53 protein-coding genes, 1 tRNA gene and 1 pseudogene (1 of these 55 only partly in view) are annotated in these 55,253 nt (G+C 69.7%); 22 read left to right on the top strand and 33 right to left on the bottom strand.

The annotated features are described in order from the left end of the window. The first annotated feature begins 43 nt into the window (after positions 1-43). From ACTJI1_RS10045 to ACTJI1_RS10060, 4 genes are read left to right on the top strand one after another with little or no spacing between them, the layout of a single operon-like run. The gene (locus ACTJI1_RS10045; protein ID WP_440742508.1) at positions 44-1,084 is read left to right on the top strand and encodes a carbohydrate ABC transporter permease; all 1,041 of its coding nucleotides are present in this window, start codon (positions 44-46) and stop codon (positions 1,082-1,084) included. Continuing rightward, positions 1,084-1,998 (top strand): carbohydrate ABC transporter permease, encoded by a 915-nt coding sequence (locus ACTJI1_RS10050; RefSeq protein WP_310134277.1) that lies wholly within the window; start codon positions 1,084-1,086, stop codon positions 1,996-1,998. Before ACTJI1_RS10045 ends, ACTJI1_RS10050 begins: the two co-directional genes overlap by 1 nt. Positions 1,999-2,002: 4 nt before the next feature. After that, positions 2,003-2,245 carry a hypothetical protein gene (locus ACTJI1_RS10055; RefSeq protein WP_310134275.1) on the top strand — a complete coding sequence of 81 codons (243 nt, stop codon included), beginning with the start codon at positions 2,003-2,005 and terminating at the stop codon, positions 2,243-2,245. Between the two features lie 13 nt (positions 2,246-2,258). Further along, on the top strand, positions 2,259-3,266 hold the full coding sequence (locus ACTJI1_RS10060) for a LacI family DNA-binding transcriptional regulator (protein WP_440742509.1): 1,008 nt from the start codon (positions 2,259-2,261) through the stop codon (positions 3,264-3,266). Between the two features lie 208 nt (positions 3,267-3,474). Here the strand turns inward: ACTJI1_RS10060 and ACTJI1_RS10065 are convergent, their stop codons facing one another. The 7 genes from ACTJI1_RS10065 to ACTJI1_RS10095 form a co-directional block, all read right to left on the bottom strand. Then, positions 3,475-4,713 carry an MFS transporter gene (locus tag ACTJI1_RS10065; protein WP_440742510.1) on the bottom strand — a complete coding sequence of 413 codons (1,239 nt, stop codon included), beginning with the start codon at positions 4,711-4,713 and terminating at the stop codon, positions 3,475-3,477. A 54-nt stretch (positions 4,714-4,767) separates the two neighbouring features. After that, complete coding sequence (locus tag ACTJI1_RS10070; RefSeq protein WP_310134267.1) at positions 4,768-5,232, bottom strand: MarR family winged helix-turn-helix transcriptional regulator; 465 nt, start codon at positions 5,230-5,232, stop codon at positions 4,768-4,770. Positions 5,233-5,293: 61 nt separating this feature from the next. After that, positions 5,294-5,941: a methyltransferase domain-containing protein gene (locus ACTJI1_RS10075; protein WP_440742511.1), complete on the bottom strand. Its 648-nt coding sequence runs from the start codon at positions 5,939-5,941 to the stop codon at positions 5,294-5,296. 199 nt (positions 5,942-6,140) lie between these two features. Then, complete coding sequence (locus ACTJI1_RS10080; protein ID WP_440742512.1) at positions 6,141-7,166, bottom strand: methyltransferase; 1,026 nt, start codon at positions 7,164-7,166, stop codon at positions 6,141-6,143. A 28-nt stretch (positions 7,167-7,194) separates the two neighbouring features. After that, positions 7,195-8,493 carry a hypothetical protein gene (locus ACTJI1_RS10085; RefSeq protein WP_440742513.1) on the bottom strand — a complete coding sequence of 433 codons (1,299 nt, stop codon included), beginning with the start codon at positions 8,491-8,493 and terminating at the stop codon, positions 7,195-7,197. Between the two features lie 7 nt (positions 8,494-8,500). Continuing rightward, positions 8,501-9,643, bottom strand: a complete 1,143-nt coding sequence (locus ACTJI1_RS10090) for a hypothetical protein (protein WP_440742514.1) — start codon at positions 9,641-9,643, stop codon at positions 8,501-8,503. Further along, positions 9,644-10,540, bottom strand: coding sequence for a cytochrome P450 (locus tag ACTJI1_RS10095; protein WP_440742515.1), 897 nt, complete (start codon positions 10,538-10,540; stop codon positions 9,644-9,646). Between the two features lie 637 nt (positions 10,541-11,177). On the opposite strand from ACTJI1_RS10095, the gene ACTJI1_RS10100 reads away from it, so the two are divergent. Next, positions 11,178-12,395, top strand: coding sequence for an MFS transporter (locus tag ACTJI1_RS10100; RefSeq protein ID WP_440742516.1), 1,218 nt, complete (start codon positions 11,178-11,180; stop codon positions 12,393-12,395). Between the two features lie 1,070 nt (positions 12,396-13,465). Here ACTJI1_RS10100 and rplL read toward each other — a convergent pair. The 6 genes from rplL to ACTJI1_RS10130 all read right to left on the bottom strand — a co-directional run bounded on the left by rplL (position 13,466) and on the right by ACTJI1_RS10130 (position 19,182). Next, positions 13,466-13,855, bottom strand: a complete 390-nt coding sequence (gene rplL, locus ACTJI1_RS10105; protein ID WP_064110997.1) for a 50S ribosomal protein L7/L12 — start codon at positions 13,853-13,855, stop codon at positions 13,466-13,468. 53 nt (positions 13,856-13,908) lie between these two features. Then, on the bottom strand, positions 13,909-14,424 hold the full coding sequence (gene rplJ / locus ACTJI1_RS10110) for a 50S ribosomal protein L10 (protein WP_310134259.1): 516 nt from the start codon (positions 14,422-14,424) through the stop codon (positions 13,909-13,911). Between the two features lie 243 nt (positions 14,425-14,667). Continuing rightward, positions 14,668-16,239, bottom strand: a complete 1,572-nt coding sequence (locus ACTJI1_RS10115; protein ID WP_440742517.1) for a sensor histidine kinase — start codon at positions 16,237-16,239, stop codon at positions 14,668-14,670. Next, a complete protein-coding gene (locus ACTJI1_RS10120) occupies positions 16,236-16,991 on the bottom strand; it encodes a response regulator transcription factor (protein WP_440742839.1) in 756 nt (251 codons plus the stop codon). The genes ACTJI1_RS10115 and ACTJI1_RS10120 overlap by 4 nt, the downstream gene beginning before the upstream one ends. Positions 16,992-17,074: 83 nt before the next feature. Beyond that, on the bottom strand, positions 17,075-17,968 hold the full coding sequence (locus tag ACTJI1_RS10125; protein ID WP_440742518.1) for an RNA polymerase sigma-70 factor: 894 nt from the start codon (positions 17,966-17,968) through the stop codon (positions 17,075-17,077). Further along, positions 17,965-19,182, bottom strand: a complete 1,218-nt coding sequence (locus ACTJI1_RS10130; protein ID WP_440742519.1) for an NAD(P)/FAD-dependent oxidoreductase — start codon at positions 19,180-19,182, stop codon at positions 17,965-17,967. The genes ACTJI1_RS10125 and ACTJI1_RS10130 overlap by 4 nt, the downstream gene beginning before the upstream one ends. A gap of 173 nt (positions 19,183-19,355) precedes the next feature. Between ACTJI1_RS10130 and ACTJI1_RS10135 the strand changes: the two genes are divergently transcribed. Together ACTJI1_RS10135 and ACTJI1_RS10140 are read left to right on the top strand one after the other, a co-directional pair. Continuing rightward, positions 19,356-20,900 (top strand): ABC transporter permease, encoded by a 1,545-nt coding sequence (locus tag ACTJI1_RS10135; protein ID WP_440742520.1) that lies wholly within the window; start codon positions 19,356-19,358, stop codon positions 20,898-20,900. 28 nt (positions 20,901-20,928) lie between these two features. After that, positions 20,929-21,600 (top strand): ABC transporter ATP-binding protein, encoded by a 672-nt coding sequence (locus tag ACTJI1_RS10140; protein ID WP_310134250.1) that lies wholly within the window; start codon positions 20,929-20,931, stop codon positions 21,598-21,600. Between the two features lie 9 nt (positions 21,601-21,609). On the opposite strand, the gene ACTJI1_RS10145 is transcribed toward ACTJI1_RS10140, so the two are convergent. Beyond that, positions 21,610-22,206: a pentapeptide repeat-containing protein gene (locus ACTJI1_RS10145; protein WP_310134247.1), complete on the bottom strand. Its 597-nt coding sequence runs from the start codon at positions 22,204-22,206 to the stop codon at positions 21,610-21,612. 66 nt (positions 22,207-22,272) lie between these two features. Between ACTJI1_RS10145 and ACTJI1_RS10150 the strand changes: the two genes are divergently transcribed. Both ACTJI1_RS10150 and ACTJI1_RS10155 read left to right on the top strand, forming a co-directional pair. Then, the gene (locus ACTJI1_RS10150) at positions 22,273-22,824 is read left to right on the top strand and encodes an isochorismatase family protein (protein WP_440742521.1); all 552 of its coding nucleotides are present in this window, start codon (positions 22,273-22,275) and stop codon (positions 22,822-22,824) included. A gap of 59 nt (positions 22,825-22,883) precedes the next feature. Then, entirely contained in the window at positions 22,884-23,516 is a 633-nt protein-coding gene (locus ACTJI1_RS10155; RefSeq protein ID WP_310134241.1) for a DedA family protein, read from the top strand. Here ACTJI1_RS10155 and ACTJI1_RS10160 read toward each other — a convergent pair. Genes ACTJI1_RS10160 through ACTJI1_RS10175 form a run of 4 tightly spaced genes read right to left on the bottom strand, consistent with a single transcriptional unit; the run spans position 23,500 to position 27,574 of the window. Further along, positions 23,500-24,549: a sugar phosphate isomerase/epimerase family protein gene (locus tag ACTJI1_RS10160; RefSeq protein ID WP_440742522.1), complete on the bottom strand. Its 1,050-nt coding sequence runs from the start codon at positions 24,547-24,549 to the stop codon at positions 23,500-23,502. The genes ACTJI1_RS10155 and ACTJI1_RS10160 overlap by 17 nt on opposite strands. 31 nt (positions 24,550-24,580) lie before the next feature. Continuing rightward, on the bottom strand, positions 24,581-25,747 hold the full coding sequence (locus ACTJI1_RS10165) for a Gfo/Idh/MocA family protein (RefSeq protein WP_440742523.1): 1,167 nt from the start codon (positions 25,745-25,747) through the stop codon (positions 24,581-24,583). A gap of 10 nt (positions 25,748-25,757) precedes the next feature. After that, positions 25,758-26,855: a Gfo/Idh/MocA family protein gene (locus ACTJI1_RS10170; RefSeq protein WP_440742524.1), complete on the bottom strand. Its 1,098-nt coding sequence runs from the start codon at positions 26,853-26,855 to the stop codon at positions 25,758-25,760. Beyond that, positions 26,852-27,574 carry a sugar phosphate isomerase/epimerase family protein gene (locus ACTJI1_RS10175; RefSeq protein WP_440742840.1) on the bottom strand — a complete coding sequence of 241 codons (723 nt, stop codon included), beginning with the start codon at positions 27,572-27,574 and terminating at the stop codon, positions 26,852-26,854. The genes ACTJI1_RS10170 and ACTJI1_RS10175 overlap by 4 nt, the downstream gene beginning before the upstream one ends. 196 nt (positions 27,575-27,770) lie before the next feature. Here ACTJI1_RS10175 and ACTJI1_RS10180 point away from each other — a divergent pair, with 196 nt between their 5' ends. From ACTJI1_RS10180 to ACTJI1_RS10200, 5 genes are all read left to right on the top strand, one after another. Continuing rightward, the gene (locus ACTJI1_RS10180) at positions 27,771-28,961 is read left to right on the top strand and encodes an ROK family protein (protein WP_440742525.1); all 1,191 of its coding nucleotides are present in this window, start codon (positions 27,771-27,773) and stop codon (positions 28,959-28,961) included. 121 nt (positions 28,962-29,082) lie between these two features. After that, the gene (locus tag ACTJI1_RS10185) at positions 29,083-30,246 is read left to right on the top strand and encodes a Gfo/Idh/MocA family protein (protein WP_310134225.1); all 1,164 of its coding nucleotides are present in this window, start codon (positions 29,083-29,085) and stop codon (positions 30,244-30,246) included. Then, positions 30,243-30,977, top strand: coding sequence for a ThuA domain-containing protein (locus ACTJI1_RS10190; RefSeq protein ID WP_440742526.1), 735 nt, complete (start codon positions 30,243-30,245; stop codon positions 30,975-30,977). Before ACTJI1_RS10185 ends, ACTJI1_RS10190 begins: the two co-directional genes overlap by 4 nt. Positions 30,978-31,033: 56 nt before the next feature. Beyond that, a complete protein-coding gene (locus tag ACTJI1_RS10195; RefSeq protein ID WP_310134219.1) occupies positions 31,034-32,077 on the top strand; it encodes a Gfo/Idh/MocA family protein in 1,044 nt (347 codons plus the stop codon). Continuing rightward, positions 32,074-32,907: a YqaJ viral recombinase family protein gene (locus tag ACTJI1_RS10200; protein WP_440742527.1), complete on the top strand. Its 834-nt coding sequence runs from the start codon at positions 32,074-32,076 to the stop codon at positions 32,905-32,907. The genes ACTJI1_RS10195 and ACTJI1_RS10200 overlap by 4 nt, the downstream gene beginning before the upstream one ends. A gap of 50 nt (positions 32,908-32,957) precedes the next feature. On the opposite strand, the pseudogene ACTJI1_RS10205 reads toward ACTJI1_RS10200, so the two are convergent. Next, positions 32,958-33,557, bottom strand: a pseudogene (locus tag ACTJI1_RS10205) (DUF998 domain-containing protein); the annotation flags it as partial. Between the two features lie 179 nt (positions 33,558-33,736). Between ACTJI1_RS10205 and ACTJI1_RS10210 the strand changes: the two are divergent. Next, the gene (locus ACTJI1_RS10210) at positions 33,737-34,705 is read left to right on the top strand and encodes an NADP-dependent oxidoreductase (RefSeq protein ID WP_440742528.1); all 969 of its coding nucleotides are present in this window, start codon (positions 33,737-33,739) and stop codon (positions 34,703-34,705) included. On the opposite strand, the gene ACTJI1_RS10215 is transcribed toward ACTJI1_RS10210, so the two are convergent. From ACTJI1_RS10215 to ACTJI1_RS10255, 9 genes are all read right to left on the bottom strand, one after another. Further along, positions 34,702-35,247 (bottom strand): N-acetyltransferase family protein, encoded by a 546-nt coding sequence (locus ACTJI1_RS10215; protein ID WP_440742529.1) that lies wholly within the window; start codon positions 35,245-35,247, stop codon positions 34,702-34,704. The two genes, ACTJI1_RS10210 and ACTJI1_RS10215, sit on opposite strands and share 4 nt — an antisense overlap. A 67-nt stretch (positions 35,248-35,314) precedes the next feature. Next, positions 35,315-37,312 (bottom strand): S53 family peptidase, encoded by a 1,998-nt coding sequence (locus tag ACTJI1_RS10220; RefSeq protein WP_440742530.1) that lies wholly within the window; start codon positions 37,310-37,312, stop codon positions 35,315-35,317. A gap of 237 nt (positions 37,313-37,549) precedes the next feature. Beyond that, positions 37,550-38,239, bottom strand: a complete 690-nt coding sequence (gene rplA, locus ACTJI1_RS10225) for a 50S ribosomal protein L1 (protein WP_310134207.1) — start codon at positions 38,237-38,239, stop codon at positions 37,550-37,552. Between the two features lie 73 nt (positions 38,240-38,312). Next, on the bottom strand, positions 38,313-38,744 hold the full coding sequence (gene rplK, locus ACTJI1_RS10230) for a 50S ribosomal protein L11 (protein ID WP_175335715.1): 432 nt from the start codon (positions 38,742-38,744) through the stop codon (positions 38,313-38,315). A gap of 119 nt (positions 38,745-38,863) precedes the next feature. Beyond that, positions 38,864-39,787, bottom strand: a complete 924-nt coding sequence (nusG, locus tag ACTJI1_RS10235) for a transcription termination/antitermination protein NusG (RefSeq protein ID WP_440742531.1) — start codon at positions 39,785-39,787, stop codon at positions 38,864-38,866. Between the two features lie 52 nt (positions 39,788-39,839). Next, entirely contained in the window at positions 39,840-40,112 is a 273-nt protein-coding gene (gene secE / locus ACTJI1_RS10240) for a preprotein translocase subunit SecE (protein WP_121259228.1), read from the bottom strand. 40 nt (positions 40,113-40,152) lie between these two features. Then, a tRNA-Trp gene (locus tag ACTJI1_RS10245) sits at positions 40,153-40,225 on the bottom strand. 212 nt (positions 40,226-40,437) lie between these two features. After that, on the bottom strand, positions 40,438-41,112 hold the full coding sequence (locus tag ACTJI1_RS10250) for a LuxR C-terminal-related transcriptional regulator (RefSeq protein WP_440742532.1): 675 nt from the start codon (positions 41,110-41,112) through the stop codon (positions 40,438-40,440). An 8-nt stretch (positions 41,113-41,120) separates the two neighbouring features. Continuing rightward, complete coding sequence (locus ACTJI1_RS10255; RefSeq protein ID WP_440742533.1) at positions 41,121-42,338, bottom strand: PspC domain-containing protein; 1,218 nt, start codon at positions 42,336-42,338, stop codon at positions 41,121-41,123. Positions 42,339-42,453: 115 nt separating this feature from the next. Between ACTJI1_RS10255 and ACTJI1_RS10260 the strand changes: the two genes are divergently transcribed. From ACTJI1_RS10260 to ACTJI1_RS10270, 3 genes are all read left to right on the top strand, one after another. Beyond that, a complete protein-coding gene (locus ACTJI1_RS10260; protein ID WP_440742534.1) occupies positions 42,454-43,671 on the top strand; it encodes a PspC domain-containing protein in 1,218 nt (405 codons plus the stop codon). 25 nt (positions 43,672-43,696) lie between these two features. Continuing rightward, positions 43,697-44,047: a hypothetical protein gene (locus ACTJI1_RS10265; protein ID WP_440742535.1), complete on the top strand. Its 351-nt coding sequence runs from the start codon at positions 43,697-43,699 to the stop codon at positions 44,045-44,047. Positions 44,048-44,136: 89 nt separating this feature from the next. After that, the gene (locus ACTJI1_RS10270; RefSeq protein ID WP_440742536.1) at positions 44,137-46,227 is read left to right on the top strand and encodes a RecQ family ATP-dependent DNA helicase; all 2,091 of its coding nucleotides are present in this window, start codon (positions 44,137-44,139) and stop codon (positions 46,225-46,227) included. Positions 46,228-46,263: 36 nt separating this feature from the next. On the opposite strand, the gene ACTJI1_RS10275 is transcribed toward ACTJI1_RS10270, so the two are convergent. From ACTJI1_RS10275 to ACTJI1_RS10290, 4 genes are all read right to left on the bottom strand, one after another. After that, positions 46,264-47,124, bottom strand: coding sequence for a hypothetical protein (locus tag ACTJI1_RS10275; RefSeq protein ID WP_440742537.1), 861 nt, complete (start codon positions 47,122-47,124; stop codon positions 46,264-46,266). 125 nt (positions 47,125-47,249) lie between these two features. Next, on the bottom strand, positions 47,250-48,413 hold the full coding sequence (locus ACTJI1_RS10280) for a UDP-N-acetylmuramate dehydrogenase (protein ID WP_440742538.1): 1,164 nt from the start codon (positions 48,411-48,413) through the stop codon (positions 47,250-47,252). Then, complete coding sequence (locus ACTJI1_RS10285) at positions 48,410-48,847, bottom strand: MaoC family dehydratase (protein ID WP_440742539.1); 438 nt, start codon at positions 48,845-48,847, stop codon at positions 48,410-48,412. Before ACTJI1_RS10285 ends, ACTJI1_RS10280 begins: the two co-directional genes overlap by 4 nt. Continuing rightward, positions 48,847-49,293: a MaoC family dehydratase N-terminal domain-containing protein gene (locus ACTJI1_RS10290; protein ID WP_310134173.1), complete on the bottom strand. Its 447-nt coding sequence runs from the start codon at positions 49,291-49,293 to the stop codon at positions 48,847-48,849. The genes ACTJI1_RS10285 and ACTJI1_RS10290 overlap by 1 nt, the downstream gene beginning before the upstream one ends. 529 nt (positions 49,294-49,822) lie before the next feature. On the opposite strand from ACTJI1_RS10290, the gene ACTJI1_RS10295 reads away from it, so the two are divergent. Both ACTJI1_RS10295 and ACTJI1_RS10300 read left to right on the top strand, forming a co-directional pair. Beyond that, on the top strand, positions 49,823-50,830 hold the full coding sequence (locus tag ACTJI1_RS10295) for a class I mannose-6-phosphate isomerase (RefSeq protein WP_440742540.1): 1,008 nt from the start codon (positions 49,823-49,825) through the stop codon (positions 50,828-50,830). A gap of 31 nt (positions 50,831-50,861) precedes the next feature. Continuing rightward, positions 50,862-51,404 (top strand): GIY-YIG nuclease family protein, encoded by a 543-nt coding sequence (locus ACTJI1_RS10300; RefSeq protein WP_440742541.1) that lies wholly within the window; start codon positions 50,862-50,864, stop codon positions 51,402-51,404. Positions 51,405-51,420: 16 nt separating this feature from the next. On the opposite strand, the gene ACTJI1_RS10305 is transcribed toward ACTJI1_RS10300, so the two are convergent. Further along, the gene (locus ACTJI1_RS10305; RefSeq protein ID WP_440742542.1) at positions 51,421-53,022 is read right to left on the bottom strand and encodes an MFS transporter; all 1,602 of its coding nucleotides are present in this window, start codon (positions 53,020-53,022) and stop codon (positions 51,421-51,423) included. Between the two features lie 167 nt (positions 53,023-53,189). On the opposite strand from ACTJI1_RS10305, the gene ACTJI1_RS10310 reads away from it, so the two are divergent. Next, a complete protein-coding gene (locus tag ACTJI1_RS10310) occupies positions 53,190-53,771 on the top strand; it encodes a TetR/AcrR family transcriptional regulator (RefSeq protein WP_310134163.1) in 582 nt (193 codons plus the stop codon). A 67-nt stretch (positions 53,772-53,838) separates the two neighbouring features. Beyond that, a protein-coding gene (locus ACTJI1_RS10315; protein ID WP_440742543.1) for a cation:proton antiporter crosses the window boundary here: on the top strand, positions 53,839-55,253 show its 5' portion. 313 nt of this gene lie beyond the right edge of the window; only the first 1,415 of its 1,728 coding nucleotides appear in the window; the start codon lies at positions 53,839-53,841; the stop codon falls past the right edge of the window.

The raw sequence follows: 55,253 nt of genomic DNA on the forward strand, positions 1-55,253 counted from the left end.
CCGCCCGGCCCCACACCTACTTGAGACTCCTCCGGAGGCACACATGTCAACGTCGAACGTCGTCGCCCCCTCATCCGCGAAGGCCGGTCGCAACGGAACACCGCCGGTCCGCGCCGGTGTGAAGAAGAACCGCCAACAGCAGAGCCGCTGGGCGTTCTACCTCATCATCCCCACGCTGGTCCTCCTCGCCATCGTCATCGGCTACCCGGTGGTCAGCGCCATCGTCATGTCCTTCCAGAAGGACGCCGGCCTCGACCCGGCGACCGGCCTGTTCGTGCAGGGCGGTTTCGCGGGCTTCCAGAACTACGCGCACTGGCTGTTCCAGCAGTGCATGGGCCCGAACGGCACCACCATCAGCTGCCCGCCCGGCAACCTGGGCTCCAGCTTCTGGAGCGCCGTCTTCGTCACGTTCTTCTTCACGGTGACGACCGTCGTCCTCGAGACCCTGCTGGGCCTCTGGTTCGCGCTGATCATGAACCGCGCGTTCCGCGGCCGCGGCTTCGTCCGCGCGGCGATCCTCATCCCGTGGGCCATCCCGACCGCCGTCACCGCCAAGCTGTGGTTCTTCATCTTCTCGGTCGCGGGTGTCGCCAACGCCGTCATCGGCGCGCACATCCTCTGGACCAGCGACGAGTGGGCGTCCCGGTTCGCGGTCATCATCGCCGACACCTGGAAGACGACGCCGTTCATGGCGCTGCTCATCCTCGCCGGCCTGCAGGTGATCCCCGAGGACGTCTACGAGGCGGCGAAGGTCGACGGCGCCGGCACCCTGCAGCGGTTCTGGCGCGTGACGCTCCCGCTGCTGAAGCCCGCGCTGATGGTCGCCATCCTGTTCCGCGTGCTCGACGCGCTCCGCATCTACGACCTGCCGCAGATCCTGACCGGAGGCGGTGGTGGAACAGGCCATGCCACCACGACCTTGTCGATCCTGGTCGTGGACCAGATCAGGCAGGGCTTCAACAGCGCAGCGGCGCTCTCGACCATCACGTTCATCATCATCTTCCTGGTCGCCTTCATCTTCGTCCGATTGCTCGGCACGAACGTGGTCCGAACGCAGGAGACTCAGCAGAAGGGGGCGAAGTGATGACCGCCGTCGCCGGACAGGCAGCAGCGACCGCCGAGGCGGGCGCGCTCCCCCGTACCCAGACCAAGAACCGCTCGAAGCGACGCCGCCGCAATGCGAGCGCCCGCACGGGCATCCAGGCCATCGTCATCGTCATCTGGTGCCTGCTGCCGTTCTATTGGATGGTCGTGACCTCGTTCCGCGAGGTCGGCTACACGAGCGACAACACCCCGTGGTTCACCCACGTGACGCTCGACAACTACGTGACGGCCCTCTCGACGAAGCTCGGCAACAACCTGCCGGGCGCGCTGCTGAACTCGCTGTTCATCGGCGTCTGCGTCACGGCCATCTCGCTGGTGGTCGGCATCTTCGCCTCCTACGCGCTGGCCCGCCTGGACTTCAAGTTCAAGGGCGTCGTGCTCGGTATCATCCTGGCTGCCTCGATGTTCCCGGGCGTCGCGCTGATCACGCCGCTGTTCCAGCTGTTCACCAACATCGGCTGGATGGGCACCTACCAGGCGCTGATCATCCCGGAGATCTCGTTCGCACTGCCGCTGACGGTGTACACGCTGAACTCGTTCTTCCGGGAGATGCCGTGGGACCTCGAGGAGGCCGCCCGGATCGACGGCTGCACGCAGGCGCAGGCCTTCCGCAAGGTGATCCTGCCGCTGGCGGCCCCCGCCGTGTTCACCACGGCGATCCTGGCGTTCATCTCGTCGTGGAACGAGTTCCTGATCTCCAGCCAGCTCTCCAGCGACGCGACCCAGCCCGTCACCGTGGCCATCGCCTCCTTCACCGGCAGCCAGCCGCACCAGGAGCCGTACACCGCCGTCATGGCGGCCGGCACGATCGTCACGGTCCCGCTGATCATCCTGGTGCTGATCTTCCAGCGCCGGATCGTCGCGGGCCTGACCGCCGGTGGCGTGAAGGGCTGATCTCATGCGGTTCAGCGACTCCCGGGAACTGGTCGACGTCGGTCTCGGCTTCGTCGGGTTCTTCGCCGTCGCGTTCCTGGGGATCACCGTCTTCTGCGAGCTGACCGGCGAGCCGGCGCTCGGGTGGGCGCTGACCCTGCTGGTTCTCGTGCTGGCCTTCATCGGCCTCCTGCAGTTGCGCCGTCGCATCCTGGCGCGGCGGCAGGAGGCCGAGGAGGCGCGGCTGCGCGAGACGCAGGACAGCTGAGCGGAGCACGCCGATGCCGGGTATCGAGGAGGTCGCGCGCGCGACCGGGGTCTCGACGGCCACCGTCTCCCGCGCGCTGCGCGGCCTGCCGAACGTGTCGGACAAGACCCGCGCGGCCGTCCGCCGCGCCGCGGACGAGCTCGGCTACGTCGCGTCGTCGAGCGCGTCCGGGCTCGCCAGCGGGCGCACGCTCGCGATGGGCGTGGTGGTCCCCTCGGTGAGCCGGTGGTTCTACACGCAGGTGCTGGAGGGGGTGGATGCGGAGCTCCGGTCGGCGAGCTACGACATGATCCTGTTCAACCTCGGCGGCCACCGCGGCGACCGGGAGCGGGTCTTCCACCGCAGCATCCTACGCAAGCGCACGGACGCGCTCCTCGCGCTGTGCCTCGACTTCACCACCGAGGAGCGCGAGCAGCTCTCGACGCTCGGTCACCCCACCATCGTGGTCGGCGGCCCGGTGAAGGGACTGCGCAGCGTCGGCATCGACGAGACGTCGACCGCGTACACCGCCACCTCGCACCTGGTCACCCTCGGTCACACCGACATCGCGCATCTCGGCGGCGAGGACGAGGAGGGCCTCAACAGTCAGGTGCCGATCGGGCGCCTGCACGGCTTCAAGGATGCGATGCGCGACGCGGGCCTGCCGGTGCGGCCGGAGTGGGTCATCCCGGGCGGGTTCTCGCTGCCGGAGAGCCGCGCGGCGATGAACCGGCTGCTGGACCAGCCCGGCCCGCGGCCGACCGCCGTGTTCGCGGGCTCCGACGAGATGGCGTTCGGCGCCATCCTCGCCGCCGGCGACCGCGGCCTGCGTGTGCCGGAGGACCTGTCCGTGATCGGGATCGACGACCACGACTACGCGGCGGGCTTCGGCCTCACCACGATGGCGCAGGATCCGTTCGAGCAGGGCGCGACGGCCGCGCGCATCCTGCTCGACGAGCTGGCGGGCGCGGAGCCGCGGGCGACGTCGGTGCGCTCCCCGGTGAGCCTGGTGGTCCGTTCGTCGACCGCACCGCCGCGCTGATGGCGACCGGTCGCGCTGCCGTCTGAGACAATGGAAGCGCGATCATCCAGTCGAGCGCGCCTTTCGGGTAGGCACGACCGATCAATGGGGTCGCCCGTCGGGCTTTCGGGGCCCGGATGACGGGAAGAGCCGCCCTGGCTAGGTCAGGGCGGCTCTTCGCGTTTCTGTGGGATCGTTCCCGGCCAGCAGGCGTCGTCAGTCGGCGTCGTCAGTCGGCGTCGGCGAGGGCGAGGACCTCCGCCTCCTGCTGCACCGACTCGTGGGGCGCATCCACACGCTTCAGGTGCTTGTGGCCGATCATGATCAGCGCGGCGGCGACGAGCACCGAGATCCCTCCGGCATAGAACGGCATGGCCGGGCTCACGGTGTCGGCGAGCAGGGTCGCCGCGGGCGGCGCGATGGCCCCACCGAGGAAGCGGACGCCCGAGTACGCGCTCGACGCGACCGACCGCGGCAGGTCCGTGGCCTCCATCACGCACTCGGTGAGCACCGTGTTCAGGATGCCGAGCAGCAGGCCGCCGACGACGACGCAGACGATCAGCGCGACGAGCGACCGCACGAACAGGCCGGCGGCGAGCAGGTCGAGCGCGAGCAGCGGCATCACCAGCCACAGCACCCGCGTGCGCGGGAGGCGCGCGGTGAGCAGCGGTGCGACCCACACGGAGGTGATCGCGAGGGCGACGCCCCAGCCGAAGAAGATCAGGCCGAGCGAGATGGCGTCCTCGACGCCCAGCGGCACGAGCGCGAACGGCGTGTAGGCCAACAGCACGAAGAAGCCGATGTTGTAGAACAGGGCGGCCGCGGCGAGGAACCCGAGCGCAGGTCGTCCGAGCGCACGGAACGGCGCGGACAGGCGGGTCGGCTCCGGCTTCTCGGTGTTCTTCTTGAGCAGCGAGACGATGGCGATGAAGCCGATCGCCATCAGCGTGGCCGTTCCGAAGAACGGACCGCGCCAGCTCCAGCTGCCGAGCAGGCCGCCGAGCAGAGGGCCGATCGCGATGCCCAGTCCCAGGGCCGCCTCGTAGAGGATGATCGCCGAGCTGGTTCCGCCGGAGGCGGCGCCGACGATGGTCGCGAGCGCGGTGGAGATGAAGAGCGCGTTGCCGAGGCCCCATCCGGCGCGGAACCCGATGATCGACTCGACGTTCTGCGAGAGCCCGGCGGCGAGCGCGAAGACCACGATCAGCGCCAGGCCGATCAGCAGCGTCTTCTTGGCGCCGATGCGGCTGGAGATCCAGCTGCTGAAGAACATCGCGATGCCCGTGATCAGCAGGTAGCTCGTGAAGAGCATCTCCGTCTCGGTCGGCGTCGCCTGCAGGCTCTTCGCGATCGCCGGCAGGATCGGGTCGACGAGACCGATGCCCATGAAGGCGATGACGGAGGCGAAGGCCACGGCCCAGACGGCGGTGGGCTGTTTCAGGATGCTGGTGGGGCGTTCATGCGACATGGAGGTGTGTCGACTCCTTGGGGTCGTGTGGTGGTGGAAGAAGGCTCGTGCCGGTCAGCGGCTGCCGGCCAGGGCGGCCGAGGCGGCGTTCGAGAGGTCGACGCGCGACCCGATGATCTGCACGGTGGACCGCATGGCCGCGAGCTCGTCGTCGCTGAGGTCGGAGAACATCGGCACGAGGGCGGCGGACAGCTCGTCGCGCCACTCCTGCAGCGCCTGCGCCCCCTTGTCGGTCACGGCGATCTGCCAGGCGCGCGCGTCGTCGGTGTCGGCGATGCGCTTGACCCACTCCGCGTCGACGAGGTTGCGGACGATCTTGGTCATCGTCGGCTGCGAGACCCGGCTCTGCGTGGCGAGCTCACCGAGGCGCATGGGGCCGCTGGTCTGGAGGACGCTGAGCGTGCGCCAGGTGGCGGGCGACTCGGTGCTGCCGGTGACGCGGGCGGCGAGCCGGGTGAGACGGTGCGCGGCGACCACGAGGTCGCCGAGGATCTGGTGGAGTTCGGGGGTCTCGGGCATGAGAACAATTATATATAGCTTGCCTATGTTTATCAAGCGGCGGCCGCCGCCAGAGCACGGGCTAGCGGATGCGGCGGGCGAGCACGTACCCCTGCGGCGACTTCTCCGGCGCGACGGGCTCGCGGACCAGCTCCGCGACCGTCTCGAACCCCGCATCCTGCAGCCGCTGCCGCACCCGCTCCGGGTCCTGCCGGCGGGTGCGCAGGTCGATGTCGTGACCGTACGCGTGCGTCAGGTGCACGACGTCCTCCCCCACCTGGAACGCGAGCAGCAGCAGCCCGCCCGGCCGCACCGCCCGGGCGAGCTCGCCGTAGAGCTCCGGCTGTCGCTCCTCGGGGGTGTGGATGACGGAGTACCAGGCCAGCGCCCCCGCGAGGGATCCGTCCGCGAACGGCAGCGCCCCCATCGACCCGACCTCGAAGCGCAGACCGGGATGCTCCCGCCGCGCGACCGCGACCATCGCCGGCGAGAGGTCGACCCCCACGACCTCCAGCCCGAGCCCGGCGAGGTGCCCGGCGATCCGTCCGGGACCGCAGCCCAGGTCCCCGACGAGGCCGCCGCCGAGCGCCCGGACCTCCTCCGCGAACACCCCGAGCATCGCCCGGTCGAACGGACTACCCGCCAACTGATCGCGCAGCAGCTCGGCGTAGTCCTCGGCGACGGTGTCGTACGCGACTCGCGTCTCCGTCACATCAGCGGGCTCGGTCACGCGAATCATCGTAGGGCGTGAGACTGCCGCCGTTCGGAGCGTCCACAAGCTCCCGGACGAAATCGGACCAGCCGAGGCGGCCGCGCGTCGCCGCGGCACCCGCGAGGTTGTCGCCCGCCCGGTACGCGCGCCCGACGGCACCCGGGATCCGGATATGGTCGACGCCCGCAAAGCCCAACCCCGGGCGCGGCCAGGCATCTCAGACTTCGAGAACCATCGACGATTCTGCGTCCGAATTATCCCCGATGAACAACGCGATCCCATCCTCGGTCACACCGTACCTCCGTGCGCGGTAGCCGGCGTGCTTTAGAAGGGTGAGGTATTGTGCGTCCGAACGCTCACTTGCCCCATGCAGTAGCGACATGGTCAAGCTGTTCATCGCCGTGCGCATCGTAAGCGCCGTGTCGCCTTCCACCACCCTTTCGGCAACCAGGACGCGAGCTTGAGGGGCCGCCGTTCTCACACGCTCCAGCAGGCGTATGGCCTCTTCATCGCGCCAATTGTGAAGGACGCCCTTCAGCAGGTAAAGATCTCCCAACGGTGCAGCGTCAGCGAAAATGTCGGCGGCATGCACATGCGCCCGGCCCGCGACGCACCACGAAGCCAGTCGCTTCTCAGCCAGTGCGGCCTGCTGCGGAAGGTCCAGTGCCACCACCGATAGACGGCTCGCTCGCTCCAACAGTCGCTCGACGAAAGTTCCGTCCCCAGCCCCGATGTCGACGACTATGGTGTGGTCGTCGAAGGGATAAGCGTCGATGATGCGGTCAGCAGCTTGGCTGGCGCCCGCGCTCATTGTTCGCGAAAAGTTCTCCAACGCTTCTGCGTCCTGGTCTAGATACGACCAGAAGTCTTTGCCATAGATCGCTTCAAACGCAGAGCGCCCCGTTCGTAAGGTCTGGTCAAGGCTCGCCCAGGCTTTGTAGTACTCGTCTGCGCACAGGAGGGCCTGACCGTACAGCCTTCCCTCGTCCTTGCCCAACAAGGATGTACTCGCCGTTGGGTTGACTGATTCGCCTTCCACAGCGAGCAGATCGAGTTCACCAAGCACAGCTGCGAGCATTCGCACAGATCGTTCGGGTAATCCGGTCTCCTCAGCTAAGCCTTCGAACGAGGAGCACCCGCCCTGCACCTTGCCAAAGAGGTCGACTCGCGCGGCGCTGGCGATGATCTGGTTGAGCGCGAAGCTTCTCAGTAGCGTCGCAACTCGAACGAGCTCTGTTGTCATGTGCCCACATCCTCTTTCTCCATCTGCCCTAGCAAGCGACGACAGCGTTCAGGAGGGATTCGGCATCAGCTCGTGTCGCACCAATCACGTTGAAGATGATCGGGCCATCCAATCCGAACTGTGGCGTAAGGGCTACAGCCCCCGTGCCGCTCGAATGCGAGTAAGAAATCCCCTGATCTTCCCATCTCGACAGAGTGTCGGACAGACTGGCACATGCCGTCTGCCCCTGCATCACCACGCGACTCCTGCTGGTGGCTTTCGACGCAGGTAGCCGTGGCATAACTTCGTATAGGTGCGTGGACCCCGTGTACCGCGAATTCGCTTCCGTGAAAAGAACTCGGCCGTCGGGCGACACAATGGCATCCGCGCTGAACCGTCCACGGTAGCCGATCGCTTGATACCTCGTTGCCAGGATCTTCCCTCCTTCGCGAAGCTGGACACCACCACCCCTCGGCGGCTCGCTTGGGTGCAGCTCTAGCGCAAGCCTTCGGTCGCTGAACACCATTTGACCCACCTCCGGGGAGGAGACCTCTGTCGCGCCGATGGTGAATTCGGCGTAGAACGTGTCCCACCCCGAGATGTGCGCCTCGATGACGACTGGCGCGGATCCCGAGTTCGACATCCATTCCCACTGCTCCTGCCAGAACTCTGCGACAGCACAATGAGACCGGTCGCGCAGTCCAGTTGCTCGTGCGGCGCCTGAAACGGTCGCATCGCCGGTCCACGACGGCGAGTACAGCAGGTGATTCCCACCACCGGCCCCGCCATGATCTCGCTTCGCCACGATTGCGGGATGCTCTGCGAACAACCGAAGGGTGTAGTCAATCGCCTCGCCCATGCTTCGAGCCACGTAGCCGGCGGGTAGGCCCACGCCGGCCGCACTCGCGATAGCGCGGAACGCCGCCTTGCTGTTCACTAACTCGTATCCGCATGAACTGATGAAGTTGCACCCCGGAAGAAGATCCGACAGCCCGAGAGCCGACGCAAGATGGCCGACGCTTGGAGTTGGCCACAGGGCTTCGATCCGATCGAGGTGCGAAAATCCTGGACGAGCGCAGATCGAGGACACGAGCTCGGGGTCCGTGAGAACACGTCCGTCGAACTCCAATCGCCCATATTCGCCCTCGGGCAAAACAAACAGTTGCAAGGAAGCCGGGTTGAACCGCTTGATTCTCGCGACGTGTCGCACGAATTCCTGCGGAATCTCGTCAACGCTGACCACGAAATCTCCGGCTTGCGCAAACCACAGACCGTGAAACGACCATGCCCGGATATCGCGCTTTCGCATCATCCAACGGTCTTCGTCGTTCAGTACTAGTAGCTTCACGAGTAACTCACTCTGTGTAGTCCACCAAGCCACCGCGACGAACGGTGTCGAGAGTGAAGCAGTGGAACCCGCCTCCGAAGAGCCGGCGATGACGATGCTGGACGGGAGTCACTCCGAAGCCTTCGCCCTCGAGCGTCCTAATAAGGCCGATGCAATCTTGGTTCACGAGAACATGATCTGGGCTAAGCGACAGAACATTGAGGTCGATGTAAGGACTTGTCAGCACGAGATCTCCGTCGTCATAGCAGGGAAAGCTCGCCGCGTCTGGGGGCGGAGGAACGATATATTTCCAGTTTTTGAAGCGTTCAGGCATGAGATCCCGGATGCCATCGTGACGCGCCAGGAAAACCCCCGGTCTGAGAGCGAGAATCATACTGTCGATGTGGTTGTCGCTCATGCGGTAAACCATGTGCACGCGATGCTTCGGTTCTAAATGGCGTCTCAGCCACTCATACCCCTTGCGATGGTTCTCATTGGCGACGTTGACAATGATGTCCCTACCCAGCCGAAGCGCCTGAGCGCCATCGAGGATCATCTCAACGCCCACGTCGTACGGCCCAGCGTGGGGTTCTTCTATCACTTCGGTCGGGCCCCCGAGACTGGTTTCAGTGTCGCGCGCATACGAAAGGTCGAATGACATGTCGGTAAGGACCGGGCGAGGCATTGTGGTCCACGTCGCACCCTCCTCGAAGAACTCTGCGTAGAGCTTGGCGAGTAGACGCGTCTCTAGATAACGGCTACGAATCGCGGGCGGAGTCTCGATTATCTCGCTACCGACAATCAAGGTGTTGTCTCGTAGATTGAGCGCTGGAATAGGCGGCGCTTGCCACCCAAAACCAGCGATCGGTTCCGGATCTGCGGGCAATTCAATCGGCCTGTGGACTCTTACACCGAAGGACGAGATCGTCTGTGCTAGCTGCTCCACGTCTTCCGCAAGTTCTTCGGTGTAGCGGGACGCAATTTGCCAAGCACGTTGGTCGATGGGCTTTCCAGTTGCTTGCTGGAGACGAGGGTATGCCCAGTCGGAGCGGAACAGATTCTCATGGAAGAAGACGTCGAACGAAAGTTCACGGTCGTGCGAGACGTAGTTCTTCGCGGATCCGACGATGACTTCCTCGAGCGGATCCCATTCGTTGTATGTGCTGACCAATTACTTCTTCCTAACCGAAATCATTGTGTTCGAGCGCAACGTTGCGGAATCTAAAGGCACGATCTCATCAACCAATAGACGGTCAAGCCAAAACTCGTGGTCACGCACGAGCCGAACGACCCAGTGAGTCGCCAACTGGGCCCCGAGGCAAACATGCGGGCCCCACGCGAAGGCGAGGTGTGCATTGGGAGATCGATCGAACTCCAGCTCGTCGGGGTTCCGGAAATGGCGCTCGTCACGATTTGCCGATGCGATGAGCGTGATGATGGAGTCTCCGCGCCGCACCGAAGCGCCTGCGACTTCAACGTCCTCCACTGCTATTCGAGAAGTTCCCTGCGCTGGGCTGAGGTAGCGAAGCAGTTCGTTAGCGGCAACGACTGGATCGGGGGCCGCGGCTGCCGCTTCGACCGCACCAGGCCTCGCAAGAGTCAGCTCGACAAGTGCAGCAGCGACTGCAAGCGACGTACCGAATGCCGCATTGAAGATGCCCCCGACGGTGTTTCTGAGGTAGCCCTCGCCTTTACGCGCCAACTCCGCCTGTAGAACCACATCGTCGGCAAGTGTGCTCATCATGCCCATGCGGCTGGGAGTACCGAACCACTCACGGACTGCACCGCGAAGTTCCGCACCTGCGGCCATGCCCGGCCCGAGGCGAGCAGGGTCAATTCCCGAATCCATCGCCTTCGTCAGTCGTTCCGAGATTCTTAGGTAGTAAGAAGGATCGAAGCCAGCTACGCCGAGCGCCTCCGTGACGAGTCGCATTGCTGCCGGCGCGAGCGCCGCATCGATCAGATCGAACGTGGTCCCAGACGGCGTCGAGTCGATGCGCCCGGTGAGTTCGCGAAATGCTGATTCTGCGACGGCCGACATGTCCTGCGCGTGGAGAGCCTTCATCATGCGACGCCTCAGAATGAGCTGCGACGGCGGGTCCTCTGTCTGGATACTGCTTCTCGCAGAGTCCACATTCATTCCGACGCGAGAAGGATCGCGCGCGAAAAGGTCACTCTCTCGGAGAACCCATTTGCAGTCGTCGTATCGCGATACGACCCATGACTTAGCCTCCGCACTCCAATGGCATGGGTCGTCGTCTCGCAACCTTCGGAAAACGGCCCACGGGTCACGCAGGTATTCAGGGGACAATGGCGCGAAATGCGGATTCACAAAGCTCTCCAGCTCTCGAACGGATGGGAAAACCGAGGGTGCGGCGACTGTCGGGCGACGCACCCTCGGCGTCGAGTCAGCAGATGTGGTCGTAGGTCATTGGCTTCTCCTCTCTTGCGGCTGGATTGTCGTGCGGAGCAAGGTTTCCATGAGTGGCAACCGGCCCGCAAACACTGATGTCCGCTATTGGTCATGGTGGAATACCTGACGAATGACATGTTGTCATTTGCCGCCAAGGCGAAGGGTTTTGCGGTTTTACCAGGGAATTGACCACGCCCTCGGCCTGATTCCCGGCGGACGTTTGCGGTCCGAAGCCGTCCAGCTTCGCCTCACACCGGATCACTTGCAATCCACGCGCTCCTACGCTTGCGGGATGAGATACCTGATCAGCGCTCGACCACTTCGGGAGTCCGTGCCTTTCGCCAGGTTGTGGTCGGCGGGAATGCTCGTCGGCGTGTCTGCGCAGATGATGCAGATGGCAATAGCATGGACCGTCTACGAGGAGACGCAATCACCGCTCGCGGTGGGCGGCCTTGGGTTGGCGATCGGAATACCAACTGTTGTCTTCGGGCTCGTCGGCGGGGTGCTGACCGATACGCGGCGGCCTCGCATGCTGGGTATGATCGGCGTGGGCGGGCAAATCGCTGTGGGTGTGCTTCTGCTCGTGATCACCAGCTTGGGTGACTTCTCGTTGGCAATGCTCTATGCCCTCGTATTCGCCCAGTCGGCGTTCGGCGCCGTGACCTCTCCGACACGCCGTCCCTACATAAGGCATCTGCTGAAGGCGTCCTCAATCCCGGCGGCGATGAGCCTCTACATGGTGAGCATGAACCTCGGTCAGATCATCGGCCCGATACTCGGAGGCCTGTTGCTGGCGCGAAGCCCAATAGGAATCGTCATCGCTTTCCACGTGGTAGCACTCGTGCCTTACCTTTTGTCTGTTCTGAGCCTCCCTGACATCGACCCGGCGTCCCAGGAGAGAATCGGCATGGCCGCAATCGGCAAAGGCCTACAGGTTACCTGGCGCATAACGGACATCCGAACAGTGTTGCTGTCGGACCTGTTCGCGACCGTATTTGCCCTCCCGGTGGCGCTGCTTCCGGCGCTGAACGGTGAAGTTCTACACGGGAACGCTGCGACCTATGGCGCTCTACTGGCGGCGCTGAGCATTGGTGGACTGGCAGGAACTCTATTCTCCGGTTTTATCGGGCGGCTGCGCCATCCGGTGAGATCGGTGGTCTTACTCGCTACGGCTTGGTGCTTGACAGTGGTCTGCCTCGGAACGAGCACAGGTCTCGTCACATCTTTGATCGTCCTGCTTGCAACGGGCCTACTCGACGCCTGGTCGGTGACTATCCAGCAACTGGTCGTCCAGAAGAGCGCGCCCGATTTCGCGCTGGGTCGAGTCGGAAGCATTCAGAGCATGGTAGCGATGGCCGGCCCCCAGCTCGGTAATTTTCGCGCTGGAGTGATGGGGTCGGTGATCGGGGCACCCGCTGCAGTCGTCGTGGGTGGGGCAATTGGCGGCCTGCTGATCGTCGGCTCTTACGTCGCATCGAAAAAAGAAGGAGCAGCAGTTGCGGAGTCCTGATGGTACTTCTCGGTTACTACCGACACTGACGTTCTGGCTAACCGGCGACGAAAGCGTAGTCGTTAGCGTCGACCGGTCGGACAGTGTGATGGCTTTCGCTCGGGACGCCAACGTTCCCGGCATTCTCGGCCGCTGTGGAGGGTTCGCGACGTGTGGCACCTGCCACTTGCACGCGTCCACGTCAAACCCAAACTCCCTACCTCGCACTCCGGAGGCAGAAATTGATGTGATCCTCGGCATCGGTGAAGACCTTCGTCCTGAAAGTCGACTCACATGCCAGATCATGGTGGATCAAGAGTCTCCTAATATGGAATTCAGAGTGCCTGAGTGGTCGGCGCCGTTTCCTCATCCGAATTCATCCAACTCGCAATAGTGCAAGCCACGTGTTGCGGTGCGCCATGTCCGACAGGTTTTCTACCGAGACGATTCATGTGTGACGACTCCATTTCCCTTGCTTGTTCGGCGAGAAGGCTCGCACCGGAAGACCGTAACGGATTCGACAGCGCAAGCCGTTTGGGGTGGCCGCTATGCCCCGAAGCTGACCGCATTCTTATAACAGCACACTCGCGATCGCCTAACAGTCACATCGTGCCTACCGCCGAGACTGCAGGATCAGCCGGACAGATCGGGGCTTCCTGGCGGGTCATTGACGACGAAGCGCCCCCGGCCGGTGGCCGAGGGCGCTTCAGAGAGGTGTTACCGCAGGTACCTGTCGTAGAGCAGGGTCCTGCGGCACAGATCCGGCGGGTGACAACCGCTGTCGCGGTCCTCACCGTGGAGCATCGCGTGACCGAAGTCACGCAGGCGCGAGGCGTATGCACGCCACGAACTGGTATTCATCGTGGTTCTTCTTCCGGTAGTGCGTCCTTGCACACCGATGCACGCTGGCGGGCGCGATCGGACGCGGGGATGGGTGAGCATCCGCGTCCGTGCGCCGCTTAACGCACGGAGGGCGTCGCCCCGTTACGGGGGCGACGCCCTCCGCAACGCGGACACTCTCTATAAAGGAGGAGTCCGCGTCACGCAGCGACGGTCAGCCGTCAGTAAGAAGAGCCCCGATGGGGCGCTGATTACTTGAGGGTGACGGTGGCGCCAGCCTCTTCGAGCTGGGCCTTCGCCTTGTCGGCGGTCTCCTTGTTGGCGCCCTCGAGCACGGTGCTCGGTGCGCCGTCGACGAGGGCCTTCGCCTCACCGAGGCCGAGGCTGGTGAGGGCGCGCACCTCCTTGATGACCTGGATCTTCTTGTCACCGGCAGCCTCGAGGACGACGTCGAAGGAGTCCTTCTCCTCGACCTCTTCGGCAGCGGCGCCCGCACCACCGGCGGCCGGGGCGGCCACGGCGACGGGGGCGGCGGCGGTGACCTCGAAGGTCTCCTCGAACTTCTTCACGAACTCGCTCAGCTCGATGAGCGTGAGCTCCTTGAACGCGTCGAGCAGCTCGTCAGTCGACAGCTTTGCCATTGTTCTCTCCTTAGTGTGTGTGGTTACTCACCGCTGGCCTGGTCCTTGCGGACTCAGGCAGCGGACTCCTGCTTCTCACGCAGCGCGTCGACCGTGCGAACGGCCTTCGAGAGCGGTGCGTTGAACAGATATGCGGCTCCGAACAGCGAGGCCTTGAAGGCGCCGGCCAGCTTGGCCAGCAGAACCTCACGGGACTCGAGGTCGGCGAGCTTGCCTACCTCTTCTGCGGTCAGGGCGTTACCGTCGAAGTAACCGCCCTTGACCACCAGCAGAGGGTTTGCCTTGGCGAAGTCACGCAGCGACTTCGCGACGGCGACAGGGTCACCGTGCACGAAGGCGATCGCGGACGGCCCCGCGAGCTCGTCGTCGAACGACGAAATGCCCGCGTTGTTGGCCGCGATCTTGGTCAGCGTGTTCTTCACCACGGCGTAGGTCGCGTGCTCACTGATGGACTTGCGCAGCGTCTTGAGCTGAGCAACAGTGAGACCGCGGTACTCGGTCAGCAGAACGGCGGTCGAGCTCTCGAACAGTCCTTCGAGCTCGGCAACCGTGGCTTCCTTGTTCGCCATGGCCTACTCCTCAATCATCTTCGTCGCACATCGCGGGAGCGATGTGCCCGCCAGAGGCCGCTGGGCAAAGAAAAAAGCTCCGGCGCAAGGGCACGGAGCTGGCGACGCAGAGGACTGCGGAACTTGCTTCACACACCTGCGCGGGCGCCCACCTGAGTGGATCTTCGGTCGTGCACGCACGACGACCAGCGGTCTTTGGCTCCGACAAGAGTACGGGATGGCCGGCCCCGCACGCAAATCGGCTCAGCCCACGGGCACCGGAGCGAGCGGCAGCGTGACGGTGAACACGGTACGGCCCGGTTCGCTCGCGACGGTCACCTCTCCCCCGTGCGCCTGAACGACGGCCTGCACGATCGCCAGACCCAGACCCGTCGAGCCGGTGGCACGGTTGCGGGAGCCGTCCCCGCGGGCGAAGCGCTCGAAGAGCGTCGTCTGCAGGGCTTCCGGGATGCCCGGTCCGTCATCGGCGACCGTGATGACGGCGGTTCCCGCTTCGGTGTCGGCGCGGAGGCCGGCCGTCACAGTCGTGCCCTCCGGGGTGTGGACCCGCGCGTTCGCCAGCAGGTTCATCAGCACCTGATGCAGCCGGGGCCCGTCGCCGATCACCTCGACCGGCTCCTCGGGCAGATCGAGGACCCACTCGTGGTCGGGCCCGGCGGCGTGCGCGTCGCTCAGCGCATCCACCAGCAGCAGGGTCACATCCACCGGGTCGCGGTCGAGCTCGCGGCCCTCGTCGAGCCGGGCGAGCAGGAGCAGGTCCTCCACGAGCGAGGTCATGCGCGTGGCCTCGGACTCGATGCGGCCGAGCGATCGCGTCACATCGGGCGGGAGTTCGTGCGGAGCGCGCCTGGTCAGTTCCGCGTATCCGCGGATCGAGGCGAGGGGCGTGCGCAGCTCGTGGCTCGCGTCGGCGACGAACTGGCGCACCTTCTGCTCGCTGGCCTGCCGCGCGGTCAGCGCCGAGGCGATGTGGCCGAGCATCCGGTTGAGGGCGAAGCCGACCTTTCCAACTTCGGTGTGCTGGTCGGTGTCGGCGTCGGGCACGCGGACGGAGAGCGCGACGTCGCCGCGATCGAGCGGCAGCGACGCGACCTGCTCGGCCGTGCCCGCGACCCGCTCCAGCGGGCGCATGGCGAGCCGGACCACGAAGTTGGCGATGAGGAACGCGAACACGAGTCCGGCCAGCGTGACCAGCGCGATCACCAGGGCGAGCCGCGCGACCGTCGCGTTCACATCGCTGAGCGGGAGACCGATGATCACGCTGTCGCCGTTGGACAGCTGCGCCGCGGCCACGCGATACGAGCCGAGGGTCTCGCCGAGGTCGACCGTCCGCGGATGCTGGTCGGCGGGGACGCTGAGCAGCGCGAGGCCGTCGATGGTGACCGGCTTGGGAGCGAGCGGCTGGTTCGTCTGAGAGGTCGGCCGGTCTGCCAGGATGACGGGCGGGAACAGCAGGCCGCCCTCCGCACTCCGCACCGCCCCGAGCGTTCCCGTCGGCTGTCCGGGCGTCTGCACGACGCCGGCGGCCTCGGGCACGGTGGGACCGCCCGCGTTGATTCGGTCGGCGGCGTGCTGTCCGCGCTCGAGCGCGGAGGTGAGCTGCCCATCCAATCGCTGCATCAGGTAGTTCTGCAGCGCGAAGACGCTGACCGTCCCGATCACGGTGCCGAGCACGGCGAGCATCGCCACGACGACGAGCACGACCCGGCTCCGCAGCGTCCACGAGCGGAACGGTCGGATGCGCGGAGAACGGCGGGTCGCGCCGCCGTGCGGTTCCGCGACCCGCGGGGCGCCCGCGACGCGGGCTGAGGTCATTGCGCGGCCTTCACCATGTAGCCGGCGCCGCGGACCGTGTGGATCATCGGGGCACGTCCCGCGTCGATCTTCTTGCGGAGGTAGGAGATGTAGAGCTCCACCACGCTCGACGAACCGCCGAAGTCGTAGCTCCAGACCCGGTCGAGGATCTGCGCCTTGCTGAGCACGCGGCGCGGGTTGCGCATGAGGAAACGGAGCAGCTCGAACTCGGTGGCGGTGAGCTGGATGAGCTGACCGTCGCGGTGCACCTCGTAGCTGTCCTCGTCGAGCACCAGGTCGCCGACGATCAGCACCGGGTCCTCGTGGTCGGCGACCGCGGCCCGGGAGCGGCGCAGCAGCCCGCGCAGGCGGGCGACCAGCTCCTCCAGGCTGAACGGCTTGGTGACGTAGTCGTCCCCGCCCGCGGTGAGACCGGCGATCCGGTCGTCGAGGGAGTCCTTCGCGGTGAGGAAGAGCACCGGCGCCTCGTTGCCGTCCGCGCGCATCCGGGAGAGCACCTGCATCCCGTCGATGTCGGGGAGCATGATGTCGAGGACCACGACGTCCGGCTTGAATTCGCGCGAGAGCTGAAGCGCCTGCTGTCCGGTGGAGGCGGTCTTCACCTCCCAGTCCTCGTAGTGGAGGGCCATGGCGAGCAGATCGGTGAGGGTCGGCTCGTCGTCGACGACGAGGACCCGGATGGCGCTGCCGTCCGCACGGCGCAGCAGGCTACGGGACTGGCTGGAGGGGCCGGAGGCGGCGCGAGTGTTCATGGTCACCTTTCTCATTATGAGGAGGGCGATGGATGCAGTCTTTGCACAACCTATGAACTGTCTGAGCGCGCCCCGGCCGGAGCTCAGCGAAGGGACAGCGGCAGCTCCTCCCCCAGCCACGAGAGCTTCTGCGGGTTGCGGACGATGTAGAGCTCGATGATCCGCCCGTCCTGGACCCGCGCCGTCAGCACCCCGTCGAACTCGCCCGACACGTGGAGGGCCAGAGCCGGGTTGCCGTTGACGACCGCCGGCTCGATCGCGAAGTCCGGAGCCTTGCGGATCCCGCCGGCGATGAAGCGCGTCACCTTGTCGGCGCCGATGACCGGCCGGAGCGCGGCCTGCTTGAGGCCGCCGCCGTCGCTGATCAGCACCACGTCGGGGGCGAGCACGTCGAGGATCGCCTGCACATCGCCGGTCTCGACGGCGACGCGGAAGGCGTCCAGCGCCGCCCGCGCCTCATCCGCCGTGACGCTGACGCGCGGGCGTCGCGCCTCCACGTGCTGCCGCGCACGGTGGGCGATCTGCCGGACGGTCGCGGGCGACTTCTCCACCGTCGCCGCGATCTCGTCGAACTCGAAGCCGAAGATCTCGCGCATCACGAACACCGCGCGCTCGGTCGGGCCGAGCGTCTCCAGCACCACCATGAGCGCCATCGAGACGCTCTCCGCGAGCTCGGCGTCGTCCGCGACATCGGGCGACGTGAGCAGCGGTTCCGGCAGCCACGGACCCACGTACGCCTCGCGTCGCCGCTGGGCGCTCCGCAGGCGGTTCAGTGCGAGCCGCGTCGCGATCCGCACGAGATAGGCCCGGGGCTCCCGCACCTCCGCCTGGTCGACGGCGCTCCACCGGAGCCAGGTCTCCTGCAGCACGTCCTCCGCGTCCGCCGCCGAGCCGAGCATCTCGTACGCGACCGTGAAGAGGAGGTTCCGGTGCGCCACGAACAGCGATGTCGCCGTGTCCGACCGATGCGAGCTCATGCACCCTCCCGTCCGCGATCCGCGCCTGCGCCGACGGCGTCCGACGCGTCCACAGCGAGCATACGGCGGCGCTCCCGATCGCCGAAGGCGGCGGGGAGCCGGGTCGCTCCCGGATGCCGTGCCTCGAGGACGAGCTGCTGCACGGTTCCGCGGCACACCAGCTCCTTGACCGCCGCGCCGGCGCGCCCGCCGATGTGCGCCCGGGTCGCCGTGTCGTTCCTGTGCTCGAACTGGAAGATCCCGTGACGGCGGCCGAGGCTGATGCAGAGTCCGACGAACGCCATCACGAACGGCTCGGGCTGCCGCCCGTCGACCCGGCGGAGCACCGTGTCGGCCGCGTGGCCGCCGAGCGGTTCGGCGGCCTGGCAGCTCATCCGCAGCGGGAGCCCGGACGGTGCGGCGGAGTCGCCCGCCGCGACGATGCGGTCGTCGTCGACGCTGGTCAGCGTCTCGTCGATGAGGAGGCGGCCGGCGGCATCGGTGGTGAGCCCGCTGAGCCGGGCGAGGTCGGGTGCCACGAAACCGGCAGCCCAGATGGTGAGCGCGCTGGAGCGTGTGCTGCCGTCCGCCAGGACGACCGCATCCCGCTCGACCGCCGCCACCCGCGACGCGGGGCCGTTCACGACGGCGACGCCCAGTGCGTCCAGGCGCCGGGCGACCGATCGCCGGCCCCGCGGGTGCAGCGACGGTCCGAGGGGTCCGCCGCAGTACAGCGTGACGGAGCGGCCCTGCTCGGCGAGCTCCGAGGCGACCTCGATGCCGAGCGGACCGCCGCCCACGACGGCGATGGGGGCCGTGGGGGCGAGCGCGGCGAGCTCCTCCCGCAGCCGGTCCGCGTCGCCGAGCTGCGCGATCGGGAGAGCGTGCTCGGCGGCGCCCGGAACGCCGGCCGGCGCACGGACACTGCCCGCGGCGTAGACGAGGTGGTCGTAGCCGAGCCGGTCCCCGGAGGCGAGCTCCAGCCGCCGGGCCGGTGCGTCGATGCGCTCGACGACGTCGACGACGAGGCGGACCGAAGGCGCCAGAACCTTTCCGAAGTCCACGAGGGCGTCGTCGGTGCCCGCCGCCAGCTGGTGGAGCCGGATGCGCTCGACGAACACCGGTCGTGAGTTCACCAGGGTCACGGACACGCCGGGGTGCCCGCTGAGCCGGTTGGCCGCGGCGACACCCGCGTACCCGCCTCCGATAACCACGACCTGGGCCTGCTGCTGCATGGGATTCCTCCTTCTCATGTGCCTTCAGCCATAGGACACAGGAGCGCCGGAGGATGTGACATCGCACAGGAAGATCGGCACTCGGCGGATGCATAGCTTCGCCATAGCGCGCCGAAAACGCCGGTCCTTAACCTCCCGCAAGAAGTTCATCCGACAGCACAGTTTGGAAGCCAATGTTCGGGACCTACCTGCGGCGCGAGCTGCTCAACCGCCGCAAACAGACGATCATCATCGCGATCGGGATGGCCCTCGCGATCGCCCTGGTCATCATCGTCAACGCCGTGTCTGCCGGCGTCCGGCAGGCGCAGGAGAGCGTGCTGCAGTCCGTCTACGGCGTCGGCACGGACATCACGGTCAGCCAGCCGGCCACCACGCAGAACGCCACCGCCGAGCAGGGCCAGGGCGGCGGACCGCGATTCGACTTCGGCGCGCAGGCGGGGACCGACACGGGCACGGCCCGGCAGGTCAACACCTCGCGGCTGCAGACGACGCGCGGCGCGACCGTCATGGACGCATCCACCCTGACCACGGTGAAGGGCGTCAAGAACGTGGCGTCCGCGGCGTCGGTGCTGTCGCTGACGAACACGAGCTTCAGCGGCACGCTGCCGAACTTCCAGCAGCTGCGGCAGGAGCGGGAGAGCGGCCAGGCGGCCGCCCCCACCGCGCCGCCCACGGGAGGCTCGGACGGCGCCGGCGGCAGCTCGTTCACCGTCGACTCGTTCTCCGTGCTCGGGCTGGACCCGGCCGGCAAGTCCGTCGGACCGCTCGCCTCGGTCACGCTGACCGGCGGGCGCAGCTTCACCGCGGCCGACGCGGGCAAGGATGTGGTGGTGCTCGACGCGAGCTACGCCAAGACGGCGAGCAAAGCCGTCGGCGACACCGTCACGATCGGCGGGACGGACTTCTCCGTGATCGGGATCGTCGCGGCCACGGGCTCCGACGCCACCACCGCGGCCAACGCCTACATCCCGCTGGATGTCGCCCAGACCCTCTCCGGGCAGACCGGCAAGATCTCGTCCGTCTACGTGAAGGCGGCATCCTCGGGCGACATCGACCAGATCAAGACCGACATCAGCAAGGCGGTCTCCGGCGCGACCGTGAGCACCCAGGCCGACCTCGCGTCCACGGTCTCCGGCTCGCTCGGCAGCGCCGGGGAGCTCATCGCGAACCTCGGAACCTGGCTCTCCGTCATCGTGCTCGCGGCGGCGTTCCTGATCGCCATCCTGTTCACCATCTCGGGCGTCACCCGGCGCACCCGCGAGTTCGGCACGCTGAAGGCGATCGGGTGGTCCAACGGCCGCATCGTCGGCCAGGTGGCCGGCGAGTCCGTGGTGCAGGGCGTCATCGGCGGGGTGATCGGCGTGGCCATCGGCCTCCTCGGCGTGCTCATCGTCAACGTCATCTCGCCCACCCTCACCGGCAGCGTCGCCCGCGGCACCACGAACGCGGCGCGCACCGGATTCGGCGGCGCGGGCGGGGCCGGGACGGGCGGGACCGGGACGGGCGGAGCAGCGGAACGCGGCTTCGGCGGCGCCTTCGGAGCGGCGCGCGAGGCGGCCACCACCTCCGCGAACATCGCCCTCCACGCACCCGTGACCCTCTGGGTCATCGTCGGAGCGGTCGCCCTCGCCGTGCTCGGCGGCCTGCTCGCCGGCGCGATCGGCGGCTGGCGTGCCTCCCGCCTCCGCCCCGCCGCCGCCCTGCGCTCGGTCGCCTGACCGCCCCTTCGACCCCCAAGGAGTCACGATGTACACCCTCACCGACGTCACGAAGAAGTACAGCCAGTCCAAGCGTCAGGTCGTCGCCCTCGACGACGTGAGCCTGGAGATCCCGGACGGCCAGCTCGTCGCCATCCAGGGCCCGACCGGCGGCGGCAAGTCGACGCTGCTGCAGATGCTGGGAGCGCTCGACCGGCCCACCGCCGGCTCCGTGCAGCTCGGCGCCGACAGCCTCTCGAAGCAGCGGGACGGCAGGCTGGCGAAGATCCGGGCCAAGGAGATCGGCTTCGTCTTCCAGGGCTTCAACCTGATCCCCACCCTGACCGCGCAGGAGAACGTGGAGACGGCGCTCGCGCCGCTGAAGGTGAGCGGCGCCGAGCGCAAACGCCGCGCGGCGGAGGCGCTGGCCTCGGTCGGGCTCGCGGACCGCGGCAACCACCTGCCGTCGGAGCTGTCCGGCGGCCAGCAGCAGCGCGTCGCCATCGCGCGCGCCCTGGTCAAGAACCCGGAGGTGCTCCTCGCCGACGAGCCCACCGGCAACCTGGACGAGGAGACCCGCGACGAGATCATGGACCTGCTGGAGGGGCTGTGGCGCGATCGCGGCCTGACCGTGGTGATCGTCACGCACGACTCTGCCGTGGCCAAGCGGGCTCAGCGCCGGCTGCACATCAAGCACGGGCGGGTCGACGAGGTGGCCTGAGCCACCGGCTCAGCCGAGGGGGACGACCACCATCCCGAGCGCCTCGGCGAGCACGACGGCCTGGCGTTCGTCGATGACGGTCCCGCGCAGCACGACGTCCGACGGGTCGACGCCGGTCACATCGCTTCCCGCGATGCTGGCGGCGGTCAGGTCGGCGCCGGTGATCAGCGCGGCGCTGAGGTCGCATCCCTCGAACCGCGCCTCCTGGCAGCGGGCCTCCGAGAGGTCGGCCTCGCGCAGCCGGACTCCCTCGAAGGTCGCCCCGCGCAGTTCCGCGCGGCGCAGGCTGACGAACGACCAGTTGCCGCCCTCCACCTTCAACAGCGGGAACTCGCAGTGGTGGAAGGTGCTCCCGGTCAGCTTGCACCGGCGGAACGTGCTGTCGAAGAAGTTGCACGACTCGAACCGGCAGTTCACGAACGCCGACTCGTCGTGCTCGCTGACATTGAAGCGAACCGTGCGGAACACGCACTCGGTGAACGTGGCGCCGGTGCTCCGGAGCTCGGTCATGTCCACGTTGTCGAACACCATCCCGGTGAACTCGACGCCGTCGAGGTCGCGCCCGTACCAGTCCTCGCCTGTGATGGTCTCGCCTGCGCTGGTCACGGGGCGAGCCTAGCCTGTGCCCGGGATGCCGCGCGGAGTAGCATCCTGCCCACAGAAGGGGGCACGATGACGACTCTCGACGGGCGGAACGCGACGGCGCTGCTGGTGATCGACGTGCAGAACGGGGTGATCGGCGAGGCGTACCGGCGGGACGAGGTCGTGGAGAGGATCCGCGGCCTGGTGGCTCGGGCGCGCGAGGAGTCCGTGCCGGTGGTGTGGATCCAGCACTCGGACGAGAACGTGCCCTACGGCAGCGAGGCCTGGGAGTACGTCCCGGAGCTGCGTCGCGCCGACGACGAGCCGCTCGTGCCCAAGCAGTACGCGGACGCGTTCGAGGACACGGCCCTGGAGGCGGTGCTGGCGGATGCGGGCGTCGGACGGATCGTCGTGACGGGCTCGCAGACCGACGAGTGCATCCGCGGGACGATCCACGGCGCGGTCGTCCGCGGCTACGACGTCACCCTGGTGGGCGACGCGCACACGACCGAGGACCTCTCGCCCTGGGGTGCGCCGCCTCCCGAACTGGTGATCGCCCACACGAATCTGTACTGGTCGAACCACCGCGCTCCCGGCCGGACCGCCGAGGTGGTGGACGCGGCGGAGGTCGCCTTCGGCTGAGCGCCGCCATCGTCACCCGCTCCCGGTTCGGGTCCGGGCTCGCCCGGTACCCTCGGAGCATGGCCAACGACCTCGCGAACTTCTTCGGCGATGTGGGGCCGTTGGTGTTCTACCTGGCCGTCTGGGGGCTGGTCTTCGCCGGCACGGCGCTGTTCGTCGGGGTGTTCATCCCGTTCATCACCGGTGACTCGCTGCTGTTCGGCGCCGGCATCCTCACCGGGACGAACCCGGAGCTGTCCATCTGGGTGCTCGCCATCGGCGTCGGGGTGGCCGCGGTGCTCGGCGACCAGGTCGGCTTCTGGCTCGGCCGCCGGTTCGGCCGTCCGTACCTGACCCGCCGGGGCGGTCGCTGGGTGCAAGCGGGCGTGCGCCGGGCGGAGCGCTTCTACGAGCTCTTCGGCTGGTGGTCGGTGGTCATCAGCCGGTACATCCCGTGGGGACGCGTCTTCATCCCTCCGATCGCCGGCATCAGCGCGATGCGGTACTGGCGCTTCCTCACCGCGAACATCGTCGGAGCACTCAGCTGGGGCGTGCTGATCACCGTGATCGGATACTTCGCCGCCGTGAACCCGAGCGTGCGCCCGCTCGCCTACGTGGTCGCCGGGGTGGTCATCCTGGCCTCGATCGTCGCGGGCGTGCGCGCCTGGCTGCTCGATCGCCGGGCGCGCCGCCGCGTCAGTCCTGGTTGCTGAAGGCCGCGTCGAACGACGCTGTCGGCTGCTTCCACAGCAGGGAGCGGATGTAGCCCACCGCCTCCTTCGCGCCGTGGAGGCGGTCCATCCCGGCATCCTCCCACTCGATGGAGATCGGACCGGTGTAGCCGATGGACTCGAGCGCCCGGAACGCGTCCTCCCACGGCACGTCGCCGTGCCCGGTGGAGACGAAGTCCCAGCCGCGGCGCGGGTCGCCCCACGGGAGGTGCGAACCGAGCACCCCGGCCCGGCCGTTCTTCGGCCGCAGACGCGTGTCCTTGCAGTCCACGTGGTAGATGCGGTCCTGGAAGTCGACGATGAAGCCCACGGGGTCGATGTCCTGCCACATCATGTGGCTGGGGTCCCAGTTGAAGCCGAACGCCTCGCGGTGGTCGATCGCCTCCAGCGTCCGCACGCTCGTCCAGTAGTCGTAGGCGATCTCGGACGGGTGCACTTCGTGCGCGAACCGCACGCCCTCGCCGTCGAACACGTCGAGGATGGGGTTCCAGCGGTCGGCGAAGTCCTGGTAGCCGCGGTCGAAGACCTCGGCCGGGACGGGCGGGAACTGGGCGACGTAGGGCCAGATGCTGGAGCCGGTGAAGCCGACGACCGTGTCCACGCCCAGCTTGCGGGCGACCTTGGCGGTCAGCTTGAGCTCCTCGGCCGCGCGCCGGCGGACGCCCTCGGGGTCGCCGTCGCCCCACACCTTGGAGCCGACGATCGCCTGGTGGCGGAAGTCGATCGGGTCGTCGCAGACGGCCTGGCCCTTGAGGTGGTTGGAGATCGCCCAGACCTTCAGCCCGTACCGATCGAGCAGATCGAGGCGCTCCTGCAGGTAGGCGTCGTCCTCCGCGGCGCGCCAGACGTCGAGGTGCTCCCCCGAACAGGCGATCTCGAGGCCGTCGTAGCCCCACTCGGAGGCGTACTTCGCGACCTCCTCCAGCGTGAGGTCGGCCCACTGCCCGGTGAACAGGGTGACCGGGTGCGTCCGCCCCGACTCCGTCGCGGGGGCTTCGCGTGTCTCGTCCGTCATGGGTTCGTTCCCCTCGTTGTCGTTCTCGTGTCTACTGTGCGATGTCGACCCAGGCGCCCGACTCGGCCGAGTCGATCACCGCGTCGGTGACCCGCACGGCCCGCAGGCCGTCGGCGAAGCGCGGGAGGCCGTCGGGGCTCTCGCCCGCGACGGCGGCGTACGTGTCCGCCACGAACGCGTTGAACGCGTCCTGGTATCCCTGCGGGTGCCCGGACGGGACCACGCACAGGCGCGCCGCGTCCTCGCTGAGCTGGTCGGCGTCGCGCGGCACGATCAGGCTGCCCTTCCGGCGGCCGATCCACAGCGTCTCCGGCTGCTCCTGGTCGAAGGCGACGCTTTCGGCGCTTCCGGCGATCTCGAGCCAGAGCCGGTTCTTACGGCCCGGCGCGACCTGCGACACCAGCAGGGTGCCGAGTGCGCCGGAGTGCGTCTCGACCACGACGGCGACCGCGTCCTCCGTGGTGATCCCGCTGTGCGAGGCCCGCTCGGCGAACACCGTGCGCTTCGTCGCGGACACCCGGCTGACCCGGTCGCCGCTGACGAACTCGACGAGGTCGACGAGGTGCGACCCGATGTCGGCGAACGCCCGGGAGCGACCGCCCTGGTGCGCATCCACCCGCCAGTTGTCATCGCTCTCGCCGAGCAGCCAGTCCTGGAGGTAGGACGCGTTGATGCTGAGCACGCGGCCGGCCTCACCGGAGGCGAACCGCGAGCGCGCTTCACGCACCATCGGATGGAAGCGGTACACGAAGGGCACTGTGGCCGTGCGTCCCTCCGCCGCGGCCACGAGGCCTTCGGCGTCGGCGACGGTCGTCGCCAGCGGCTTCTCGCACACGACGTCCTTGCCCGCGGCGAGCACGGCGGCGGCCTGCTCCGCATGCAGGGCGTTGGGCGTGGTGACGTGCACGAGGTCGATGGTGTCGTCGGACAGCACCTCCTCGAGCGAGGAGTACGCCCGGCCGATTCCGAGCCGTTCCGCCGCCGCCACCGAGCGCTCCGGCGTGGAGGAGACGATGCCCGCCACGTCGGCGCGTGCGGCGCGGGCGGCGCGGGAGTGCACCTCCGCCATGAAGCCGCCGCCCACGATCGCGACGCGGAGGTTCGCGCCCGACGCGGTGCCGTCCCGGCGGGTCAGCCCCCCGTTCGTCGCCGCCGTCGCCACGGCGCTCGGCTCGTTCCCGTCCGTACCCTCGCTCATACCGTCAGCCTCACGCCAGGGTCGCCGCGCGCGGGTCCCAGTCCTCCGGCAGGGCGGGCGCGACCTCGACGGTGCTCTCCACCTCGACCGGCGTCCGCGACTCCCCCGCCTCGATGGTCGACACCATGATGTCGAGCACGTGGTACGCCTGCTCGCCGGATGCCCGCTCGGGCACGCCGGCCCGGATGGCCCGGGCGAGCTCCACCACACCGATGCCACGCGTGGCGGTGGTTCCGGTCGACGGGACCGTGTTCACGCCGTCGGCGTCGTGCACCAGCAGCTCGCCCTCGAAGGTGTTCGGGTCGGGAACGACGACCGTGCCGTCGATCCCCGCGACCTCGAACTGGGTGCGGCCGAGCTTCGAATCGAAGCTGAACACGGCCTGCGCCGTCTGCCCGCTCTCGAACTCGTACAGGGCGCTGACGTGCGTCGGGACGGTGACGGCGAACTCCTCGCCGGCGCGCGGACCCGATCCGATGATCCGGCTCTCCCGCGCCTTCGACGCGACGGCGCTGACCCGTGCGACCGGTCCGAAGAGCTGCACCAGCGCGGTCAGGTAGTAGGGACCGATGTCGAACAGCGGCCCCGCGCCCTCCTGGAACAGGAAGTCGGGGTTCGGGTGCCACGACTCCGGCCCCGGGCTCTGCATGAGCGTGAGCGCGGTGAGCGGCGCTCCGATGTCGCCGTGCTCGATCAGGCGCCGGGCGGACTGGATGCCGGAACCGAGGAACGTGTCGGGCGCGGTCGCGACCCGGAGGCCCTTGGCGTGGCCCGCCTCAAGCAGTTCAAGTCCGCTCGCGCGGTCGAGGGCGAACGGCTTCTCGCTCCAGACGTTCTTGCCCGCGGCGAGCGCCTGCAGGGCGACGTCGACATGCACCTTCGGAATGGTCAGGTTGACGACGATCTCGATGGCGTCGTCGGCGAGCAGCTCCTCGACCGTCCCGGACCCGGGGACGCCGTACTTCTCGGCCTGCGCCTGTGCGCGCTCGAGGTCGATGTCGGCGACGAACCGCACGTCGAGGTCGGGGAACGAAGTGAGGTTGCCGAGGTACTCGTTGCTGATGACACCGGCGCCGATGACGCCGACTCCGACGCGCCCGGCGCTCACGCGAGGCCCTTCGAGGTGAGGAAGGCGAAGCTGTCGGCGACGGCCTGGAAGCGGTCGCCGCGCGAGTCGTCGAGCTCGATCACGCGGAGCGCCTCAGGGGCCGCGGCGATGATCTGCTCGATCGGCAGCGAGCCCTGGCCGACGGCGACCTGGTCCTTCGTCTCGCGCGTGCCGGGGCCGTCCTTGATGTGCAGCGCGACCACGCGGTCGCCCAGCTTCGGCAGGAAGGACACCGGGTCCGCGCCGCCGACGGCGACCCAGTACGTGTCGACCTCGAGGACGACCTCGGGCGCGAGCCGGCCGGCGAAGAACTCGAGCGCCGTGACGCCGTCGATGGTGCTGGAGATCTCGTGATCGTGGTTGTGGTACCCCACGCGGATGCCGTACCTGGCGGCGACCTCGGCGGCGGCGTTGAGCTGCTCCGCCGTCTTCGCGACGTCGTCGGCGCTCTGCCACTTGTCGGGAGCGACGAACGGGTCGATGACCGTCTGGATGCCGAGGGCCTTCGCCGACTCGAACACCCGGTCGAGGTCGCCCCCGATGAAGCCCTGGTGCGTGGTCGGCGCGGAGAGACCAGCCTCGGCCAGGCCGTCGCGAAGCGCGTCACCGAAGTCGAGGAAGGCGAACGGCTCCACCTGGGTGAACCCGATGTCGGCGAGGCGCTTCAGGGTTCCGACCGTGTCTTCGGTCAGGAGTTCGCGGACCGTGTACAGCTGCACGGAGACTTTTGACGTCGACACTGTTCTCCTCGTCGAGTTCTTGGGTGAAGGCTTCTTGGGATGGAAGCTTCCGGGGTGGAGGCGCCGAAGGGGCGCGGGAACCATTCAATCGGCACTTCTGCCGGATGTCAAACAAAAGTCGACGTATGCGTGCATGACTTTGAGCACCGCGCCGTCACTGTGGTTCAATACCCTCATGACCGACAGCGCGCGAGACTCGGTGCTCGTCGCCGCAGACGCCGCGGAGCTGCTGGCGATCCTGCGCGACGGCATCCCGCGCACCCGCGCGCAGCTCGCCGAGCTGACCGGGATGGCGCGGTCGACCATCGCGTCGCGGATCGACACCTTGACCGGAGCGGGCCTCGTCGCGCCCGCCGGCGACGACGTGTCGTCGGGCGGCCGCCCTCCGGCGCGCATCCGCTTCAACCCCGACTCCCGCGTCATCGTCGCGATCGATCTGGGCGCCACCCACGGCGTCGTCGCCCTGGCGAACCTCGCCGGCACGATCGTGGCCAGCGAGTCGCGCCGCCTCCGCATCGCCGAGGGGCCGGAGGTCATCCTCGACTGGGCGCTCGAGACGGCGAGCGAGCTGTACATCGCCTCCGGCCGCCAGCCCGAGGAGCTCATCGGCGTTGGCGTGGGCGTCCCCGGCCCGGTCGAGCACTCGACCGGGCTGCCGGTCAACCCGCCGATCATGCCCGGATGGGACCGGTTCGACATCCCCGCCTACATCCGCCGGGTGTTCGACGTGCCCGTGCTCGTCGACAACGACGTCAACCTGCTGGCGCTGGGCGAGCAGGCGCTCATGTACCCGGACGGGACCGACCTCCTGTTCGTGAAGGTGGCGACGGGCGTCGGCGCCGGCATCATCAGCGGCGGCCGCCTGCAGCGCGGGGCCCTCGGCTCCGCCGGCGACCTGGGCCACGTCCGCGTCCCCTTCGGCACCGACACACCCAGCCACGGCGAGCAGGACGCCGACCTGGAGTCCCTGGTGAGCGGACCGGCCATCGCCCGGTCGCTCGCGGCGGCCGGCTTCCCCGCCGCGACCAGCGACGACGTCGTCGAGCTGGCACGCAGCGGCAACCCCGCCGTGCACAACGCGATCCGTCAGGCGGGCCGCGACCTCGGAGCCGTGGTCGCGACCTGCGTGAACCTCCTCAACCCGTCGACCATCGTGGTCGGCGGGAGCCTCTCCCGCGTCGGCGAGCAGCTGCTCGCCGGGATGCGCGAGGTCGTCTACCAGCGGTCGACACCGCTCGCGACGCAGCATCTCACCATCACGCAATCGCGCTCCGGCGAGACCGGCGGCGTCATCGGCGCCGCCATCATGGTCGTCCAGCGGGCGCTCGATCCCGAGGCGGGCATCCCGCGCACCCTCTTCCGCTGACACGCGGGAGCGGACGGGCGGAACGCCGCAGCACCGCATCCTGAACACACTCGAATCGATTCGAAGACGAAGACGCAGCACAATGACCACCGAACAGCACACACCATCTGAAAGGAGTGCCGTGAGCACCCGCAGCGAAACCTCCGGCCGCCCCCTCCGCGCCGGCGTCGTCGGCCTCGGCTGGGCCGGCCAGCAGCACATGGCCGCCTACGACGCCCTCCCCGGCGTCGAGCTCGTCGCCATCGCCGGGATGGAGGACGGCCCCCGCGCCGAGCTCGGCGAGCAGTACGGCCTCGAGCGGCTCTACCGCGACTGGAAGGACCTCGTCGCCGACGGCGACCTCGACGTCGTCAGTGTCGCCGTGCCGACCTTCCTGCACGCCCCGATCGCCGTGGGGGCGCTGGATGCGGGCATCCACGTCCTCAGCGAGAAGCCGATCGCCCGCACCGCGGCCGAGGCGGAGACGATGGTGGATGCGGCGCACCGCGCGGGCCGCGTGCTCGAGGTCGCGTTCAACCACCGGCGCCGTGGCGACATCCAGGCGCTCAAGGCCGCGATCGACGCCGGCCAGATCGGCCGGCCGTACCACGCTCGCGCCGTCTGGCTGCGCCGGGCGGGCATCCCTGCGCTCGGCAGCTGGTTCACCAACCGCGAGATGGCCGGCGGCGGTCCGCTGATCGACATCGGCGTGCACGTGCTCGACTACGCGCTGCACCTGTTCGGCGAGCCGCGGGTCGTCGCGGTCTCCGCGGTCACCCACTCCGAGCTCGGGGTGCGCGGCCGGGGCGGTGCGACCGCGTCGAAGCAGCACGTCGGCTCGGCCTACGAGGTCGAAGACCTCGCGAGCCTGCTGCTCCGCCTCGAGGGCGGCGGCTCGATCGTGCTCGAGACCAGCTGGGCGGCGTACCGTCCGGCCGGCGACGAGTTCGGCATCACGCTGTACGGCACGGAGGGCGGCGCGGACCTGCGCGTCGTCGACTACGCGCCCTCCGGCGAGCTCACCATCTTCACCGGCGACGGCGAGCAGATCGAGGACATCAGCGTCACCGCCGACCCCGGCCGCGGCCACCTGGCCGTCGTCGAGACGTTCCTCGAGCACGTCGCCGACCCGTCCGGCTGGGCGAACTGGGACGGCGCCCTCGCCCTCGAGCGGGCGCGCGTCATCGACGCCGCCTACGAGTCCGCGCGGATCGGCGCGGAAGTCCGGCTCGCCCCGTCCCACGCCGCGACCGCCCCGGCGCAGCCGGATCGTGCCGCAGCGGGCGCCACCACGAAAGGAGCATGACCATGACCCTGCGCGTCACCGTCTGGAATGAGGGCGTCCACGAGGCGACCCAGCCCGAGATCGCCGCGATCTACCCGCACGGCATCCAGGGCGCCATCGCCGAGGGCCTGCGCGACCTCCTCGGCGACGATGTCGTCGTGCGGACGGCCACGCTCGACGACCCCGAGCACGGGCTCGACGAGCAGTCCCTCGCCGAGACCGATGTGCTGCTGTGGTGGGGGCACATCGCCCACGACCGCGTCTCGGACGAGGTCGTGGAGCGCGTCCGGCAGCACGTGCTCGGCGGGATGGGCCTGATCGTGCTGCACTCCGGCCACTTCTCGAAGATCTTCATCCGGATGCTCGGCACGACGTGCTCGCTGCGCTGGCGCAACCCGGAGGGCGGCGAGCGCGAGCTCGTGTGGTCGGTCAACCCGACCCACCCCATCGCCGAGGGTGTGGACCAGCCGATCGTCATCGAGGCGCAGGAGATGTACGGCGAGTTCTTCGACATCCCCACGCCCGACGACCTGGTCTTCATCAGCTCGTTCACCGGGGGCGAGGTCTTCCGTTCCGGCGTCACGTTCACGCGCGGGCGCGGCAAGATCTTCTACTTCAGCCCGGGCGACCAGGAGTATCCGGTGTACTTCCACCCGCAGGTCCGCCGGGTGCTCGCCAACGGCGTCCGGTGGGCGGCTCCGGTCCCGGGTGCCCGCCGGGCGCCCGAGGTGTCGAACCCGCAGCCGGTCTGAGCCCGTCCGCCCGACCCCGCCATCCCGACCATCGCCACACCGAGGAGACGAGCCCCATGACCGACGCCCTCGCGACGCTCCCCGAGCCGCGCCACCCCGACCCCGCGGACGCACCGCCGCTGCGCTGGGGCGTGCTCGGCCCCGGCGGCATCGCCGCCGACTTCACCGACGCGCTCCACCGGCACACCCGGCAGCGGGTCGTCGCGGCCGGGTCCCGCTCGGCCGAACGTGCGGCGGCGTTCGCGGCGGCACACGGCGCCGAGCGCTCCTACGGCTCGTACGAGGCCCTGGTCGCTGACCCGGACGTCGACGTGGTCTACGTCGCGACCCCGCACAGCGAGCACCTGGAGCACTCCCTCCTGGCCATCGCCGCAGGGAAGCACGTGCTCATCGAGAAGCCGATGGCCGTCACGGCGGAGCAGGCGCGCCGCATCGTCGCCGCGGCGCGCGAGGCCGGCGTCTTCGCCATGGAGGCGATGTGGACCCGCTACCTCCCGCAGACGGACATCGTCCGGCAGTTGCTGGAGCGCGACGCCCTCGGCGAGCTGCGCGTCGTGACGGCCGACTTCGGCGGCCGGGCGGCGTTCGACCCCACGAGCCGGCTGTGGGATCCGGCTCTCGCGGGCGGCGCCCTCCTCGACCTCGGTGTCTACACGGTCTCGTGGGCGTCGTTCGCACTGGGCGCCCCGGCCGGCATCATCGCGACCGGCGCCCTGGCGGAGACCGGGGTGGATGCGCAGGCCGCGCTGCTGCTGTCGTCAGCCGACGGCGCCCAGGCGCTGCTGAGCACGAGCCTCCTCGCCGGCACGCCGTCCCTCGCCACGATCTGCGGCAGCGACGGCCGGGTCGAGACCGACAGCCCGTTCTGGGGGCCGAGCGGCCTCCGCGTGTTCCGGGCCGACGGCACGCTCGCCGCGCACTGGCGCGACCCGTACGGCCGCCCGCACCGGGACGGGATGGCCTACGAGGCCGCCGCCCTCGCGCGCTTCGTGGCGGAGGGACGGACCGAGTCGCCGCTGCACCCGCTCGCGGAGGCCGTCGACACGCTGGCGACCATCGACGAGGCCCGGAGGCAACTCGGCGCGACGCGCGTGGAGTGACGGCGAGGGTCGGCGGGACGCGGCACAATGGAGAGGTGCTCGACTCCGCTCCGTACCGCACCGCCGACCTGTACCGGCCGGCCGTCCTGGCGGATCTGAGCCCGGCGCGTCCGGCGCCTGTCCCCGTGGTTCCGGCCGTTCCCGGTCAGACCGGGCATCTGGCGCGCGTGGTGGCGCGGTCGAGCGACCGCGTCGGCTGGCTGCGGGCGCGCAGCCGCGGCATCACCGCCACCGACGTCGCCAAGCTGTCGAGCCCTCGCTCCATCCGCGCCGCGGCCTACGACAAGCTCCACGGCACCGGATTCAGCGGCAACGTCTTCACGCAGCACGGCCGCTCCCGCGAGCCCGAGATCGCCGCGTGGGTGGCCGCGACGCACGGCATCGAGCCGTCCGAGCTGCTCTTCCACGCCGAGCGCGACCGCCGGCACCTGGCCACACCGGACGGGCTGATCCTCCGCACGGGCGGGCGCATCGAGCTGGCCGAGATCAAGACGACCAACAAGCCCTTCCGCAGCATCCCGCGCCCCTACCTCCGCCAGATCTGGTGGCAGCAGTACGTGCTCGGCGCCGAGCGCACCCTCTTCGTCTGGGAGCAGCACGACGGCTTCGTGCCGCTCCGCGACGAGCCGGAGTGCCGCTGGGTGGACCGCGACGACGCGGAGATCGCCAAGCTGGTCGCGCTGGCCGCCGACCTCATCGAGGTGCTGCGTCAGGCGACCTCGGCGCGGCCGCCTGCCGCTCCCACCACCGGGTCCGCCCCGGTCCCCGCAGCGACCTCCGTCGGGACGGCGACGGCACCGACCGGGATGCGCGTCAGCGCCACCGCGTAGACGGCGATCCACGCGACCGCCACGGTCGTGCCGATCAGCTCCAGCCAGGCGCCGACGTCCGCGCCGACCCGCACGATCGCCAGCAGCCCGCCGACGATGGTGATCACCGCGACCGCGGCGCAGCTGATCCGTGAGAGGCGGGAGACCCGCGGGAGGCTGCGGCTGAAGCCGACCTGCAGCATCGCGAAGCACGCCGCCGCGAATCCGAGCACCGCCGAGACGGTGTGGATGAGGTCCTGCGGCGTCGACCGCGGGTCGGCGAGCGGCACCGGGCAGTACGCCGAGCAGGTGATCTGCGAGGCGAGCACGAAGCACAGCGCGGCGAAGCCGAGGCTGAGCGCCGGCGACCAGCGCCCCAGCAGCGGGGCCGTCGACCGCACATGGCCGCTCGCCAGCGCGATCGTGAAACCGCCCGCCGCGATGAGCAGGAGCGCGACGGCGAACGGGCCGGCCGTGGCCGCGCCCCGGGCGCCGAGCTCGCTGACGTACACCGGGTACGGCACCGTCAGGCGCGCGGCCCAGATGATGGTCAGCCCGCCCAGGACGCAGAAGGTGCCGATGGCGAGCAGGATCGGGACGGCGCGCTGCCAGCCCCGCGCGAACGCCGGGACGGCGAACGGCTCGCGGGCGATCCGCAGCAGTCGTCGCACGGGGCCTCCTCGGTCCGGGGTCGATGAATCCTACCCGGCGCACCGCTGGGAACGTACTGGGGGTATCCGAAACAGATTGTTCACATGCGGTGACCCGTCCGTAACACCGGTGACGCATGGCCGGGATTGACTGGACGGACACCGCCCGGCGCGGCGGCACACGGATGAGGGGATGACGAATGCCGAAGACGATGCGGGCGGCGCTGCTCGACGAGGCCGGTGGGCCCGACACCCTGCGCATCGGCGACACCGCCTACCCGGACAAGGTGAACTCCGAGTTCCTCGTCAAGGTCGTCGCCTCGAGCGTCAACCCGATCGACGCGAAGACGCGCGCCGGCCGCGGAGTGTACGACGCCATCCACAGCTTCCCCGCCGTGCTCGGTCACGACTTCAGCGGCGTCGTCGTGGAGTCGCCGTACAGCGCGCATCCCATCCGTCCGGGCGACGAGGTGTTCGGGATGGTGATGGTGCCGCGCTACGGCGGCAGCTACGCCGAGTACCTGTCCGTGCCGTCGCTCAGCGTGGTGCGCAAACCCGCCACGCTCTCGCACATCGAGGCAGCGGCGGCCCCGCTCGCGGCGCTCACCGCGTGGGGCATGGTCGTCGAGGTGGCGAAGGCCCACGAGGGTCAGCGGATGCTCATCCACGCCGGCAGCGGCGGTGTCGGGCACTTCGCGGTGCAGTTCGCCTCGTACTTCGGCGCCCACGTGATCGCGACCGCGTCGGGCAGCAAGGCGTCCTGGCTGCGCTCGCTCGGCGCCGCGGAGGTCGTGGACTACACGACCACCCGCTTCGAGGAGGTGGTGCACGACGCCGACGTCGTGATCGACCTCGTCGGCAACGTCCACGACGACACCGGCACGCGATCGCTCTCGGTCGTGCGGCCCGGCGGGCTCATCATCAACGTCCCCACCGGCAGCTGGCCCACGTTCACGGAGGACGTTGCCGGCGCAGGGCTGCGCGGCACCCACTACAAGGTCGCTCCGGACGGCAACACCCTGGCCGTCATCGCGCGACTGCTCGAGGCGGGCAATGTCCGGGTGCACGTCGACCAGATCTTCCCGCTCGAGCGGATCGCCGAGGCGCACGAGGCGATCGAGGCGGGCCACACCCGCGGCAAGGTGGTCGTGAAGATCGCCGAGGGTTAGCCGGCGACCGGCTCGAGCGGCCGCTCCATCACCCAGTCGTCCTCGTACCGGTCCCCGACCAGGAAGCGCTTCGACCCCACCCGCTCGAAGCCGTGCTTGCCGTAGAACCGGTGCGCGCGGTCGTTCTCCTCGTTGACGCCCAGCCAGATGCCGGCGGCGCCCGCCTCGGCGGCGACGCGGAGGCTCTCCGTCATCAGCCGGCCGGCGACGCCCTGACCGTGGTGGCCCGGCATCACGTAGCACTTGCTGAGCTCGGCGCTGGGCCGCAGGCGGATGCTGCCCCGCACATCCTCATCGCTCGGCTCACCGAGGTTCACCATCGTGTAGCCGATCGCGCCGCTCTCGTCCTCGGCGAGCAGCAGCCGCCTCGCCGGGTCAGCCAGGTACTCGGCGAAGCGCTCCTCGGAGAGCACGGCGGCGATGAACGCCGCCTTCGCCTCCTCGGTGGTGTGCGGCGGACAGGCGAGCGGGAAGGTCACGGCGGCGACAGCGGCCAGGGCTGCCTCGTCACCGGCGGAGGCCGGGCGGATGGTGATGGTCACCCCTCCAGCCTAGACAGCGGAACGGCCGCCTCCCGAGCGGGAGACGGCCGTTCCGGGCGGGATGCGGTTAGTGCCGGCCCTGGGCGACCCAGCTGAGCAGGTCGAAGGAGACGCCGCCGAGTCCGGTGACGTCGTCGTAGCCCTTCGCGGTCTTCAGCGAGGTGTCCTGGTCCAGCGTCACCAGGTAGGTGTTGCCGCTGATCTTGCTGGTGTAGACCAGCGCCTGCGGCGGGTTCTGCGGCAGCACGTCGCGGAACGCGTTCGGCAGGATGCGCTTCACGCCGTACAGCGTCGGGTTGGCGAACCCGATCGTCGTGCGCGTCGCCTGCTGCACGATCGCGATCTGGGCGGCGACGATCGGCGAGGCCAGCGACGTTCCGCCGTAGGTCTCGCTGATGTAGTCGCCGGTCGCGAGCGTCGTGTCGTCCACGATGGGCCGGATCCCGATCGAGAAGCCGGTGTACGGGTCGGCCAGCGCCGCGACGTCGGGCGAGACGCGCTTGCCCTGGGCGAGAGCGGCGGGGACGATGCCGCGCTGGTAGTCGGGCTGCGCGAAGACCGCGCTCACCCCACCGCCGGCGCCGCCCACGAACCGGGTGCCCGGCAGGGGCTGGGCGTAGCTCAGGGTGCCGTCCGCGTTCTTGACGATCTGGTCGAACTGGTCGCCCCAGCCGGTCTCCCACGCGATCTTGCCGTTCTTGTCGATCCCGGTGCTGGTGCCGCCGACCGAGGTCACCCACGGGGAGGACGCCGGGAAGTCCGGAGACGCGTAGCCGAGGTTCGCGACCTCGTCGCCGTTGTCACCGCTCGAGAAGTACAGGCCGATCCCTTCGCCGGCCGCCTGCAGCTGCAGGTTGACCTCGCCCTGGATCACATCCGACGGGACAGCCTCGCCGAGGTTGCCGTAGCTGTTGCTGACGATGTTCGCGAGCTTGTTGTCGAGGATCTTCGACATCGCGATGTCCAGGCCGCCCGAGCAGTCGGTGCCGCCGACGTAGAGGATGCGCGCACCCGGTGCGATGCCGTGGACGGACTCGACGTCGAGCGTCTGCTCGCCCTGCCATCCGCTCGGCTGCTGGCAGAGGTCCTGGTCGGTGAACTCGCTCGGCTTGGGGACGAGCTGCTGGTAGCTGGAGTTCGTGAGGCCCGGCTCGCCGTTCTGCTGCGAGTACGTGTTGACGTCCTTCAGGATGCTGGGGCTCGCGTAGGCGTCGATGATCGCGACAGTCTGCCCGGTGCCGTTGATGCCCTTCGCGGCGAGGTCGTTCAGCCCGTAGGCGCTGCGCAGCTGCTTCGGCGTGTAGCCGCAGTTGTTGGTGCTGTACTGCGTCTGCCCGTTGTACGCGGGCGGGACGGTCACCGTGTGCTCGCCGATGTAGTTCGAGCACGGGGCGTCGATGACCGGCGCCGCGGCGGCCAGCTTGCGCGAGACCTGCGGGTCACCGGTCGCGCCGAGATCGCCCTGCTTGATGGAGTCGGGGCGCGTGGTCGTGCGCGACTGCTCGACGCTGATCGCCGAGACCTTCGCCGCGATCGACGCCGGCACCGACGGGGCGGAGGCCGGAGCGATCAGCTGACGGTCGCCGTGCTTGAACGAGTGCAGCGACGTGCCGAAGACGGACCCGAGCTGGTCGGGCGTCCCCCGGAAGACGACGTACTGACGGCTGTCCGGGACGCCCTGGATGGTGAGCCCCGCGGCCTTGATGAAGTTGACCACCGAGTCGAAGTCCGCCTTCGTCGGCGAGAACCGGTTGATCCACTGCTGCGGCGACAGCGCCTTGCGGTAGCCGCGGTCGAGCGGGTTGGAGACCGCCTTGGCGAGCGCCTCCGCGCCCTTCTGGTCGCGCAGCGGGAGGTAGATCTCGCCCTGCACCGTGGTGTCGGCGGGAGCCGCCCCGGCGTCATTCGCCGCAGTGGCCCACGCGGGGACGGAGCCGGCGTAGGTCACCCGGTCGGCGGCGCCGGCCGCGGATGCCCCCGCCAATGACAAAGCCACCACGGCGGACGTGGTGGCGACGATCCCGAGCGCCCTCTTGTGGAGGGATCGAGTGGTGCGACGTGTCATGTATGTCATCCTTCGATTCGGACGGGCTCGTCGATGAGCCGCCGCGCGACGCGCGACAGGAGCGACCCTAAACCCGCTCGTTCTACCGCCACAAGAGGGGGTAGAAGAGTCTGTCGAAACGATTGAGGTGGATGAAGGATTCTCACTGCGCAAATATCCCTGACCCGGCCGGAAAACGGCGACGGGGCCGGGGCCGATAAGCGGCCCCGACCCCGTCGGGAGGTTCGTGGAACGAACTCAGATGGCGTTGACGTCCAGCGGGATGCCCGGGCCGAACGTGGTCGACACGGCGCCCTTCTGGATGTAACGGCCCTTCGCGGCGGACGGCTTGAGACGCACGACCTCCTCGAGGGCGGTGGTGATGTTGTCGTTCAGCTGCTCGGCGGTGAAGCCAGCCTTGCCGACGACGAAGTGCACGTTCGCGTGCTTGTCGACGCGGAACTCGATCTTTCCGCCCTTGATGTCGGAGACGGCCTTCGCCACATCCGGGGTGACCGTGCCGGTCTTCGGGTTCGGCATGAGGCCGCGCGGGCCCAGCACCTTGCCGAGTCGGCCGACCTGGCCCATGAGTTCCGGCGTCGAGACGGCCGCGTCGAAGTCGGTGTAACCGCCGGCGACCTTCTCGATCAGGTCGGCGCCGCCGACCTCGTCCGCACCGGCCGCGATGGCCGCCTCGGCCGCGGGGCCGGTGGCGAACACGATGACGCGGGCGGTCTTACCCGTACCGTGAGGAAGAATGACGGTACCGCGGACCATCTGGTCCGCCTTGCGCGGGTCCACGCCGAGCTTCAGCGCGACCTCGACGGTCGAGTTGAACTTGGCGGAACCGGTCTCCTTCGCCAGGGCGACGGCCTCGGCGGGGGTGTAGAACTTTCCGGCCTCGATCTTCTCGGCCGCGGCCCGGTAGGCCTTGGACTTCTGTGCCATGTGATTTCTCCTAACGAGAATGTGGTGCGAGCCTGGCCGGCTCTTCCACGAGATGTCTGTGGGGGTGCGGGGCTTACGCCTCGACCGTGATGCCCATCGAACGGGCGGTGCCTGCGATGATCTTCGACGCCGCGTCGATGTCGTTGGCGTTGAGGTCGACCATCTTCTGCTCGGCGATCTGGCGCACCTGCTCCTGGGTCAGCTTGCCGACCTTGGTGGTGTGCGGCACGCCGGAGCCCTTGGGGACGCCCGCAGCCTTCTTGATCAGCTCGGCGGCCGGCGGGGTCTTCAGGACGAACGTGAACGAGCGGTCCTCGTACACGGTGATCTCGACCGGGATGACGTTGCCGCGCTGCGACTCGGTGGCCGCGTTGTACGCCTTGCAGAACTCCATGATGTTCACGCCGTGCTGACCCAGAGCCGGGCCGATCGGCGGGGCGGGGTTGGCGGCGCCGGCGTTGATCTGAAGCTTGATCAGACCGGTGACCTTCTTCTTCGGTGCCATGTCTCTTCCTTCTTTTGTGTGTTCGAGCGGGTCAGGCCGCAGCCGTATCGCTCTCCCGGTGTCTCGGCCCTTCCGAGACCCGGTGTTCTGAAAAACAGTGGGGAGGCTCTGAATGTTCCCTAGAGCTTCGTGACCTGGTCGAAGCTGAGCTCGACCGGCGTCTCGCGCTCGAACAGGGACACGAGCACGGTGAGCTTGCCGCTCTCCGGCTTGATCTCGCTGATCGAGCCCGGCAGGCCCGCGAACGAGCCCTCCTTGATGGTGATGGTCTCGCCGATCTCGAAGTCGACCTCGGCGGGGATGACGCGCGCAGCGGACTTCTGACCCTTGGCGGCGCCCTTGGCCGGAGCGGCCTCGACCTGCACGAGGCTCTTCAGCATCGAGAAGGCCTCCTCGAAGCGCAGCGGCGTGGGGTTGTGCGCGTTGCCGACGAAGCCGGTGACACCCGGCGTGTGGCGGACGACGGACCAGCTGTCCTCGTTGAGGTCCATGCGGACGAGCACGTAACCGGGGATGCGGACCCGGTTGACCATCTTGCGCTGGCCGTTCTTGATCTCGACCACGTCCTCCATCGGGACCTGGACCTCGTAGATGTAGTCCTCCATGTTCATCGAGACCATGCGGTTCTCGATGTTGGACTTCACGCGGCGCTCGAAGCCCGCGTACGAGTGGATGACGTACCACTTGCCGATCTTGGAGCGCAGCTCCGTGCGGAACGCCTCGTAGGGGTCGGCGACAGCATCCTCCTCCTCGTCCTCGACGGCGTCGGCGGCCGCCTCGGCCTCGTCCGCGCTGTCGACCTCGAGGGCCTCGTCCACGATGCGGTCGGCCTCGGGGTCGACCGCTTCCGCCATCGCGTCGAGCACGGCGTCGAGGTCGACCTCGGTGCCGTCGTCGGCGACGACGTGCAGCGCCTCGTGCTCGGCCGCGTCGGACGCCTCGTCCTCGCTGGCGAGGACGTTGCCGGTCTGCGCCTCGTCGTCTTCGGAGGACTGCTCGGCAGCGGGGGCCCAGTCCACGTCGTCGCGATTCGTCTCAGACACTGAATTCATTCCATTTCTTGTCGGGGAGGCCGTGCGGCCAGATCGACGTCGTCTACTTCGGGTTTCCGAAGACCCAGACGACACCCATGCCGAACACCCAGTCAAGGAGGGACACGAGAGCCATCATGATGATCACGAAAACGAGCACCACGCCGGTGTAGCTGAAGAGCTCCTTGCGGGTCGGAGTGACGACCTTCTTGAGCTCGCCGATGACCTGGCGGATGAACAGGGCGATCCGCGCGAAGGGGTTGCGCCGCTCAGCGCGATCCTTCTTCGCGTTGGCGACGATCTCCTCGCTCGGCTCGTCGATTACCTTTCGGGCCACCTCGTTACACCTTTCGTGGATCGGCACAGGTGCCGACTTGCAGGGCGGACAGGAATCGAACCTGCAACCTGCGGTTTTGGAGACCGCTGCTCTGCCAATTGAGCTACCGCCCTAGGAAAGCGAATCGCCAGACCTCACGTCGCCACCTCATCCAGGCTAGCCGATCGAACATCCGAACGTGCTGCTGATACCCCGGACGACCCGGCAGTGCTGCCGTCGCCGCACCGGGAAAAGGGCGCAGAAAAGCTTGGCAGATTCAACCACCGCGTCAAGTGTACGGGACGCCGGGGGTACCCGCAAAAGCGGCCAGGCCGGGGCGGCGCGATCAGAGCAGCTTGCGCTCCAGCGCCCAGGCGGTGAGCTCGTGGCGCGACGACAGCTGGAGCTTGCGGAGCACGGCCGACACGTGCGTCTCGACCGTCTTGATGGAGATGAACAACTCGGCAGCCACCTCCTTGTAGGCGTAGCCGCGCGCGATCAGCCGCATCACCTCGCGCTCGCGGGCAGACAGGCGGTCCAGCTCGTCCGTCGTCTCCGCCTGCTCCCCCGACGCCGCTCCGAACGCGTCGAGGACGAACCCGGCCAGGCGCGGCGAGAAGACCGCGTCGCCACCGGCGACGGCGAGGACGGCGTCGCTCACCTGACGCCCGGAGCTGCCCTTGGTGAGGTACCCACGTGCGCCGGCGCGGATGACGCCGACCACGTCCTCCGCGGCGTCGGAGACGCTGAGCGCCAGGAAGCGGCTGGCGCCCCCCTGCTCCACGACCCGACGGATCACCTCGGCGCCGCCGCCGCCCGCACCACCGGGCAGGTGGACGTCGAGCAGCACCACATCCGGCCGCGACCCGACGATGGCGGCGACCGCCGCATCCACATCGGCCGCCTCCCCCACCACGCGCAGGCGCTCGTCCAGGTCGGCGCGGAGTCCGGAACGGAAGATGGAGTGGTCGTCGACCACCACGACCGTGACCGGTCGTGCGGTGCCGTCTGTCTCGCTCATGTCGCCTCTCACGTCGTCCCGGTCGCCTCGCTCGGGAGGTCGATGCTCAGCTGGATCTCGGTGCCGGAGTCCCGCGGCGCGACCGTCGCCCGCCCGCCCGCACGGCGCATCCGGCCGATGATCGATTCTCTGACGCCGAGGCGGCCTTCGGGAAGCGCATCCACGTCGAACCCCGGTCCGCGGTCGCGCACGAACACGTCGACCCGCTCCCCCGCGTGCTCGATGTAGACGGACACCTCGCCGCCCGCGTGCCGGGCCGCGTTGAGCATCGCCTCGCGCGCGGCCGCCCCCAGCTCGGACGGCGCAGTGCGCACCGGCTCCCCGACCGAGACGACGTCGAAGTGCACCGCGTGGTCCACCTCGAGGGCCGCGGCGACCTCCCGCAGCTCGCCGGCGAGGTCGCGCTCGGCGCCGGAGGGTGCCGCGGCAGCATCGGCGTAGAGCCACTCGCGCAGCTCCCGCTCCTGCGCCCGCGCGATCCGGCCCACCTCGCTCGACGCGCCGGCCCGGTTCTGGATCAGCGCCAGCGTCTGCAGGACGGAGTCGTGGAGGTGCGCGGCCATCTCGGCACGCTGCTCCTCCTTGATGCGGGCCGTGCGCTCGGAGATCAGCTCGCGCCACAGCCGCAGCCCCCACGGCGCCACCAGCACGGCCGCACCGGCGAGCACGGTGATCAGGATGCCGAGCCAGAGCACGCCGGGGCCGCCCGCGTCCTGCGTCACGGCGAGCGCCAGCGCGACGACGACCAGGAACGCACCGCACGAGATGCGGAACACCGTCGGGGTCAGCGGCGCGAAGGCGGCGGGCTCCTCGTCCGCCAGCTGCTCCCACGCGACGGCGAAGACCAGGAGCAGGGCGCAGGCCACCAGCGCGCCGAAGCCCGCGCCGAGCGCGCCGCCCGCGGCGAGCACGATCGCCGAGATGCCGGCGACGGCGCCCGCCCCGGCGAGCACCCACGGCACGTTGACCCGGCGCCGCACGCCGTCCGCCGGATCCGCGGCTCCGGCGGGGCGCAGGGGCGTCAGCGCCCACAGCCACAGGTAGAGCAGGATCCCACCGCCGCCCAGGAAGGTCAGACCGACGAACGCCCACCGCACGGCGGCGAGCGGCCAGCCGAGATGATCGGCCAGGGCGACGCTCACCCCGCCCACCACGCAGGTGCGCGGACGCGCCAGCGGCGGGCGCCCGGCGCGCGTGCGCGGTCCGGCGGGAGCAGAAGAGGACATAGCCAGCATCCAATCAGACCCCCGGGGACCCCGCACCCGCCCGGGGCGAGGATCAGGGTGCGCTCAGGGGTTCACCCGATACCCGGCGTCCGGACGCGACGGCAGGATGTGGAGCATGTCACAGAACGAATCGACCCGGCCGGTGGGGACCCCCGGCAACCCGTACGGAGGACCGCGGACCGGCTTCTCCGGCCGCGGCACCCGGTTCTTCGACTGGATGCGCGGCCTCGGCGTGGTCCGGTCCGACGGCTGGCTCGGCGGCGTCTGCGCCGGGATCGCCTACCGGCTGGGCATCGACCCGCTGATCGTGCGCGGCATCGTCGTGGTCGCCGGCATCCTCGGCGCCCCGGTGCTGCTGCTCTACGCGGCCGCCTGGGCGCTCCTCCCGGACCGCGACGGCCGCATCCACCTGCAGAGCCTGTTCGAGGGCGACTTCGAGCCGCCCATCGTCGCGATCGGCGTGATGCTGCTGCTCTCCCTGCTGCCCTGGACGAGCGGCTTCTGGTGGGCGCACGGCGCCTTCTGGGACGTCTCCGCCTGGGGAGACCTCGTCGGCAGGCTGGTGTGGACGCTCGTCGTGATCGGCGCGGTCGTCGCGCTGATCGTCGTGGCGGTGCGGGCGTCGGAGTCGCGATCGGCAGGCGGGGCCTCGCAGGGTGCGTGGGCCGCCGGCGCGGCGGGTACGACGACGCCGACCGGCCCTGCGGCAGACACCGCGGCACCGGCTGAGGCGGCCTCTTCGCAGCCGTCGCCCGACGCCGCGGAGTCGGACACGATCCAGCTGGACGTCGCCGCGGAGCCCACGCCTCCGCCCGCCCCCATCCCGGGCGCCACTCCCACCGACCTCGCCGACTGGCAGCAGCGCCAGGCGCAGTGGCGCGCGGAGCACGCCGCGTGGAAGCAGCGCCTCGCCGCCGACATGCGGGCCGTGAAGGCGCAGCGCTCCGCCGAGCTCCGCGCCCAGGTGGCCGTGGCGTCCGCCGACGCGGCCGCACGCCGTGAGGCCTACCGCGCCGCGAACCCACGGGTCGGGGCGGCCGTCGGCTGGCTCGCGGTGGGGCTCGCCCTGGTCGCGGGCTCGCTCGTCGCGATCGTCTGGCCGCAGCTGGCCGGTGTCGCGCGGTTCACGACGGCTGCCGGATTCGCAGCCGCGACCCTCGTGGTCGGCGTGGTGGTGCTCATCGCCGGACTGGCCCGCCGCCGGAGCGGGTTCCTCATCTTCCTGGGGATCCTGCTCGCAGTACTCACAGGAGTCGCCCTTCTCCTCGCGGGCGACGGCGTCGCCGGCTTCCGCATCACGGGCGAGGGCCTCCCCGTCCTGCTCCAGCACTGATCACGGACCGACAGGAGACCCCGACATGACCGAACCGCAGAACACCACGCCGTACCCCACCGAGTCGCTCACCGACGCGACGACGCCCCTCGCACCGCCGCCCGCACCACTCCCGCCGGCCGCCACCGCCGTCAGCGCTCCCATCCGCTGGGGCGGGGTGGTCTGGGGCGCGCTGCTGACCGTGTTCGCCGCCCTCACCCTGTGGATCGTCTCCTCGTCGGAGCGGGCGGCCGAGACGGCGAACTGGATCTCGGCCCTGACGCCCGGATCGGCATGGGCGCTCGGCGCCGCCGTCGTCGGCCTCATCATCGTGGTGTCGGCCCTGCTGGGCGGCCTGCGCGCCTCCCAGCGCCGGCGCCTGACCGGCCGGGGCTGAACTCGTCCACAACCTGGAGTGCGGACATCCTCTCCACGGATGTCCGCACTCGCGCGTCCACCGTCGGCCGTCCCTGACACGATGGCTGCATGACCACAGCGACCGACGCCCTCCTCCGCCTCCGCACGCTCGTCGGCCGGCCGGACGCCGACTTCCACGACGGGCAGTTCGAGGCGATCAGCGCCCTGGTCGACGACCGGCGGCGGGCGCTGGTCGTCCAGCGCACCGGGTGGGGCAAGTCAGCGGTCTACTTCGTGGCCACGATGCTGCTCCGGGCTCGCGGCGCCGGGCCGACCATCCTCGTCTCGCCGCTGCTCGCCTTGATGCGCGATCAGGTCGCCGCCGCCGAACGCGCGGGTGTGCGAGCCGTCACGATCAACTCGGCCAACCGGCACGAGTGGGAGGACGTCGCCGCGCGGCTGCGCGACGACTCGGTGGATGTGCTGCTCGTCTCGCCGGAGCGGCTCAACAACCCCGAGTTCCGCGACACGCAACTGCCGGCCCTCGTCGAGCGCAGCGGACTCCTGGTGGTCGACGAGGCGCACTGCATCTCCGACTGGGGCCACGACTTCCGGCCCGACTACCGTCGCCTGCGCGACCTCATCGCGCTCCTGCCGGACGACGTGCCCGTGCTCGCCACCACCGCGACAGCCAACGAACGCGTGGTGGCCGACGTGGTCGAACAGCTCGGTTCCGGGCGCGAGGCCGAGGTGCTGACCATCCGCGGCCCGCTCGCGCGGCGCTCGCTCCGGCTCGGGGTGCTCCCCCTCCCAGACGCCACCACCCGGCTCGCGTGGCTCGCCGGCCACCTCGACGACCTGCCGGGGAGCGGCATCGTCTACACGCTGACCGTCTCGGCCGCGGAGGACACCGCCCGCGTCCTCCGTCGCGCTGGGCACGAGGCGCATGCGTACACCGGGCAGACGGACACGGCGGAGCGCGAAGACCTCGAAGGCCGCCTGAAGCGCAACGAGGTGAAGGCGCTCGTCGCGACGAGCGCGCTGGGCATGGGCTTCGACAAGCCCGACCTGGGCTTCGTCGTTCACCTGGGCGCTCCCTCCTCGCCGGTCGCGTACTACCAGCAGGTCGGTCGCGCCGGGCGCGCGACGGAGAACGCCGACGTGCTGCTCCTGCCCGGCCCGGAGGACCAGGCGATCTGGCAGTACTTCGCCACGGCGTCCATGCCGTCCCGCGAGAAGGCCGCCGCGGTGCTCGACGCGCTCGACGGCCAGCCGCAGTCGACGCGGGTGCTCGAGAGCCGGGTCGACCTCCGTGCCTCGACGCTCGAGCTGTTGCTCAAGGTGCTCGATGTCGACGGCGCAGTCCGGCGCGTGAGCGGTGGCTGGGTCTCGACCGGCGCTCCGTGGGAGTACGACGAGGAGCGGTACGCGCGGATCGCTGCGGCTCGCGAGGCCGAACAGCGGTCGATGCTGGAGTACGAGTCGACGACGGGCTGCCGCATGGAGTTCCTCCAGCGCGCTCTCGACGATCCGGCCGCAGGCCCGTGCGGGCGCTGCGACAACTGCGCGGGCGTCTGGTACCCGAACGACGTGGATGGTGCCACGGCAGGCGAGGTCGGCTCGCTGCTCGACCGCGTCGGGGTGGAGATCGAACCGCGCAAGCTCTGGCCCACCGGGGCCGACCGGCTCGGCGTCGCGGTGAAGGGCAAGCTGCGCCCGGAACAGCAATTGCAGCCGGGGCGCGCGCTGGCGCGGCTCACCGATCTCGGCTGGGGCGGCCGGCTGCGCGAGCTGCTCGCCGACGGCGCACCCGACCAGCAGGTGCCTCCGGCCGTGCTCGACGCCTGCGTCCGCGTCCTCGCGGATTGGGACTGGGAGGCGCGTCCGGCAGCCGTCGCCGCGATGCCCTCCCGACGGCGGCCGCTGTTCGTGGAGTCGCTCGCACGGGGCCTGGCGGGCGTCGGCCGGCTCCCGTTCGCCGGGACGCTCGGCTGGCGCGGCGCTCCCCCGTCGGGAGCTCCGGGTGGGAACAGCGCGTTCCGGCTGGCCGCAGTGTGGGATCGATTCACGGCGGACGGCCTGGAGATCCCGCCCGGGGCGCCGGTCCTGCTCGTGGACGACCTGGTCGACAGCCGCTGGACGATCACCGTCGCGGGGCAAGAGCTCCTGCGCGCCGGCGCGTCGGCTGTGCTGCCGTTCGCGGCCGCCGTCCGCAGCTGAGCGGGAGCACTCGCGATGCCCCCGCTCGTGGGCGGGTCAGATGAAGTCGCCCCCGCCGAAGTCGCCCCCGCCGAAGTCGCCACCGCCGCTGAAGCCGCCCCAGTCGCCGCCTCCACCCCAGTCGCCACCGCCCTGGTCGCCGCCCCAGCCGCCCGCGTCGGCGCCGGACGCGTCGCCGCCGCCGTCCCAGCCGGCCGCCTGCACGTCGCCGCCCGAGGCGTCGCCGCCGGAACCGCCGTCGCCGGAGCCGCCGTCGCCCGAGCCGCCGTCGCCGGAGCCGCCGTCGCCGGAGCCGCCGTCGCCGGAGCCGTTGTCGCCGCCCTGGTCGTTCGCGTTCTGGTTGTCGCCGTTCTGGTCGCCCGCTCCGCCGTCGGCCTGCATGTCCATCGGCGGCAGGAACGCGCTGACCAGCGCCGACCCGATGACGTAGCCGGCGACACTTCCGAGCAGGGAGCTCGCGAACATGCTGCCGAAGCCCATGCCGCCGTAGCCCGGCCCGCGTCCACCGCCCAGAGCGCGCTCGAGCGTCCCCGGCTGGCGCAGCTCGGAACGGGTGGCCGACTGGGCGAGCGAGCGGGGATCGTCGCCACGCGGCTGCTCGCCGGCCGGAGCGCTCTCGCTGAGCTGCTGGAACAGCAGCCGTCGCTGGTCCGGGCTGAGCTTGGCGAACGCCTCCTCGTGCACCTGCTCGATGGTCTCCGGCGGCGCGGTGCGCAGCAGGTAGCGGTAGCGCTCGACGGCGATCTCGTCCTCGCTGCGGGCCTGGCCCGAAGGGGCCTGGCCCGCGGCGGCCGCGTTCGGCGCCGCAGCTCCCTGTTGCGGAGCGGGAGCGCCGTACTGCGGGGAACGGTTCGGCGTCGGTTCTTCACGTCCGAGCAGGCGGTCAAGGAATCCCATGTCGTCCCCTTCAGTCCACGACGGCGCCGGTGCGCCGGGGTGCGTCCAGCCTATGGAGCCGGTCGTGAGAATACTCTCAGAGATCGTCGGGTGTCAGCCCTGCGAATGCCGTGGGAGCGCCCCGCTCAGAGCGAGATGCCCACCATGACGGGTTCCGGCTGCAGCAGCACTCCGAACTCCGCCTGCACCCGGGACTGGATGAAGTCGGCGAGCTGCACGACGTCGGCGGCCGTCCCTCCCCCGCGGTTGACGATGGCGAGCGTGTGCTTCGAGGAGATGCCGGCGCCCGAGCCGGGCAGCGCGAACCCGCGGTGGATGCCCGCGTTCTCGATGAGCCACGCCGCGCTGAGCTTCACCGTGTACTCGCCCGTCGCGAGCGGCGGCACGTCGAGCGGGTGCAGACCTCCGGGCGGCAGCCCGATGACGGCGTCCGGCTCCGCCGGCTCCTGCGGCCACCGCGGGGCGTTGCGGGGCAGCGAGCGGGCGAAGCTCTCCGAGACGATGGGGTTGGTGAAGAACGACCCGGAGCTCACGGAGTCGGGGTCGGCAGGGTCGAGCACCATGCCTTTGGACGAGCGCAGGGCGAGCACGGCGCGCCGCAGTTCGGCGACGGGGACGCGCGCCCCGAGCGGCACGGCGAGCGCGTCCGCCAGCTGCGCGTACGCGACGGGAGCGCTCAACGGAGCGCCCACACCGTCGGAGGCGGTGGTGTCTTCCAGCTCCAGGTCGACGGAGAGGACGACGCCGCGACGCCCACGCTTCAGCACGGACGTGCGGTACCCCAGACCGAGCTCGTCCCGACGGAGGTACACGACGTCGCCGGTCTCCTCGTCGAGGAACTCGACGCCGACGAGGGCGGATTCAAGCTCCTGGCCGTACGCGCCGATGTTCTGCACGGGAGCGGCACCGGTCGAGCCGGGGATGCCGGAGAGCGCCTCGATGCCCGACCAGCCGTTGCGCACGGTCAGGGCGACGAGGTCGTCCCAGGGCTCGCCCGCCTGCACCCGGATGCGGATCCGGCCGTCGGATGCGGACAACCTCTCCACGCCGCGCGTGCGCACGTGGACCACGGTGCCGTCGAACCCGTCGTCCGCGACCACGAGGTTCGACCCGCCGCCGAGGACCAGCCAGTCCTCGCCGGAGGTCACGGCGTCTCGGACGGCACGGACGAGGGTGTCGCGGTCGTCCGCCGGGACGAACGCCGCGGGCGCGCCGCCCACGCGGATCGTGGTGAGCTCGGCGAGTGCCGGGATGCGGTCCGTGGAGGCGTCCGTCGCAGAGTCGGTCATGCGAATCGGACGCGCACCTGCGCCTTGCCGAGGACCGTCTCGCCGGCGAACGTCGTGGTCAGGTCGATGCGGGCGATCCGGGACTCCGGGTCGAGCTGGCCCACCTTCGCCGTCACCGTCACCTCGGCGCCGTCGTCCGGGTCCACCACCACCGGGCGGGTGAAACGCACCTGGTAGTCGGCGATCAGAGCCGGATCGCCGGCCCAGTCGACGACCGGCTGCACGGCGAGTCCCATGGTCAGCATCCCGTGGGCGATCACACCGGGGAGGCCGACCGCCGTGGCGACGTCGTCGCGGTAGTGGATCGGGTTGAAGTCTCCGGAGGCGCCGGCGTAGCGCACCAGAGAGTCGCGGCTCACCGCGAACGTCCGCTCGGCGACCACGTCGCCCACGGTCAGCGCGTCGAAGTCGGGGGTCGTGCCGGATGTCGTCATCACTCGTCTCCTCGCACGACCAGGGTGGATGTGGCGGTCACCACGTGTGCGCCGTCCGCGTCGACGATGGTGGACTCGGCGGTGACCATCGAGTGCGCGCCGAGCGTCTTCACAGAGGTCACGCGGAGCGTCGCCGTGAGCTCGTCGCCCGCGAAGACGGGCCGGCTGAAGCTGAAGCGCTGATCGCCGTGGACGACGCGGGTGAAGTCGATCCCCGCGTCCGGTTCCGCGAGCAGCTGGGCGAGGGTCGACTCCTGCACGACGACCGGGAACGTGGGCGGCGCCACCAGGTCGCGGTGGCCGGCGGCACGCGCCGCATCCACGTCGAAGCTGATGGGGTCGGTCGCGAAGACGGCGCGGGCGAACTCGCGCACCTTCTCCCGCCCCACGAGGTACGGCCGGGTCGGCGGGAACTCCCGCCCCTGCAGCTCTGGATTCACTGGCACCCGACGATTCTAACGACGGCGCCTGCCCGCCTCCCGAACGCAGAAGACCCCGGAGGCCAGTGGCCTCCGGGGTCTCCAAAGCTCGGTGCTAGCGCCTTACTGGCAGCTGTCGCACTGCAGCAGGTCCATGGGGTCGACGGGAACCGAGTAGCCGCCAACGCTGTCGTTTTCGTAGTCCATGATGGCCTCCCCTAGAAGTCGTGGTGTCCCGCGTTCCCGCGGTGTTCACCCACTATATAACCCGAATGACACGATTGTCATTCCACTACATGTTGTGTTTTGGGGTTTTTTTCTCGCTGCCCCCAGATTAGGGGCAACCACCGACATCGGGGCCGCTCCCGTGCACTCGGGAGCCGCCGGCCGATGCGCGCGAACTGGCCAGATCAGGCCGGAAATCGCGTCCGCCGGACCCGTCCGGCGTGCCGCATGGGCGCCCGCACCAGACCGCCGCTGGGCAGGCGCGGTCCCGGCGTGTCGCGATGATCCGGCGTGTCGCCGTGCCGCAGACGCCCGGTACTACATTGTGTCGGTGACCACTGCGACGCCGCTGCTGCTCGGACCCAACCAGCCTCTCGACCGGCCGTATCGCGGAGGCGCGGGGATCGCCCGGTTCCGCGGGACGCCGCAGCCCAGTCCGTTCACCCCGGAGGATTTCGTCGCGTCGACCACCGAGGTGTTCGCCGGCGGCGGGATCGGGCTCACCGTCCTTCCCGACGGCAGGACGCTGCGGGATGCGGTCGCCGACGATCCGGTCCGCTTCCTCGGCGAGGACCACGTCGCGCGGTTCGGCGCGCGCACCATGCTGCTGGTCAAGCTGCTCGACACCGCCGAGCGGCTGTTCGTGCACTACCACCCGGACGATGCGTTCGCGGCGCGCCACCTGGGCAGCCCCCTGGGCAAGACGGAGGCCTGGGCCGTGATCGAGGCGGCACCGGACGCCTACGCGGCGCTGGGCTTCCGCCGCGCCGTGACGCCGGACGAGGTGCGGGACTGGTGGAGCGGCCAGGATGCGGACGCCATGCTCGACGCGATGAACACCGTCCCGCTCGCGGCGGGCGACACGCTGCTCGTCCCGGCCGGCCTCGCTCACGCCATCGGCCCCGGCGTGACGCTCGTCGAGCTGCAGCAGCCGACGGACCTGTCCGTACTGCTGGAGCGGCGGATGCTCTCCGAGAGGGAGGCGCTGCTCGGCCTCGACCTCGACACGGCGATCGACGGGCTGGTCCGCGAGGCCACCCCGGAGGAGCGCATCTCGGCGCTGCGTCAGGACCGCGGCGCCGAGACGCTGTTCCCGGCCGACGCCGACCCCTTCTTCTCGGCCGAGCGGATCCGGGTGACGGGGTCGCGGGAGCTGGAGCCGTCCTTCTCGGTCGTCGTGGTCCTCGACGGCGAGGGGACGCTGCAGCCGGCGGACGACCGCGCGAGCGGCGCGCCGGTGCCCGTCCGGAGGGGGTCGACCGTGCTCACCGCCCACGGGGACGGGCCGATCGAGCTCAGCGGCGACCTCCACGTGATCCGCTGCCGGCCGCCGCGCTGACCCTGTCGGAGGCTGCGGCTAGCCTCGCCCCATGGACACCGTCTGCGCGCTGTGCGAGCGGCCCGCGCATCCGGGCTCGTCCCTCCGGCTCTGCCTGACGCATCTGCTGGAGGCGCACGACGAGGTGGATGCGGAGTTCGGCGTGACGGATCTGCTGCCGTCGCCGTGCGCGTTCTGCGGTTCGCGGCTGGGCGTCCGCTATCCGTCGGGCTGGCTCTGCGCGGTCTGCGAGTGGCGGGTGGGCGAGCCGCCGCCCGAGGATGCGAGGACGGCACGCGTGGATGTCGTCTACTACCTGCGCTTCCGCGACCGCATCAAGATCGGGACGACGGCCAACCCGGCGCAGCGGTTCTCGGCCCTCCCCCACGACGAAGTGCTCGCCTTCGAGCGGGGCGACCGCCTGCTGGAGCACCGGCGGCACGAACAGTTCGCGCACCTCCGCATCCCGGGCACGGAGTGGTTCGAGACCGACGCGGCCCTGCTGGACCACGTCGGTCTCGTGGCGGCCGGCGCGCCCGACCCGTGGATGCTCCTCGCCCGCTGGCGCAGCGAGGCGGCAGCCCTCCACGGGTGACGCGCGACTGCCGGGCTCAGGCGACCTCGAGGGTCTCCGCGGGGCGGAGACGGCGGGTGTCGCCGTCTCCCTCCACCTTGGCGGCGAGGCGCGCCATCTCTGCGGCCTCGCGGATCGCCGCCTCCGGCAGCAGGGAGAGCTCACCGGCGGCCTCCACGTCCGCAGTGGCGACGACGCCGACCGGCACGTCGGCCGCGACGACATCTGCAATCGCAGACCCCTCGACCCTCGCCGAGCGCACCCGGGCCGACCGCATGATCCCCGCGGCGACCACGGTCACCACGCCCGCGGCGAGCGCGAGCGCTCCGGCGGTGGCGAACCCCTCGGTGTAGCCGCTCTCGGCGGGCAGGCCGTCCGGCGCGATCGCACCGGTCACCAGCGCCGTCATGACGGCCGCCCCGACGGCGGAGCCCACCGTGCGCAGATTGGCGTTCATGCCGCTGGCGATGCCGGTCTGGGTCGGCGGCACGCTCTGCACCACGACGCTGGTGATGGCGGCGTAGATGAGCCCGAGGCCGATGCCGAAGACACCGGACGCCGCCGCGACCGAGACGAGCGACCCGTGGAGGAAGGCCAGCGACAGGCTCGCGACGCCCATGATCGCCGCCGACAGCACGATCTGCGCGCGGAAGCCGACCCAGCGGGCCAGCGGTCCGCTGAGGAAGCCGGTCACGGCCATCGTCACGAGCATGGGGAGCATCAGCATCCCGGACTCCGCGACCGACGCACCGAGCCCGTACCCGGTGGAGGCGGGCGTCTGCACGAAGCGGGGGAAGAAGGCGAACACGGCGAACATCGACGCTCCGATGAAGACGGCGGCGGCGTTCATCGACCAGACCCCCGGCTCCCGCATGAGACGCATGTCGACCAGCGGGCTGCGGGAGCGGAGCTCGACGATCACCCAGGCGGCGAGCAGCAGCGCTGCGGCGATGAAGAGGCCGATGACGGCCGGCGACGACCATCCCCACTGCGCGCCCGTGCTGAGCGGCAGCAGCAGCGCGATCAGCCAGCCGGACAGCAGGACGGCCGCCCACGGGTTGACGCGTCCGGTCGCGCGGGTCGGCGACTCCGGGATGAAGATCAGTGCGAGCACCGCGGCGGTGCCGGTGAGGGCGACCGGGAGCAGGAACAGCCCGCGCCAGCTGAGCGCCGCCGCGAGCGGTCCCGCGAGGACGGTGCCCAGGCCGCTGCCGATGGCGATGATGGAGGCGATGGCGCCGATCGCGGAGGGGAGGCGACGGGCGGGGAACTCGTCGCGGATGATGCCGAACGCGAGCGGGAACATCGCCCCGCCGAGGCCCTGGATGACGCGGCCGGCGATGACGCCGCCGATGGTCGGCGCCACGGCCGCGACCACGCTTCCGACGCCGACGGCGAGTAAAGCGAGCACGAGGATGCGGCGCTTGCCGACGAGGTCGCCCACGCGCCCGAGGAGCGGCGTGGCGACGGCGGCGGCGATGAGCCAGGCGGTCATGGTCCAGGTCACGCCCGCGGTGGTGGTGTGCAGGTCGGATTGGATGACGGGGAGGACGGGGACGACGAGGGACTGGAGTGTCGCGAACGAGCCGACGCTCAACGCCAGGATGGCGAAGGTCAGGCCGGGGTGGGATCGAGACATGTCGGGGTTTTCCGTTTCTCGAGGAGATGCCCGAAAAGGGCTACAATTGGAGGGAGGCTCCGTTCGGAGGGTTCCTCCGGTTACGTGATAGACATTACCGGAGGGTGCCTCCGCTTCGCAAGCCCCTTCGACGACCTTCATCGCCGACACCTGAGAGGATCGACCCCGTGACCGGCACCCAGACCCCCGAACTCGGCGTCGCGCGCCCTCAGCGGGCCGACGCGCGCCGCAACTTCGACGCGCTCCTCGCGGCGGCGCGGGAGGCGTTCGCCGAGCAGGGCGCGGGGGCTCCCCTCGAGGACATCGCCCGCCGTGCCGGGGTCGGCATCGGCACCCTCTACCGCAACTTCCCCACGCGCGACGCGCTGGTCGAGGCCGTCTACATCGACGAGGTGGCCGCGGTCGTCCAGGCCGCGGACGACGCCTCGGGCCTCGAGCCCTGGGAGGCGGTCGAGGCATGGCTTCGCCGCTTCGTCGCGTACGTCGGCACCAAGCACGCCCTGATCGCAGGGCTCAACAAGGACTCCCCCGTCCTGCTGAGCTGCCGCACCTCGCTCTACGACGCGGGCGAACCCCTCGTGAAGCGCGCCCAGTCGGCCGGCGAACTGCGTCCCGACGCGACCATCGGCGACGTGATCCGCATGGTCTCGGGAATCGCCGGCGTGGCGTTCGAGGACGACGCCCAGCGCGACCGGGTGATCGCAATGGCGGTCGACGGCCTGCGCACCCGTCCGGCGAGCGACCGCTGACACTCCCACGCCGTTACGGCGCGGATTCGGCCGACCCGCGGCCGCGACCTCCCCGTACGCTGAGTAGATGGAGCTGGGCGTCTATGCGGTGATCGCTGTGGCGGTCATCGTCGGCATGGCCGCTTTCGCCCGGCGGCTCGGGGTAGCGGCCCCGATCGTCCTCGTCATCGTCGGCGTCGTGCTCTCGTTCCTGCCCGGTGTTCCGGAGATCGAGGTCCCGCCGGAGATCATCCTCGACGGTCTGCTCCCGCCCATCCTGTACGCCGCCGCGATCAGCGTCCCGCTCACCGACTTCCGCCGCAATCTCGCCCCGATCGCCGGGCTCTCCGTCGTGCTGGTCGTCATCACGGCGTTCGCCTCCGGGTTCGTGCTGTTCACGATGCTGCCGGACTTGAGCCTGGCGGCGGCGATCGCCCTCGGCGCGATCATCAGCCCGCCGGATGCCGTCGCCGCCACCTCGATCGGGCGCAAGCTCGGGCTGCCCCCGCGGCTGCTCACCGTGCTCGAAGGGGAGGGACTCGTCAACGACGCCACCGCCCTGGTGCTGCTGCGCACCGCCCTCGCGGCGGCGCTCGGCACACTGACGACCCCGTGGGCCGGCGTGGTGGACTTCCTCTCGGCCGTGGTGATCGCCGCCGTCGTCGGCCTGGTCGTCGGATTCGTCTCGGTGTGGGTGCGGTCGAAGCTCACGGACCCGGTGCTCGACACCGCGCTCTCGGTGGTTGTGCCGTTCGCCGCCTTCGCGCCGACGGAGGCGCTGCACGGCTCCGGCGTTCTGGCCGTCGTGATCACCGGGCTGTACACCGGCCACGCCGCCCCCCGGCAGTTCAGCGCGCAAGCGCGCATCAGCGACGCGATCAACTGGCGGACCATCCAGTTCCTGCTCGAGAACGGCGTGTTCCTGCTGATCGGGCTCGAGCTGCGGACGCTGGTGGCCGACGTTGAGAACCCGGAGGTCCTCAGCGTCTGGGATGCGATCGGCCTCGGCCTCATCGCCGTGCTCTCGCTAATCGTGATCCGGTTCGTGCTGATCGTGCCGCTCATCCTGTACTTGCGAAGACGGGCGGAGCGCGCCGAGCGCTCCGTGCTGCGGGAGTGGCTGATGATCAGCTACTTCCGCGACCACCCGGTGCGCTACCGCTGGCAGGCGCTACGGAAGCAGCGGGCGGAGCAGCGCTACGAACGCCATCGCAGCGACCTGGAGGAGTACCGCCAGGAGGCGATCGACTGGAAGGGCGGCGTCGTACTCGGCTGGGCCGGGATGCGCGGGGTCGTCACGCTCGCGGCCGCGCAGTCGCTGCCGACGAGCATCCCGTACCGTCCCCAGCTGATCCTCATCGCCTTCACCGTCGCCTTCGTCAGCCTGGTGCTGCAGGGCGGCACGCTTCCGCTCCTCATCCGCACGCTCGGCCTGCAGGGGGCGGATGCCGGGGCCGACCGGCGCCTCCTCGCCCAGCTGCTCGACGACCTGAGCGAAGCCGG

The sequence above is a fragment of the Leifsonia sp. 22587 genome (assembly GCF_052044215.1).
GTDB classification, from domain to species: Bacteria; Actinomycetota; Actinomycetes; order Actinomycetales; family Microbacteriaceae; genus Leifsonia; species Leifsonia shinshuensis_C.

Bases quoted from the DNA above. Each gene is read 5' to 3' on its own strand.
- ACTJI1_RS10045 (WP_440742508.1), top strand. From the start codon at position 44: ATGTCAACGTCGAACGTCGTCGCCCCCTCATCCGCGAAGGCCGGTCGC.
- ACTJI1_RS10255 (WP_440742533.1), bottom strand. From the start codon at position 42,338: ATGTCCTCTTCTGCTCCCGCCGGACCGCGCACGCGCGCCGGGCGCCCG.
- ACTJI1_RS10120 (WP_440742839.1), bottom strand. From the start codon at position 16,991: ATGAACACTCGCGCCGCCTCCGGCCCCTCCAGCCAGTCCCGTAGCCTG.
- ACTJI1_RS10100 (WP_440742516.1), top strand. From the start codon at position 11,178: ATGAGATACCTGATCAGCGCTCGACCACTTCGGGAGTCCGTGCCTTTC.
- ACTJI1_RS10265 (WP_440742535.1), top strand. From the start codon at position 43,697: ATGACCGAACCGCAGAACACCACGCCGTACCCCACCGAGTCGCTCACC.
- ACTJI1_RS10125 (WP_440742518.1), bottom strand. From the start codon at position 17,968: ATGAGCTCGCATCGGTCGGACACGGCGACATCGCTGTTCGTGGCGCAC.
- ACTJI1_RS10270 (WP_440742536.1), top strand. From the start codon at position 44,137: ATGACCACAGCGACCGACGCCCTCCTCCGCCTCCGCACGCTCGTCGGC.
- ACTJI1_RS10130 (WP_440742519.1), bottom strand. From the start codon at position 19,182: ATGCAGCAGCAGGCCCAGGTCGTGGTTATCGGAGGCGGGTACGCGGGT.
- ACTJI1_RS10080 (WP_440742512.1), bottom strand. From the start codon at position 7,166: ATGACAACAGAGCTCGTTCGAGTTGCGACGCTACTGAGAAGCTTCGCG.
- ACTJI1_RS10280 (WP_440742538.1), bottom strand. From the start codon at position 48,413: ATGACCGACTCTGCGACGGACGCCTCCACGGACCGCATCCCGGCACTC.
- ACTJI1_RS10150 (WP_440742521.1), top strand. From the start codon at position 22,273: ATGACGACTCTCGACGGGCGGAACGCGACGGCGCTGCTGGTGATCGAC.
- ACTJI1_RS10140 (WP_310134250.1), top strand. From the start codon at position 20,929: ATGTACACCCTCACCGACGTCACGAAGAAGTACAGCCAGTCCAAGCGT.
- ACTJI1_RS10180 (WP_440742525.1), top strand. From the start codon at position 27,771: ATGACCGACAGCGCGCGAGACTCGGTGCTCGTCGCCGCAGACGCCGCG.
- ACTJI1_RS10070 (WP_310134267.1), bottom strand. From the start codon at position 5,232: ATGCCCGAGACCCCCGAACTCCACCAGATCCTCGGCGACCTCGTGGTC.
- ACTJI1_RS10275 (WP_440742537.1), bottom strand. From the start codon at position 47,124: ATGGGATTCCTTGACCGCCTGCTCGGACGTGAAGAACCGACGCCGAAC.
- rplJ (WP_310134259.1), bottom strand. From the start codon at position 14,424: ATGGCGAACAAGGAAGCCACGGTTGCCGAGCTCGAAGGACTGTTCGAG.
- ACTJI1_RS10050 (WP_310134277.1), top strand. From the start codon at position 1,084: ATGACCGCCGTCGCCGGACAGGCAGCAGCGACCGCCGAGGCGGGCGCG.
- ACTJI1_RS10135 (WP_440742520.1), top strand. From the start codon at position 19,356: ATGTTCGGGACCTACCTGCGGCGCGAGCTGCTCAACCGCCGCAAACAG.
- ACTJI1_RS10065 (WP_440742510.1), bottom strand. From the start codon at position 4,713: ATGTCGCATGAACGCCCCACCAGCATCCTGAAACAGCCCACCGCCGTC.
- ACTJI1_RS10055 (WP_310134275.1), top strand. From the start codon at position 2,003: ATGCGGTTCAGCGACTCCCGGGAACTGGTCGACGTCGGTCTCGGCTTC.
- ACTJI1_RS10250 (WP_440742532.1), bottom strand. From the start codon at position 41,112: ATGAGCGAGACAGACGGCACCGCACGACCGGTCACGGTCGTGGTGGTC.
- ACTJI1_RS10115 (WP_440742517.1), bottom strand. From the start codon at position 16,239: ATGACCTCAGCCCGCGTCGCGGGCGCCCCGCGGGTCGCGGAACCGCAC.
- rplL (WP_064110997.1), bottom strand. From the start codon at position 13,855: ATGGCAAAGCTGTCGACTGACGAGCTGCTCGACGCGTTCAAGGAGCTC.
- ACTJI1_RS10305 (WP_440742542.1), bottom strand. From the start codon at position 53,022: ATGTCTCGATCCCACCCCGGCCTGACCTTCGCCATCCTGGCGTTGAGC.
- ACTJI1_RS10190 (WP_440742526.1), top strand. From the start codon at position 30,243: ATGACCATGACCCTGCGCGTCACCGTCTGGAATGAGGGCGTCCACGAG.
- ACTJI1_RS10220 (WP_440742530.1), bottom strand. From the start codon at position 37,312: ATGACACGTCGCACCACTCGATCCCTCCACAAGAGGGCGCTCGGGATC.
- ACTJI1_RS10285 (WP_440742539.1), bottom strand. From the start codon at position 48,847: ATGACGACATCCGGCACGACCCCCGACTTCGACGCGCTGACCGTGGGC.
- ACTJI1_RS10195 (WP_310134219.1), top strand. From the start codon at position 31,034: ATGACCGACGCCCTCGCGACGCTCCCCGAGCCGCGCCACCCCGACCCC.
- rplK (WP_175335715.1), bottom strand. From the start codon at position 38,744: ATGGCACCGAAGAAGAAGGTCACCGGTCTGATCAAGCTTCAGATCAAC.
- ACTJI1_RS10300 (WP_440742541.1), top strand. From the start codon at position 50,862: ATGGACACCGTCTGCGCGCTGTGCGAGCGGCCCGCGCATCCGGGCTCG.
- ACTJI1_RS10165 (WP_440742523.1), bottom strand. From the start codon at position 25,747: ATGAGCGAGGGTACGGACGGGAACGAGCCGAGCGCCGTGGCGACGGCG.
- ACTJI1_RS10160 (WP_440742522.1), bottom strand. From the start codon at position 24,549: ATGACGGACGAGACACGCGAAGCCCCCGCGACGGAGTCGGGGCGGACG.
- ACTJI1_RS10095 (WP_440742515.1), bottom strand. From the start codon at position 10,540: ATGATGAAGGCTCTCCACGCGCAGGACATGTCGGCCGTCGCAGAATCA.
- ACTJI1_RS10260 (WP_440742534.1), top strand. From the start codon at position 42,454: ATGTCACAGAACGAATCGACCCGGCCGGTGGGGACCCCCGGCAACCCG.
- ACTJI1_RS10155 (WP_310134241.1), top strand. From the start codon at position 22,884: ATGGCCAACGACCTCGCGAACTTCTTCGGCGATGTGGGGCCGTTGGTG.
- ACTJI1_RS10210 (WP_440742528.1), top strand. From the start codon at position 33,737: ATGCCGAAGACGATGCGGGCGGCGCTGCTCGACGAGGCCGGTGGGCCC.
- ACTJI1_RS10060 (WP_440742509.1), top strand. From the start codon at position 2,259: ATGCCGGGTATCGAGGAGGTCGCGCGCGCGACCGGGGTCTCGACGGCC.
- rplA (WP_310134207.1), bottom strand. From the start codon at position 38,239: ATGGCACAGAAGTCCAAGGCCTACCGGGCCGCGGCCGAGAAGATCGAG.